The organism is Solibacillus sp. FSL W7-1324 (assembly GCF_038008025.1).
Taxonomy (GTDB): Bacteria; Bacillota; Bacilli; order Bacillales_A; family Planococcaceae; genus Solibacillus.
The window spans coordinates 876,374-934,044 of record NZ_JBBOYH010000001.1 but is presented as its reverse complement, the minus strand read 5'-3'; the positions used below and the strand labels follow the sequence as shown (position 1 = coordinate 934,044).

60 protein-coding genes (2 of these 60 running past the window's edge) are annotated in these 57,671 nt (G+C 39.3%); 18 read left to right on the top strand and 42 right to left on the bottom strand.

Going from position 1 to position 57,671, the window contains the following annotated elements; translation table 11 throughout:
- On the bottom strand, positions 1 to 431 hold the 5' portion of the coding sequence (gene rsmD, locus MKY71_RS04380) for a 16S rRNA (guanine(966)-N(2))-methyltransferase RsmD (RefSeq protein ID WP_339175434.1). It extends 142 nt beyond the left edge of the window; 431 of the gene's 573 nt are visible here — the first part of the coding sequence; it begins with the start codon at positions 429 to 431; the stop codon falls past the left edge of the window.
- A gap of 32 nt (positions 432 to 463) precedes the next feature.
- On the bottom strand, positions 464 to 1,873 hold the full coding sequence (locus MKY71_RS04375; protein ID WP_340731711.1) for an RNA polymerase II: 1,410 nt from the start codon (positions 1,871 to 1,873) through the stop codon (positions 464 to 466).
- Between the two features lie 52 nt (positions 1,874 to 1,925).
- On the opposite strand from MKY71_RS04375, the gene MKY71_RS04370 reads away from it, so the two are divergent.
- On the top strand, positions 1,926 to 2,315 hold the full coding sequence (locus tag MKY71_RS04370) for a DUF7147 family protein (RefSeq protein ID WP_339175430.1): 390 nt from the start codon (positions 1,926 to 1,928) through the stop codon (positions 2,313 to 2,315).
- A 7-nt stretch (positions 2,316 to 2,322) separates the two neighbouring features.
- Here the strand turns inward: MKY71_RS04370 and MKY71_RS04365 are convergent, their stop codons facing one another.
- Positions 2,323 to 2,595 carry a YlbG family protein gene (locus MKY71_RS04365; RefSeq protein ID WP_008403430.1) on the bottom strand — a complete coding sequence of 91 codons (273 nt, stop codon included), beginning with the start codon at positions 2,593 to 2,595 and terminating at the stop codon, positions 2,323 to 2,325.
- Between the two features lie 276 nt (positions 2,596 to 2,871).
- On the opposite strand from MKY71_RS04365, the gene MKY71_RS04360 reads away from it, so the two are divergent.
- On the top strand, positions 2,872 to 3,780 hold the full coding sequence (locus MKY71_RS04360; protein WP_339175428.1) for a glycerophosphodiester phosphodiesterase family protein: 909 nt from the start codon (positions 2,872 to 2,874) through the stop codon (positions 3,778 to 3,780).
- 43 nt (positions 3,781 to 3,823) lie between these two features.
- Here MKY71_RS04360 and MKY71_RS04355 read toward each other — a convergent pair whose 3' ends face one another.
- From MKY71_RS04355 to MKY71_RS04345, 3 genes are read right to left on the bottom strand one after another with little or no spacing between them, the layout of a single operon-like run.
- On the bottom strand, positions 3,824 to 4,270 hold the full coding sequence (locus MKY71_RS04355) for a YlbF family regulator (RefSeq protein ID WP_008403432.1): 447 nt from the start codon (positions 4,268 to 4,270) through the stop codon (positions 3,824 to 3,826).
- Positions 4,271 to 4,318: 48 nt separating this feature from the next.
- Positions 4,319 to 5,818, bottom strand: coding sequence for a UDP-N-acetylmuramoyl-L-alanyl-D-glutamate--2,6-diaminopimelate ligase (locus MKY71_RS04350; RefSeq protein WP_340731710.1), 1,500 nt, complete (start codon positions 5,816 to 5,818; stop codon positions 4,319 to 4,321).
- Between the two features lie 55 nt (positions 5,819 to 5,873).
- Positions 5,874 to 6,923, bottom strand: coding sequence for a CAP domain-containing protein (locus tag MKY71_RS04345; protein ID WP_340731709.1), 1,050 nt, complete (start codon positions 6,921 to 6,923; stop codon positions 5,874 to 5,876).
- A gap of 148 nt (positions 6,924 to 7,071) precedes the next feature.
- On the opposite strand from MKY71_RS04345, the gene MKY71_RS04340 reads away from it, so the two are divergent.
- Positions 7,072 to 7,428, top strand: a complete 357-nt coding sequence (locus MKY71_RS04340; RefSeq protein WP_008403436.1) for a YugN family protein — start codon at positions 7,072 to 7,074, stop codon at positions 7,426 to 7,428.
- 301 nt (positions 7,429 to 7,729) lie between these two features.
- Here MKY71_RS04340 and MKY71_RS04335 read toward each other — a convergent pair whose 3' ends face one another.
- The 6 genes from MKY71_RS04335 to coxB all read right to left on the bottom strand — a co-directional run bounded on the left by MKY71_RS04335 (position 7,730) and on the right by coxB (position 13,665).
- Complete coding sequence (locus MKY71_RS04335; RefSeq protein ID WP_339175422.1) at positions 7,730 to 8,191, bottom strand: DUF420 domain-containing protein; 462 nt, start codon at positions 8,189 to 8,191, stop codon at positions 7,730 to 7,732.
- A gap of 85 nt (positions 8,192 to 8,276) precedes the next feature.
- The gene (ctaG, locus tag MKY71_RS04330; RefSeq protein WP_339175421.1) at positions 8,277 to 9,188 is read right to left on the bottom strand and encodes a cytochrome c oxidase assembly factor CtaG; all 912 of its coding nucleotides are present in this window, start codon (positions 9,186 to 9,188) and stop codon (positions 8,277 to 8,279) included.
- A gap of 452 nt (positions 9,189 to 9,640) precedes the next feature.
- Entirely contained in the window at positions 9,641 to 9,988 is a 348-nt protein-coding gene (locus MKY71_RS04325; protein ID WP_339175420.1) for a cytochrome C oxidase subunit IV family protein, read from the bottom strand.
- A gap of 1 nt (position 9,989) precedes the next feature.
- The gene (locus MKY71_RS04320; RefSeq protein ID WP_339175419.1) at positions 9,990 to 10,616 is read right to left on the bottom strand and encodes a cytochrome (ubi)quinol oxidase subunit III; all 627 of its coding nucleotides are present in this window, start codon (positions 10,614 to 10,616) and stop codon (positions 9,990 to 9,992) included.
- Positions 10,616 to 12,556, bottom strand: a complete 1,941-nt coding sequence (locus MKY71_RS04315; protein WP_339175418.1) for a cytochrome c oxidase subunit I — start codon at positions 12,554 to 12,556, stop codon at positions 10,616 to 10,618. Before MKY71_RS04315 ends, MKY71_RS04320 begins: the two co-directional genes overlap by 1 nt.
- 38 nt (positions 12,557 to 12,594) lie before the next feature.
- Positions 12,595 to 13,665 carry a cytochrome c oxidase subunit II gene (coxB, locus tag MKY71_RS04310; protein ID WP_339175417.1) on the bottom strand — a complete coding sequence of 357 codons (1,071 nt, stop codon included), beginning with the start codon at positions 13,663 to 13,665 and terminating at the stop codon, positions 12,595 to 12,597.
- 891 nt (positions 13,666 to 14,556) lie between these two features.
- Here coxB and MKY71_RS04305 point away from each other — a divergent pair.
- Entirely contained in the window at positions 14,557 to 15,468 is a 912-nt protein-coding gene (locus MKY71_RS04305; protein ID WP_339175416.1) for a COX15/CtaA family protein, read from the top strand.
- 244 nt (positions 15,469 to 15,712) lie between these two features.
- On the opposite strand, the gene pyc is transcribed toward MKY71_RS04305, so the two are convergent.
- Genes pyc through MKY71_RS04290 form a run of 3 tightly spaced genes read right to left on the bottom strand, consistent with a single transcriptional unit; the run spans position 15,713 to position 20,679 of the window.
- Positions 15,713 to 19,147: a pyruvate carboxylase gene (gene pyc / locus MKY71_RS04300; RefSeq protein WP_340731708.1), complete on the bottom strand. Its 3,435-nt coding sequence runs from the start codon at positions 19,145 to 19,147 to the stop codon at positions 15,713 to 15,715.
- Between the two features lie 17 nt (positions 19,148 to 19,164).
- The gene (locus tag MKY71_RS04295; RefSeq protein ID WP_340731707.1) at positions 19,165 to 20,337 is read right to left on the bottom strand and encodes an FtsW/RodA/SpoVE family cell cycle protein; all 1,173 of its coding nucleotides are present in this window, start codon (positions 20,335 to 20,337) and stop codon (positions 19,165 to 19,167) included.
- 60 nt (positions 20,338 to 20,397) lie between these two features.
- On the bottom strand, positions 20,398 to 20,679 hold the full coding sequence (locus tag MKY71_RS04290; protein ID WP_008403446.1) for a YlaN family protein: 282 nt from the start codon (positions 20,677 to 20,679) through the stop codon (positions 20,398 to 20,400).
- Between the two features lie 170 nt (positions 20,680 to 20,849).
- Between MKY71_RS04290 and MKY71_RS04285 the strand changes: the two genes are divergently transcribed.
- Positions 20,850 to 21,350 carry a peptidyl-prolyl cis-trans isomerase gene (locus tag MKY71_RS04285; protein ID WP_339175413.1) on the top strand — a complete coding sequence of 167 codons (501 nt, stop codon included), beginning with the start codon at positions 20,850 to 20,852 and terminating at the stop codon, positions 21,348 to 21,350.
- Positions 21,351 to 21,362: 12 nt separating this feature from the next.
- Positions 21,363 to 21,566, top strand: a complete 204-nt coding sequence (locus MKY71_RS04280) for a YlaI family protein (protein WP_339175412.1) — start codon at positions 21,363 to 21,365, stop codon at positions 21,564 to 21,566.
- Between the two features lie 103 nt (positions 21,567 to 21,669).
- Here the strand turns inward: MKY71_RS04280 and MKY71_RS04275 are convergent, their stop codons facing one another.
- The 3 genes from MKY71_RS04275 to typA form a co-directional block, all read right to left on the bottom strand.
- Positions 21,670 to 22,308 carry a fucose permease gene (locus MKY71_RS04275; protein WP_339175411.1) on the bottom strand — a complete coding sequence of 213 codons (639 nt, stop codon included), beginning with the start codon at positions 22,306 to 22,308 and terminating at the stop codon, positions 21,670 to 21,672.
- 127 nt (positions 22,309 to 22,435) lie between these two features.
- Positions 22,436 to 22,834 (bottom strand): YlaH-like family protein, encoded by a 399-nt coding sequence (locus MKY71_RS04270; protein ID WP_339175410.1) that lies wholly within the window; start codon positions 22,832 to 22,834, stop codon positions 22,436 to 22,438.
- Between the two features lie 24 nt (positions 22,835 to 22,858).
- Entirely contained in the window at positions 22,859 to 24,709 is a 1,851-nt protein-coding gene (gene typA, locus MKY71_RS04265; protein WP_339175409.1) for a translational GTPase TypA, read from the bottom strand.
- A gap of 128 nt (positions 24,710 to 24,837) precedes the next feature.
- Between typA and MKY71_RS04260 the strand changes: the two genes are divergently transcribed.
- The gene (locus tag MKY71_RS04260; RefSeq protein ID WP_008403452.1) at positions 24,838 to 25,053 is read left to right on the top strand and encodes a DUF5325 family protein; all 216 of its coding nucleotides are present in this window, start codon (positions 24,838 to 24,840) and stop codon (positions 25,051 to 25,053) included.
- Between the two features lie 257 nt (positions 25,054 to 25,310).
- Here the strand turns inward: MKY71_RS04260 and MKY71_RS04255 are convergent, their stop codons facing one another.
- Together MKY71_RS04255 and MKY71_RS04250 are read right to left on the bottom strand one after the other, a co-directional pair.
- On the bottom strand, positions 25,311 to 26,105 hold the full coding sequence (locus MKY71_RS04255) for an inositol monophosphatase family protein (RefSeq protein ID WP_340731706.1): 795 nt from the start codon (positions 26,103 to 26,105) through the stop codon (positions 25,311 to 25,313).
- A gap of 142 nt (positions 26,106 to 26,247) precedes the next feature.
- Positions 26,248 to 26,445 carry a hypothetical protein gene (locus tag MKY71_RS04250; protein ID WP_008403454.1) on the bottom strand — a complete coding sequence of 66 codons (198 nt, stop codon included), beginning with the start codon at positions 26,443 to 26,445 and terminating at the stop codon, positions 26,248 to 26,250.
- Positions 26,446 to 26,622: 177 nt separating this feature from the next.
- Between MKY71_RS04250 and MKY71_RS04245 the strand changes: the two genes are divergently transcribed.
- Positions 26,623 to 27,246 (top strand): YktB family protein, encoded by a 624-nt coding sequence (locus MKY71_RS04245; protein WP_340731705.1) that lies wholly within the window; start codon positions 26,623 to 26,625, stop codon positions 27,244 to 27,246.
- 206 nt (positions 27,247 to 27,452) lie between these two features.
- On the opposite strand, the gene MKY71_RS04240 is transcribed toward MKY71_RS04245, so the two are convergent.
- Together MKY71_RS04240 and MKY71_RS04235 are read right to left on the bottom strand one after the other, a co-directional pair.
- The gene (locus tag MKY71_RS04240) at positions 27,453 to 27,722 is read right to left on the bottom strand and encodes a UPF0223 family protein (RefSeq protein ID WP_079524933.1); all 270 of its coding nucleotides are present in this window, start codon (positions 27,720 to 27,722) and stop codon (positions 27,453 to 27,455) included.
- Positions 27,723 to 27,744: 22 nt separating this feature from the next.
- Positions 27,745 to 28,704, bottom strand: a complete 960-nt coding sequence (locus tag MKY71_RS04235; protein WP_339175406.1) for an NAD(P)H-dependent flavin oxidoreductase — start codon at positions 28,702 to 28,704, stop codon at positions 27,745 to 27,747.
- A 126-nt stretch (positions 28,705 to 28,830) separates the two neighbouring features.
- Here MKY71_RS04235 and MKY71_RS04230 point away from each other — a divergent pair, with 126 nt between their 5' ends.
- Positions 28,831 to 30,300, top strand: coding sequence for an aminotransferase class I/II-fold pyridoxal phosphate-dependent enzyme (locus MKY71_RS04230; protein ID WP_079524929.1), 1,470 nt, complete (start codon positions 28,831 to 28,833; stop codon positions 30,298 to 30,300).
- 35 nt (positions 30,301 to 30,335) lie between these two features.
- Here the strand turns inward: MKY71_RS04230 and MKY71_RS04225 are convergent, their stop codons facing one another.
- From MKY71_RS04225 to pdhA, 9 genes are all read right to left on the bottom strand, one after another.
- A complete protein-coding gene (locus MKY71_RS04225) occupies positions 30,336 to 31,025 on the bottom strand; it encodes an LrgB family protein (RefSeq protein WP_339175405.1) in 690 nt (229 codons plus the stop codon).
- Entirely contained in the window at positions 30,988 to 31,401 is a 414-nt protein-coding gene (locus tag MKY71_RS04220; protein ID WP_339175404.1) for a CidA/LrgA family protein, read from the bottom strand. The genes MKY71_RS04225 and MKY71_RS04220 overlap by 38 nt, the downstream gene beginning before the upstream one ends.
- A gap of 254 nt (positions 31,402 to 31,655) precedes the next feature.
- Positions 31,656 to 32,234 carry a hypothetical protein gene (locus MKY71_RS04215; RefSeq protein ID WP_340731704.1) on the bottom strand — a complete coding sequence of 193 codons (579 nt, stop codon included), beginning with the start codon at positions 32,232 to 32,234 and terminating at the stop codon, positions 31,656 to 31,658.
- Between the two features lie 301 nt (positions 32,235 to 32,535).
- Positions 32,536 to 33,021, bottom strand: a complete 486-nt coding sequence (locus MKY71_RS04210) for a group II intron maturase-specific domain-containing protein (RefSeq protein WP_340731703.1) — start codon at positions 33,019 to 33,021, stop codon at positions 32,536 to 32,538.
- On the bottom strand, positions 32,925 to 33,821 hold the full coding sequence (gene ltrA / locus MKY71_RS04205) for a group II intron reverse transcriptase/maturase (RefSeq protein ID WP_340731702.1): 897 nt from the start codon (positions 33,819 to 33,821) through the stop codon (positions 32,925 to 32,927). The genes MKY71_RS04210 and ltrA overlap by 97 nt, the downstream gene beginning before the upstream one ends.
- A 574-nt stretch (positions 33,822 to 34,395) precedes the next feature.
- Complete coding sequence (lpdA, locus tag MKY71_RS04200; RefSeq protein ID WP_339175402.1) at positions 34,396 to 35,808, bottom strand: dihydrolipoyl dehydrogenase; 1,413 nt, start codon at positions 35,806 to 35,808, stop codon at positions 34,396 to 34,398.
- A 4-nt stretch (positions 35,809 to 35,812) separates the two neighbouring features.
- Positions 35,813 to 37,201: a dihydrolipoamide acetyltransferase family protein gene (locus MKY71_RS04195; protein WP_339175401.1), complete on the bottom strand. Its 1,389-nt coding sequence runs from the start codon at positions 37,199 to 37,201 to the stop codon at positions 35,813 to 35,815.
- An 18-nt stretch (positions 37,202 to 37,219) separates the two neighbouring features.
- Positions 37,220 to 38,197, bottom strand: a complete 978-nt coding sequence (locus MKY71_RS04190; RefSeq protein WP_339175400.1) for an alpha-ketoacid dehydrogenase subunit beta — start codon at positions 38,195 to 38,197, stop codon at positions 37,220 to 37,222.
- A 3-nt stretch (positions 38,198 to 38,200) separates the two neighbouring features.
- The gene (gene pdhA, locus MKY71_RS04185) at positions 38,201 to 39,316 is read right to left on the bottom strand and encodes a pyruvate dehydrogenase (acetyl-transferring) E1 component subunit alpha (protein WP_339175399.1); all 1,116 of its coding nucleotides are present in this window, start codon (positions 39,314 to 39,316) and stop codon (positions 38,201 to 38,203) included.
- 383 nt (positions 39,317 to 39,699) lie between these two features.
- Between pdhA and def the strand changes: the two genes are divergently transcribed.
- Positions 39,700 to 40,257 (top strand): peptide deformylase, encoded by a 558-nt coding sequence (def, locus tag MKY71_RS04180; protein WP_339175397.1) that lies wholly within the window; start codon positions 39,700 to 39,702, stop codon positions 40,255 to 40,257.
- 331 nt (positions 40,258 to 40,588) lie between these two features.
- Here def and MKY71_RS04175 read toward each other — a convergent pair whose 3' ends face one another.
- The gene (locus MKY71_RS04175; protein WP_340731701.1) at positions 40,589 to 41,359 is read right to left on the bottom strand and encodes a Cof-type HAD-IIB family hydrolase; all 771 of its coding nucleotides are present in this window, start codon (positions 41,357 to 41,359) and stop codon (positions 40,589 to 40,591) included.
- Positions 41,360 to 41,700: 341 nt separating this feature from the next.
- On the opposite strand from MKY71_RS04175, the gene MKY71_RS04170 reads away from it, so the two are divergent.
- On the top strand, positions 41,701 to 41,910 hold the full coding sequence (locus MKY71_RS04170) for a DNA-dependent RNA polymerase subunit epsilon (protein ID WP_008403475.1): 210 nt from the start codon (positions 41,701 to 41,703) through the stop codon (positions 41,908 to 41,910).
- A gap of 5 nt (positions 41,911 to 41,915) precedes the next feature.
- The gene (gene rnjA, locus MKY71_RS04165) at positions 41,916 to 43,583 is read left to right on the top strand and encodes a ribonuclease J1 (protein ID WP_008403476.1); all 1,668 of its coding nucleotides are present in this window, start codon (positions 41,916 to 41,918) and stop codon (positions 43,581 to 43,583) included.
- A 96-nt stretch (positions 43,584 to 43,679) separates the two neighbouring features.
- Here rnjA and MKY71_RS04160 read toward each other — a convergent pair whose 3' ends face one another.
- Positions 43,680 to 44,342, bottom strand: coding sequence for a potassium channel family protein (locus MKY71_RS04160; RefSeq protein ID WP_339175395.1), 663 nt, complete (start codon positions 44,340 to 44,342; stop codon positions 43,680 to 43,682).
- A gap of 60 nt (positions 44,343 to 44,402) precedes the next feature.
- Positions 44,403 to 44,831: a TlpA family protein disulfide reductase gene (locus MKY71_RS04155; protein ID WP_339197952.1), complete on the bottom strand. Its 429-nt coding sequence runs from the start codon at positions 44,829 to 44,831 to the stop codon at positions 44,403 to 44,405.
- Between the two features lie 226 nt (positions 44,832 to 45,057).
- Between MKY71_RS04155 and MKY71_RS04150 the strand changes: the two genes are divergently transcribed.
- The 5 genes from MKY71_RS04150 to MKY71_RS04130 are packed head-to-tail and all read left to right on the top strand — an operon-like array spanning position 45,058 to position 49,386.
- Entirely contained in the window at positions 45,058 to 45,600 is a 543-nt protein-coding gene (locus MKY71_RS04150) for a helix-turn-helix domain-containing protein (RefSeq protein ID WP_339175392.1), read from the top strand.
- Between the two features lie 13 nt (positions 45,601 to 45,613).
- Positions 45,614 to 46,717 carry an ABC transporter ATP-binding protein gene (locus MKY71_RS04145; protein ID WP_339176572.1) on the top strand — a complete coding sequence of 368 codons (1,104 nt, stop codon included), beginning with the start codon at positions 45,614 to 45,616 and terminating at the stop codon, positions 46,715 to 46,717.
- Positions 46,710 to 47,513 (top strand): ABC transporter permease, encoded by an 804-nt coding sequence (locus tag MKY71_RS04140; protein WP_339175391.1) that lies wholly within the window; start codon positions 46,710 to 46,712, stop codon positions 47,511 to 47,513. Before MKY71_RS04145 ends, MKY71_RS04140 begins: the two co-directional genes overlap by 8 nt.
- Positions 47,513 to 48,313 carry an ABC transporter permease gene (locus MKY71_RS04135; RefSeq protein WP_339197949.1) on the top strand — a complete coding sequence of 267 codons (801 nt, stop codon included), beginning with the start codon at positions 47,513 to 47,515 and terminating at the stop codon, positions 48,311 to 48,313. Before MKY71_RS04140 ends, MKY71_RS04135 begins: the two co-directional genes overlap by 1 nt.
- Positions 48,310 to 49,386, top strand: coding sequence for an ABC transporter substrate-binding protein (locus MKY71_RS04130; RefSeq protein ID WP_339197946.1), 1,077 nt, complete (start codon positions 48,310 to 48,312; stop codon positions 49,384 to 49,386). Before MKY71_RS04135 ends, MKY71_RS04130 begins: the two co-directional genes overlap by 4 nt.
- A gap of 222 nt (positions 49,387 to 49,608) precedes the next feature.
- Here MKY71_RS04130 and MKY71_RS04125 read toward each other — a convergent pair whose 3' ends face one another.
- Positions 49,609 to 50,070, bottom strand: coding sequence for an 8-oxo-dGTP diphosphatase (locus MKY71_RS04125; RefSeq protein WP_340731700.1), 462 nt, complete (start codon positions 50,068 to 50,070; stop codon positions 49,609 to 49,611).
- A gap of 215 nt (positions 50,071 to 50,285) precedes the next feature.
- On the opposite strand from MKY71_RS04125, the gene MKY71_RS04120 reads away from it, so the two are divergent.
- Positions 50,286 to 51,473 (top strand): MFS transporter, encoded by a 1,188-nt coding sequence (locus MKY71_RS04120; protein WP_339175387.1) that lies wholly within the window; start codon positions 50,286 to 50,288, stop codon positions 51,471 to 51,473.
- Between the two features lie 47 nt (positions 51,474 to 51,520).
- Here the strand turns inward: MKY71_RS04120 and MKY71_RS04115 are convergent, their stop codons facing one another.
- The 7 genes from MKY71_RS04115 to MKY71_RS04085 all read right to left on the bottom strand — a co-directional run.
- Complete coding sequence (locus MKY71_RS04115; RefSeq protein WP_340731699.1) at positions 51,521 to 52,642, bottom strand: N-acetyldiaminopimelate deacetylase; 1,122 nt, start codon at positions 52,640 to 52,642, stop codon at positions 51,521 to 51,523.
- Positions 52,643 to 52,657: 15 nt separating this feature from the next.
- Positions 52,658 to 53,371: a 2,3,4,5-tetrahydropyridine-2,6-dicarboxylate N-acetyltransferase gene (gene dapD, locus MKY71_RS04110; protein WP_339175384.1), complete on the bottom strand. Its 714-nt coding sequence runs from the start codon at positions 53,369 to 53,371 to the stop codon at positions 52,658 to 52,660.
- Positions 53,372 to 53,447: 76 nt separating this feature from the next.
- The gene (locus tag MKY71_RS04105; RefSeq protein ID WP_339197938.1) at positions 53,448 to 54,347 is read right to left on the bottom strand and encodes a LysR family transcriptional regulator; all 900 of its coding nucleotides are present in this window, start codon (positions 54,345 to 54,347) and stop codon (positions 53,448 to 53,450) included.
- 73 nt (positions 54,348 to 54,420) lie between these two features.
- The gene (gene cbpB / locus MKY71_RS04100) at positions 54,421 to 54,864 is read right to left on the bottom strand and encodes a cyclic-di-AMP-binding protein CbpB (RefSeq protein ID WP_079524871.1); all 444 of its coding nucleotides are present in this window, start codon (positions 54,862 to 54,864) and stop codon (positions 54,421 to 54,423) included.
- 215 nt (positions 54,865 to 55,079) lie between these two features.
- Entirely contained in the window at positions 55,080 to 55,358 is a 279-nt protein-coding gene (locus MKY71_RS04095) for a short-chain dehydrogenase (protein WP_340731698.1), read from the bottom strand.
- A 37-nt stretch (positions 55,359 to 55,395) separates the two neighbouring features.
- Positions 55,396 to 56,163, bottom strand: coding sequence for a 2,4-dienoyl-CoA reductase (gene fadH, locus MKY71_RS04090; RefSeq protein ID WP_340731697.1), 768 nt, complete (start codon positions 56,161 to 56,163; stop codon positions 55,396 to 55,398).
- A 401-nt stretch (positions 56,164 to 56,564) separates the two neighbouring features.
- Positions 56,565 to 57,671, bottom strand: partial view of an RNA degradosome polyphosphate kinase gene (locus MKY71_RS04085; RefSeq protein WP_340731696.1) — the 3' portion only. The gene runs 1,068 nt beyond the window's last position; the window shows 1,107 of its 2,175 coding nt (coding positions 1,069-2,175); its start codon lies off the right edge, out of view; the stop codon is at positions 56,565 to 56,567.

The window sequence follows — 57,671 nt, the reverse complement described above, 5'->3', positions numbered from 1 at the left end:
TCATGCGCCAATTTCCCGCCCTCAACAAGTGTTTCGACTAAATCATAATATTCCTTTTTGTGATATGGCGGATCCAAAAATAAGTAGTCAATGACAATATCTCTTTTTAATAAAGCCTTCACCGCACGCGTCGCATCTGTCCGGAAAAGTTCAGATACATTCTCATAACGGCATTTTTTTATATTTTCCTGGAGTACTTGGAAAGCACGTGCATCTTTCTCAATAAACAGCGCATGGTCTGCCCCCCGACTAAGTGTCTCGATACCAAGTCCGCCACTTCCGGCAAATAGGTCTACTGCCAAACCACCATTAAAGAATGGTCCAATCATATTAAAAATGGATTCCTTTACTTTATCTGTTGTCGGTCGTGTTGTATTTCCTGTAATCGCCTTTAAAGGCATTCCTTTTCTGTCTCCTGCAACAACGCGCATGTTTTCCACCAAACTTTCTTACTAAATCGTTTTTAAGGAGCCGTAATATCAATCCGGTCTTCCGTTTTTTTAATGTCAACTAAAAACAGGCGCTGCAACCACGATTCCTCAATGAAATATTGACCCGCAACCTGTTTTACAGGTAACGATGCCGTATTATAGCGTCGCTGATTAAATACATAAAAACCCGGTTCGTGCGGGAATCGGAATTCACGTGTTTCACTTACGGCATAATAACCGTGTTCACCTATACTTACATCATACCCGATTGATTCAAGCAGTAAATCCGCTCCGTACAATACTTCGCCATCTTTTAGTACGACTTGTACGGCAGCTTGCTTTTCCGAATTGACATATAGATGCCGTGGGTCATTATATAAAAACGGATAGGACTTTTCTGATTGGGCGTTCATCGAAATATATTTCGTAGAAGCTCCCAATATTTCAGACAGCTCCTTGTCGAGTAGTTCTCCACTGACTTTTTTACCTTCCAATGCGCGTAAACGTTCCCGCCAATCTGTCAATTGCCCGTCCGTTAATTGGCCGGTAATTGTTGCAGCGACTTCTTTTGTTTTTTCAGTACCAAATACTGTACCCGTTAAAAAGGAGGCCATTAATTCTTTCAGCCAATACGGACTGTCACCAAACTCATACGTTGCTTCAAGTTGGGTAATCAGTATATTTCGCTGCACCTTCGCAACGGTTGCATCTGGCACAAAAAGCATACGGAATCCGTCTATACCATCAACATTCGTGCCATTAATGACTGTAAGATGCTCGTCGTTTATAAAATTGACTTTTTCCAGCTTTTCATAAAATGCAGCTTTTAATGGGGTTCTTGAATAAATGGAAACAGCACCCACTTCATTTTGCAGCGCAAAGTCCCCATCTTGCCAAAACAGATCTTTTACAGGACCTTCCCCGCTAAACATCGAATAGTTGACTAGTGACAAGTTTTGTTCACCGATTAGCGGCAAACCTGTTACCCATTGTCCTTTCACTTCTTTTCCAGTGGAAATATGGACAGTAGTGAATTGGACGTCACCGTTTTTTAATGTAGCAAAAACATTTTTCATCAGCTTACGGGACTGTAAGCCGTTTGTTAATGGAATAACATAGGAAATCGATTGTGCCCGTGTTTCTCCTGCATTAAACTTTGTGGAGTCTTCACTTAAACGTGCACAGCTATGTTCATTTTCTATAAAACAATCCGGATTAATGGAAGTTTTCGGCCATTCAATCATAAGTTCTTCATTCGGCAAATTTTTAAAGTGCTGACGAATATCCAGGCTTTCGCCACGGTACACTATTTCAATTTCCTGAGAATAACGATAGCCTTTCTCTGTCGAATCCAAATTATCCGAATAAACTTGGAACTGCATAAAAAGTATAGTTCCGATTAGTATCGTTAAAAATGAAAAAATACTAACGGCAATTTTCAAGTGCCTGACCTCCTGCGTCATGTTACTATTATAAAGAAAGGATGTGCTAAAAATGATTCAACAATTTATCGAACTCGGTCAAGGCTATGGCGATATATACGAGCTTTGCGAACTGGTCAAAACAAATGAGCATCGATTCCATAACGCATTTATTTTCACCGCAACTCATGATGGCAATTCAGTCGCTTCGTTAGCCGTGGCTTTTAAACCATCAGGTGAAAGCAAATTCATGCCAATATATATTTGCCGCGAAGGGATTCCATATAGCGAGGAAAAACTGTCAAAGCGAATTGAGATATTTAAACAAACGATTCAAGATGCTAAGCAGCAAGAAAACATTCTTGAAATTAAACACTCATCTGTTTTTTCGGAAAAAAATCAGTTTTATCAATACTTAATTGGTATTTTAAGATTAAATCGTTACATACCACCGATGCAGTAAGTAAAAATTATAAGCCAATTTTATAATCGTACTCTTTTGCCTTATCCGGCTTTGCATTTTCAAATTCATTTTTAACAAATGGACGGTATGATTCAACAACGTCTTTCACAAATGGAAGGCGTTGTATTTTATTTTTCAATGTTTCGATTTCGTCTCGATTACAATAAATCACAACATATTTTAATCTTCTGGAGATGAAATTTACGTGACCATACTTCCTTAACGACTTCGCATGTTTTAATTGATGAACGTATATAATTAAACCTTGTCTTTCATTCATGGAAAACTCCTCGTTTCTTCATAAAAAAATTTATATTCAGCTTAATCACGCAACAAATTCCTGTAAATTTCTTCAGTTTCAAGCCGTCTTTTTCACTAAAAGCATACCAAATGTGCAAATTGTTAGCAACAGAGTTTAGACAGTTCCACTTCTTTTCCGTTATAATGGAAAATAGTAGAGTGAGATATACACTTCATACTATTTTAAGCTTTAAAAACACATTTATTGCACATAGCTTTCAACGAAACAATGTACGGTTAGAGGAGGACGAATTTAATGGGTAAGAAAACTAAAGTTGCTTTAGCAATCGCGGCGGCTAGTGCGGCGGCATGGGCAGGAACAAAAGCGATTTCAAAGCCGCAAAAACGTGAATCAAAAGAAGCATTACAATTTGAACGTCCAATTATTATCGCACAACATGGAGGCGCTGGTCTGGCACCTGAACATTCGTTACTTGCTTTTGAACGAGCAGCGGAAATCGGTGTGGATGGCTTTACAGTAAGTGTACGCCTTTCAAAAGATGAAGAAATTGTCGCTTTTCATGATGCAACGGTAGACCGCACAACAAATGGCTCTGGCTTTATTAAAGATTTTACACTTGAACAATTAAAAGAACTCAATATCGGCTACAACTTTGAAGATTTAGAAGGTGCTTTCCCATACAGAGAACAGCATGTACTTGCCGTGACATTACGCCAATTAATCGAAACTTATCCAGATAAACTATTTATCGTAAACATTCAAGATAGTCCAGACACATATGAAGGTAGTTTAATGCCTTCTAAACTATGGCGCTTAATTGAAGAATTGAATATTCAATACCAGGTAATCGTGACAAGTCCGTATAGCGAACAAATCGACCGCTTCAACTTATATGCGCAAAACCGTATCGCTCTTGGTGCCGGTGAAGGCGATATTAAGAAGGCAATGACGTCATTTACAAGCCAATTCGGTCATCTGTATCACCCAAAAGTGGACTTGTTCATCGTTCCACTGAAACAGGGTGTTTTCAATTATGACTCACCGCGCTTTATTAAGTTTTTATCGGAACTTAATGTACCGACAATTTACAGTGATATCGATGATCTTGTAACAATGAACCGTGTCATCCGACAAGGGGCAATGGGGATTGTGACAAACCGTCCGGATATCGCAGAAGTACTCATCCAAAAAGTATCGCAATAACAAATAAAAGCTCCCGAAAATTTTCGGGAGCTTTTTTATTACATTAAGCTGAACACGAACAACCGCCGCCTGTGCCGCATCCGCTGCCGCAGGAAGAACTGCTCGCAAAAAACGGATTGCTTACCGGAACTTTGACAGCTTCCGAAACGGAATGGCCGATAAGAAGGCTGATTTCATCAAGTAAATCCTGAAAATCATTTTCCGCCACTTTGAGTGCCGCAATTTGTTCATTCATATCGATCAGACGCTTTTCTGTTCGAATTTTTTTCATAATTATATTGTAATCAGGATGGTATTTGCCAAAGCGTTGTACATCCTCATATTGGTCTTTTAATCGTTGAAAGGCCATAATTTGTGCGCTTAATTCCGCATCCTCGTAAACTGCCTTTTTCGCAAGACGAAGGTTTTCGGCTTGCTCAGAGGAAAGGATCATCGCATTTAATTCATCGACCTCATCTAAAATAAAAACCCAATCAGAAGTCATGAGCATTGTTTATTCCTCCAATCTCACTTTATCATAACAGAATTGAAGGGAAAATCAATGATTGTTCAACCGACGCTTTTCCAATTGTCTTACCATTTCCCGAACAAATACTAAATCTGAAAAGTATTTTTGTTTTTCACCGATTTGCTGTGTTTTTTCATGACCTTTTCCTAACAGTACGATTGTATCGCCTTCTTCCGCATAATTAAGTGCGTGCTCAATCGCTTCTTTCCGGTTAAGGCATTCAATATACTCCTGGGTAGAAGAAAAACCTTCACGGATTTGCTTATTGATCTGCTGCGGACTTTCATTGCGTGCATTATCTGTCGTTAAAATAATATAATCCGCATAAATGGAAGCAATCATTCCCATTTTCGGACGTTTTGCCTTATCTCGGTTACCACCACAGCTAAACATGACAATTAACCGGCGCTTTGTATGTTTTTTCAAAGTTTGCAGAATCATTTTCATCGCATCCGGTGTATGGGCATAATCGACGACGATCGATAAGCCTAACTGGTTTTTCACATGCTCAAACCGTCCTTCAGGCAATATTAGATTTCCGATAGTATTGCATATATCACTTAACGGAAAACCGAGCTGTGCAACACAGCTTACTGCCGCAAGTACATTACTGCACTGATAGTCACCCACTAACGGGATGTTCACTATATGCTTCTCTTTCTTATGCTGAATACAACAAGTCGTTGATGCTGGTCCGTCAACTAGCGTTTGGAAAAAGTAGTCGACATGGCTTCCCTTGCCGAAAAAAATACGTTTGCCTTTTGTCGCTAAACCAATGGAACGACAAACACTGTCATCACTGTTGATAATATTTTTTTTCGCCAAGGTCGATAAAATCTGCTTGGATAGTTTGTAGCGTTCAAAACTTCCATGGTCCTCAATGTGATCTTCTGTCACATTCAAGAAAATACCGATATCAATATCACAATGATCCAGACGATGTTTTTCCAGACCAACGGATGAAGCTTCCAGAACAACGTAAGGTACTTCGAGACGAATCGCCTCTTTAAACAAAAACTGAATATTTTTCGCCTGCAATGTTGTCAGTGCTTCCATTTCCGGATAACATTTTTCCTGGTCGATAAAAACACCATTCGTACCGATTACCATAGTCCGCTTATCCAACTGATTTAAAATTTGTCCGATAAAATGTGTAACAGTTGTTTTACCGTTTGTGCCTGTTACCCCAATCACGGTTAGTGCTTCTGCGGGGAAATTATAAATTTTTGCACTTGCATAGGCAATAAAACTCAAACAATTCGGTACCCAAATAATCGGTACAGGTAAATCGGCTTCATTAAAGTAATTTTCATCATCTACTACAATTGCTGCAGCACCCTTCTCCAAAGCGCTGTCAATATACGAAATACCACTCGACTTATTTCCCTTCCTTGCAATAAAAGCATCTCCGGGCGCAATAAGATTCGCATCGTCTTCCACTCGTTTTATTTCCACTCTAATGGAGCCCTTCATAGTGCACGGCCAATCTTTAATCAATTCTCCAATTTGCACGGTTTCACTCCTTACCATACTTTATGAAGACAAAAAAAAAACGCTACATATCGCAGCGTTTAATTTTTAATTTTTATTTTTGTTTCACATACAGCTGTGTATAGTAATTCATAAAAGCCCCGGAACCGATATGCGTAAACTCCTCATCCGTAAGCAATGTCCGGTGTTCCTTCGAGTTCATCCAGCCATGTATCACCTCAATGGCATCTTTATAATTTGTTGCCACATTAACACCATGGCGTTCATAATTCTGGTGTACTTCATTCAACTGGTCTTCAATCTTATATTCATCATTTGTTACTTGGGAATCCATCATTCCTAAAAGCATATCTTCACTATGATAATCCGCCACTGAAGCGAGCGTGTCTGAAGGGAGTAAAGCTGGCAATTCGTATTGCAACCGCAAGGAATTTGCCAAGTCCGTCAATTGTCTTCTGTTGGCCAAATTAATATCGATTTGCATATAGCTTGACGGTGTGCTTGCTTCAAAAAGCTCTCCTATAAACTGCATCTCATACGGCTTATGCAATACGAGTGTTTCCCCATCCAGAAAACGGACACTGTATAATTGATTCGTTTCTTGATCTATGTATAATTGAGCGTAAAGATCCTCATATTTTACTAAAATACGATTATGTAAATCTTGTTCATTCATTGCAAACATATAAATATTATCATCGAGCTCAACGGTTATTTCCTGTCCCAATACTGTCGTACGATAAATATCCTCCAATAGCTCTCCGACTTGGAACGGTGCAATATCGAATTGACTATTATTTGTATAAATCTGATTTACACGGTCTTCCTTTATACTGACCATTAACAGTCCATTGTCCGTATCATAAATCCACCATTCATACCCATATTCCGACGGATCGATTCGCTTCGGAATACTATAGGCTTCCAATACATCCTTCGAAGTTTTACCTATTAATGTAGAAATACCTGTAACCGCCCGCGGAAGAAACTGTTCAGTCGGTATGGAAGGTTCCAGTTCGACTACCGGTTTCGTAATGCTCGGCGGGCCTTCCAATAATTCGGTTTGTGAGGACTCTCCATTTGTATAATAAACGATAATCCCGATACAAGTTGCAATAATTAATATGCGAAATAAAACTTTCATTAAAATCCTCCACCATTATTTTAGGTAGTATAATTATACCAATTTTGGACACTATGACACAATGTTGTCATTGCATCAATTACCATTTTGTTCTATTATTAGAATTGACCGTAAACTTATGTACGATAGGCAAAGGGAGGATATAGAAATGTATTTTGAAAACACACAACTCGAACATGTTAAAGTTGACCAAGAAGTTTTAACGACAGTAATGGGCAAATTCGGCTTAGAATGCCACGGTGCATGGGACTATGACCGAATGACATTTGACCGCTGCTATGATGTACGTGAAGGTCGTTTTTATTTACGTGTTTTTTGTAATGCAGTATCAGGTGATGTAGGCGCACATAATGCAACTTTAAATATCAACAAACCTGCAATTGGAAAATACTATTATCCACACGGTGTTGAATACACAGATGAAGTATTCCCGGGACATCTTGTAAAAGAATGTGAAAAAGTACTGGCAGATGTTCGCAGAGAGCTATCAGCATACGGTATTTAATCCCTTTAAAAGCTGGCAATCCAACCCAGCTTTTTTAATTTGCCAAAAAGAGGTTGGGACATAACCCAAAAATGCTATTTTTCTCTGAAAGAAAAATAGCATTTTTTTGCTGAGCGTTAAAATTGATTTCCATTCCGGGACGCTTTCCGCGGGCGTGGCCTGAGCCTGTAGTCTCAGGCGTCACGCTATTCCCGCAGGAGTCGCCCTCCATTCCAATCAATTTTGCAATATATCCGTTTCTTAATAAAGGCTTTCTTCTTATTTAACAATAATTCTACTTATGTCTCTGCCTTCTTTCAATTTAAAATCCTAAAATTGCTTTAAAGACTGACGTCGTTTCGCCGCCTTCATAAATTACATAAAGCAGTGAATATACAATAACTCCGGTAATCGCTACGAAAAACCAAATAATACTTGTAATCGCACCAATTTTGCGGTGTAATTTCAGATTGGATTTAAGGCCTGAAATTATGCTTGTCAGACCGAATACTGCCCCAACTGTCGCTAATGTAATATGAAAAACTAAAAAGATTGTGTAATATATTTTCAGTTCATCCGGTCCACCGAAGGCCGTATTCCCAATAAATAGCGTACGAGATACATAAATGATAAAGAATGCCAAAGCTGAAACACCAGCTGCCAACATTACTTTTCTATGTGCTTCCACATTCCGCTTTGCGATCAATACCCATCCAATCGCTACAAGCACTGCACTAATAACAATAAATGACGTGCTTATTGTGGGTAATATAGGTAAATTCATTTGCAAATCTCCATTCTTACTTAATAATCAATATGAACAACATTATTATGTTGATTGCTCCAATTGTAACCAGTCTATCATTTCATTAGTACTGTGTTCTATTTTGAAACTCTTTTAAAGCATTATCTGTAATTTCCTGCTGATTCGAGCGCTCGGTATTCCACCACTTACGGAAAATTTTAAACAAAATAACCCCAAATATGATTTCCTGAATAATTTTCATCAATACGCCGCCGACTTGCTGATCACTTAATAAATCCATACTCGAGAACAGCTCAGGACCTGATAATGTAAGTCCTGATAATGTAGAGGAAGGAACACATAATTCCATTGCCTTCAGCCACATGTCACTATCACTGTATGTACCGTACATCGGACTCGAAGCAAATATAATAAGCGCACAGGCTGGTGTGATTAATACTGCATTCGAAGCAATATACGCCAATTTATTCATATTCTTCATTTCATGCTGTCCATCAACATTGTTCAATAATGGCCAGTACATAAAAATAGCTGAAATAAACAGAATCGCTGTGTAAGCAAGATGGTATACTTCATTTAATTTAATCGTGTCAAATACAGATGGTAAATGATAGACCGAAAATAAGCCAATAAAAACGATGATAGATACGAGCGGTTTAGTGAAAATTTTAAAAATCGTTCGCATTACCGGCGCTTCCACAACCACTTTCCAAACCCACCAAGGAATTCCTTTTATAAAGAAGATCGGCACCAATAATAGTAAAAAGGCCATTTGCGTCATATGCATTGTAAACATAATATGACCAAGCAAATCAATTGGAGATCCTTTAATTATATAAAAAGAAATGATTCCTGCTATAAAATAAGCTGCTTCACTTTTCTTTAATGGTTCACTTACTTTAAATTTTTCTCGCCATGTAACAGTCAGTAAAAAATAGAAAGCCGTTACAATTAGTAAACACCCGAATAAATATGGGCTCCATAATGCTTGAAAACCGAATATACTTATTGGCATATGACCATGCTCCTTTAAATATCAGTAATTTTATCCCGCATTAACGGGTAGTAAAAGCCAGATTGGTTCGGGTCAACACGATGTTGGTCGCACAAGCTTTGTCACAGGACAGGACGTTTTCAGCTTATGTCCCTACTAAATAGTGGAAAATAAAGAAAACCCCACTAATAATACTTTCACTTTATTATAGATGGCAATTTCATCAACATCAATGAAAGAACTATGACAATTACTTGAATCAAACATTTATTTTCTATATAGGTTAGACATTACTATAAATAAAAGCAGTTTTACGTTATTTCCCTCATATTGTCCGTCGGGTTCCGCTTTGGGAGTTCGCTTTCCAAAGAAGTCTGGCATCCCTGTTATAAACAGCTCCTGTTTGGCTACCAACATATCTGCTAAACAAAAAACGCCCCTAGCATTTGCTAAGGACGTCAATTGTTATGCGATTAGTTCCCCCACCAAATAATAGTCGTAAACGCCACGAAGAACGTAAACGCGATGAAGGCAGCACTCCAGATGAAGAATTCAATGACACCAACCATATGGGTAGTGCGGTCTTCCAAGTGCATAAAAGCATAAAGTTGCAGTACTACTTGTACTCCAGCCAATAATAAAATAATCGGAATGATAAATGTTGGAGCAAAATCAGCCAGTACAGCGGCAAATGCGATAAAAGTCAGGAAAATCATGATCGCAAAGTTTACTACTTGTTTACGCATATGCGCTTTGGCATGTTCTCTGTCATATTCGAATTGTGCCTGAGTACGTACTTCTACATGAGTTTCGTGTCCCATTTTATCCAACCACTCCCATCAGATAGACTACTGTGAAAATGAATACCCATACAACGTCAATGAAGTGCCAGTAAAGTGAAGCTGCAAAGAACTTCGGTGCGTTGTATAAGTTCAATCCACGGCTACTATTGCGGATGATTAATCCCGTAATCCAAACTAAACCGATAATAACGTGCAAACCGTGCATCCCTACGAGCGTAAAGAACGCAGAAGAGAACGCCGATTGTGTATAACCAAACCCGATGTGTATATAGTGCTGGAATTCATAGATTTCCAGTGCAAGGAAGCCTAAGCCTAATAATACTGTAATCCCCATCCAAGTACGGACACCGGAATAGTTAAAGTTTCTCATATGGTACATCGCATATACAGATGTTAATGAAGATGTTAATAATAACATTGTCATCACAAACGCCAACGGTAACTCATAAAGTTCTTTTGCCGAGAATTCCATCCCTGCCGGACCGCTATCTTTAAGCGCGATATATGTAGCAAATACACTCGCGAATAGTACTGTATCCGATGCCAGGAAAATCCAAAGTCCAACTAACTTGTTTTTCCCTTCCATAGTAGCTTGTTCAGGGTGTTTCGGCCAAGTTTGTGGAGTAAATTTTTGATTAATATCCATTACTTGATACCCCCTTTATTACCTGTTGCACGGTAGTGAGCTAAATCCGCTTCCACTTGTTCAATTTCAGCAACTGTTACATGGAATCCTAAATCGTCTTTGAACGAACGAATAATCATACATGCGATTGTTAATCCAAGACCACCAATCATCAATGCTAAAGAAACGGCAGGTGTTGTACCTGTAGCTGTACCAGCCTGTACTTGATCTCCCCATGGGCTGTAAAGAGCACCAAATGCGGCAATCATCATTCCGATGGACATAATAAATGGCAGAATTGAATTGTTTGGCATATGAATTTCACCTAATGGCTCAGCATAAACCATACCTTCTTTGTTACCTTCTTCTTTTTCAATCCAATAAGGATCATAACCACGAATAAGTGGTGTTTGTTTAAAGTTATAGAATGGCAGCGGTGTTTCAAGCGCCCACTCAAGTGAACGACCATCGCCCCAGTAATCACGACGGTTAACCGGTTCAGATTTGATCGATAATATTGCGTCGATCACTAATAATATTACCCCGATTCCCATCATAATAGCACCGATTGACGAGATAAAGTTGAATAAATCCCAACCTTGCCCTTCCATGTAAGTGAATACACGACGCGGCATACCCATTAATCCTAAGAAATGCTGGATGAAGAACGTTAAGTGGAACCCGATGAAGAACATCCAGAAAGTAATCATTCCCAGTTTAGGATTTAATGCACGGTTAAACATAATTGGCCAGTAGAAATGTGCTGAACCGAATAAACCTGTTACGATACCACCTACGATTACGTAGTGGAAATGCGCAACGATAAAGTAAGAGTCATGCAGCTGATAGTCAAGTGGTGCAGTTGCCTGCATTACCCCTGTAACCCCACCAGCAACGAATGATGGAATAAATCCAAGTGCATAAAGCATTGGCACTGTTACTTTAATCGAACCGCCCCAAATTGTAAGGATCCAGTTGAATACTTTCATCCCTGTCGGAACAGCGATCGCCATTGTAGCAACAGCGAAAATTGCGTTCGCAGTAGCACCTAAACCAACTGTGAACATGTGGTGAGCCCATACCATGAACCCTAAGAAACCGATTAGAATTGTAGCGAATACCATTGATGAGTATCCGAATAAACGTTTACGAGCGAAAACCGGAATAATTTCCGAGAATAAACCGAATGCCGGCAATACTAAGATGTATACTTCAGGGTGACCGAAAATCCAGAATAAGTGCTCCCAAATAATTGTATTACCACCCATTGTATGATCGAAGAAGTTTGCCCCAAACATACGGTCAACTAACATTAAGAACAATCCACCAGTAAGTGGAGGGAATGCGAATAAAATTAAAGAACTTGCTACTAAAGTCGTCCAAGTAAATAAAGGCATACGCATGAACGTCATACCTGGTGCACGCATCGTAATGATTGTTACGATGAAGTTAATACCTGAAATTAACGTACCTGCACCCGAGATTTGCAGACCAAGAATATAGAAGTCGATACCATGGCCCGGTGAATATAAAGATAATGATGCATAAGAAGTCCAACCTGCATCAGGTGCTCCACCTAAAAAGAATGATAGGTGAAGGAATACTGCACCAATAAAGAACAGCCAAAATCCTAATGAGTTCAGGAATGGGAATGCAACGTCACGTGCACCAATTTGAAGTGGCACGACCGCATTCATAAAGGCAAATATTATTGGTGTTGCTGCTAAGAATAGCATCGTTGTGCCGTGCATTGTTAATAGTTCGTTAAACAGGCCTGCAGAAATGAACGTACTTTCAGGGAACATTAATTGAATACGCATCAGTAACGCTTCAAATCCTGCAATTGCGAAGAACAATGTACCGGCTGCTAAATACATGATTGCGATCTTTTTATGATCGACCGTTGTTAAATAGTCCCATACATGTGCTCCAAAGCCCTTTTTCTGTGTAACAGAGCTCACACCTTTAACCTCCTTCAATGTTTCTCTCTAATGTAGAATTACTTTTCAACTGATAATGTCATTAAATATTCAGCAATCGCTTGCGCTTCTTCCCTAGTAACATCGTATTTACCAGTCATTGTGTTACCTGGTTTAAACGGTTCAGGATCAACAATCCATTCAGTCGTATTTTCAACTGTATGCTCCAAGTAACCAGCCACACGGTTACGGTCACCGAAAGTCGTTAAGTTAGGACCTAATCCATTGCCTGCAACACCGGATACTGCGTGACATCCTAAGCAAGAGTTAGCAAATGTCGCTTCACCTAAATCAGAAGACTCTTTATCTGCTGTAGCTCCTTCAGTTGCCTGCATTGCTGCAACCCATGCGTCAAACGCTTCGGGTTCAAGTGCTTTTACTTTGAAGTCCATTAAAGCGTGTGAAGGACCACATAACTCCGCACATTTACCGTAGAATACGCCTTCACCATCGTTTAATCCGGCTGATTCTTTATCAAACTTTAAATAGAATTTGTTAATACCATCAACGTTCGTATCCATCTTTCCGCCAATTGCCGGAATCCAGAATGAGTGCTTTACATCAGATGCGATTAAGTTGAAGTATACTTTTTCATCAGTAGGAACAACCAGTTCCTGTGCTGTAATAATTCCTTGGTTTGGATATTCAAACTCCCACCAGTATAACTTTGCCGTAACATTTACAGTAAGTGCAGTATTGTTACCGCTTTCGTCTACTTCGTCCATTGCCGCAACGTTCGAGAATTTATACGTATAGTGCAGCGTTGGAACAGCTAAGACTAATAATAAAATAATTGGAATAACTGTCCATATTACCTCTAAAGTATGGCTGCCTTCCACTTGCTTCGGCATATGGTCTTCGCCAACTTTTGAACGGCGGAATTTAAAGAAAGCAACTAAATAAATTGTCGATACAACAATAACGACTAACGCCATAATAGCTATGGATAGATATAAGATGTTTAATTGCTCTTTACCGACTTCACCAGATGGACGAAGCGTCGAGATATACTCTTCACCACATGCTGAAAGGAATACTGTCATTACTGTTAATAACGAGAATAAACGCCATTTTTTAAGCCCTTTCATCATAGCTTAATAAACCCCTCTTTCTTTGTTGTATTTTCATGTGTAACCATGACTGCGGTTATGTCTATGTGAATTCTTGTACAGTGTAATACTGTACTGGAAAGAATCCCGATTTTTTAGCCGCCCATTACTTGCTGCTTCCCTTTATTGTCAAATATTGATTAGTCTCCTATTCTTCTAATCGACTTGATTCAAAAGTAGACGATTAGCAAAATTCTAATATATTTGAGTAAAGTTTCACTGAAATGATTTGGCTCAGAAAATGATAAGCCCTCACATGCTGACAGCAGTCACTGCTATCGGTTACAAAAATCCGCTTACGCATAAGTAGGATTTTGAAATTACTGAGACATTTTTACTTACATCCCATTTCACTGCCAACTTCTAGTTTATACTATTTTGCTAGAAAAATAAGCAAAAAATCTAGAAAACTTCAATTCTTCTTTAAGTCTTCATTAAAGTGATGACCGATTTCTATCTTATAAGTGCAAGAAAACTTAAAGAATAATTGTGATAAAATAATCTATAGTTCGACGGGATTTTGGTAAAAGGGTCCAATAACTTACTTCTCCTTTCAAATTTGTAAGCATATTCCGTTACCATAACTATATCTAAATTTGGATAGGATTTCTAGACGTTTCATGAAATTTCAAACTACTTCGCGACAAACTTGACGAAACATGAAGAAATCTATATCAACATCTATATAGTAATGTATTTTTTGCCAATATTTGTGAATGCAAGGAGACGAATTTATGAACAATTTGTGAAAAAATGGTTGCGTTTACAATCCAATCCTTAATACGGTTGTATTTTTCAAATATTTTCGCTATTATCTACAATTAGAGACGCTCTTTGTAGCGAAGCGAAAATTAAAGTAGGTGAGCTCATTTTATGCATCAAAAATATTACAAATTTCTAAAATGGTTTGCTGTTTTGTCTACCCTCGGCATGTTGCTCATCCTTCAAGGTGGAGCACTAGTTACAAAGACTGATAGCGGTTTGGGCTGTGGAAGAAACTGGCCGGACTGCAACGGTTCATTAATACCGAAAGAAATTACGACTGAAGTATTAATTGAATTTTCTCACCGTCTTGTAACGGGTTCAGTATCCATTTTTATTCTTATTCTCGTTATTTGGACATGGCGTGCACTGGGCCATATACGGGAAGTTAAACTTTTAGGGTTTTTGGCGCTATTCTTCCTTGCTCTTCAGGCACTCATTGGGGCTGCGCAAGTATTATGGGGACAAGGTGACTTTATTTTAGCGTTACATTTCGGGATTTCGTTAATCTCATTTGCGGCTGTATTGCTGCTTACCTTGATTGTATTTGAAGTCGACAAAAAGTTTGATGCCGATCGATTGTACATGAGCAGGAAATTAAAAATACATACTATTTGCGTTACTTTATATTCATATATAGTTGTTTATACAGGGGCTCTTGTACGTCATACCGATGCTAGTCTTGTTTGTCCGGACTGGCCGTTCTGCCGTAATGATCAGCCGATGACGATACCGTACAATATGTATGAGTGGGTTCAGATGGGGCACCGTTTTGCAGTGTTAATTTTCGTAATTTGGATTGCTTATATTGCCATCCATGTTATCAGAAATTACAAGAGTCAGCGGATCATTTTCTGGGGATGGACGATCGCTCTATCACTTGTCATCTTCCAAGTGATTGCGGGCATGCTCGTAGTCTTGTTGAAACTTCACTTATTCGTTTCATTAATGCACTCGTTACTAATTACACTTCTATTCGGTTTATTATGTTATTTGATTATGCTCGTTTCAAGGTCTAAATAAATTGAATAGATTTGATAGTTACTAGAAAAGGGAGATTGCTAAGTGCAGTCTTCCTTTTTCTTTTGTTTATTTTAGCGAAATAATCAAATTGGAAGGGCGCCAATTATATTCAAACCTTCGTGCCCCCTTGGAAGCGTCCGCCACAGCGGAGAACAATGGTTTTCAACAATAAACAAAATAAAGCGCCGCAAATTTTTAATTCCAAATTTGCGGCGCTTTTCATATTAACCCAGCCTGATGTGTTCTATTCTAATTCAATCAGCAGATCGCCTGTAGAAATGGCGTCTCCTGCTTTTGCATAGATTTCTTTTACAATGCCGTCTTTTGGCGCTTGAACGGTTGTTTCCATTTTCATCGCTTCAGTAATTAATAAGTGCTCACCGCGTTTAACTGTGCTTCCTTTATTAACTACAACTTTTAGAACTGTACCTGGCATTGTTGCACCAATCTGGTTCGGATTTGAAGGATCGGCTTTCAATGCGATGCTGCCATCTACTTCAACTGTTAAGTCTTGAATTACCAGTTCACGTGATTGGCCATTCAGTTCAAAGTAAATAATACGTGTGCCGTCATGCTGCGGTTCACCGATCGATACAAGTTTCACTATCAGTGTCTTTCCTTTTTCGATTTCCACTTCAATTTCTTCGCCAAGTTTCAAACCATAGAAGAATGTTGGTGTATCGAGTACAGAAACATCACCGAATGCATTTACTGCATCAATATATTGCTCAAATACTTTCGGGTAAAGCGCATAGGCCAATACGTCTTGTTTAGACGGAGCCCGTCCACATTTTTCGGTTAATTCTGCTGTCAGCTGATCAAAATCAACCGGCGGCAATAATTCTCCCGGACGAACAGTAATCGGTGTACGATCCTTCAATACAACTTTCTGGATTTCTACCGGGAATCCGCCATGCGGCTGTCCTAAATAGCCTTGGAAGAATTCAATAACGGATTCAGGGAAATCAATCGTTTGTCCTCGCTCAACAATATTGTCTTCCGTTAAATCATTTTGCACCATGAATAATGCCATATCCCCTACTACCTTTGATGACGGTGTTACTTTTACAATATCACCGAACATTAAATTTACACGGGAATACATTTTCTTCACTTCATCCCAACGGTCGCCTAAACCGACTGCTTTTGCTTGTTGCTGCAGGTTACTGTATTGTCCGCCCGGCATTTCGTGAACATAAATTTCAGAATGTGGTGCGTTCATGCCGCTTTCAAAATCTACATAGTATTTGCGGACATCTTCCCAGTAGTAAGACAATTTTTCCAGACTCTCGATATCTGCACGTACATTACGCTCAGAACCTTTCATTGCATAATACAATGAGTTGGCGCTTGGCTGTGATGTTAAACCAGCCATTGAACCTAGTGCTGTATCAATAATATCAACACCCGCTTCAATTGCTTTCGCGTATAAGTAAATGCCGTTTCCGCTCGTATCATGTGTATGCAGGTGGATAGGCAGACTAGTCGCGTCTTTCAGCTCGGAAATAAGTCGATATGCAGCTTGCGGTTTCAGCAGTCCCGCCATATCTTTAATCGCTAAAATATGTGCACCTGTCGCTTCCAGTTCACGTGCCATATCTTTGTAGTATTGAACCGTATATTTTGCACGGCTGTCATCAAAAATATCGCCTGTGTAACAGATTGCCGCTTCTGCTACTTTTCCGCTATTACGTACTTCATCGATTGCTACTTCCATGCCTTTAATCCAGTTAAGCGAGTCGAAAATCCGGAAAACATCCACACCTGAAGAAGCGGATTCCTGAATGAACTCACGGATCAGATTATCCGGATAGTTCGTATAACCTACCGCATTTGCTCCGCGTAACAGCATTTGAAACAGAACATTCGGAATTTTCTTTCTAAGTTTTTCCAATCGGTCCCATGGATTTTCACTTAGGAATCGGTATGCAACATCAAACGTTGCCCCACCCCACATTTCAAGTGAGAAATAATCATGCATCAGACGAGATGTTTCGTCTGCAATTTCAAGCATATCCTGTGTACGCACACGCGTTGCAAGCAATGATTGATGGGCATCACGGAATGTCGTGTCTGTCAGTAAAACATCTTCTTGCTCTTTAATCCATTTCACAAGACCGTCTGCGCCTTGGGCATCAAGAATTTGCTTTGTGCCTTCCGGAGAAGGAATCAGAATGTCTACTTTCGGTTTGTCCGGCTGTACAAAAATCGGCTTTGTACGTTTTTCAACACCTGGGAATCCATTTAATGTGACATTTCCGATATAGTTTAATAGTTTTGTTCCACGGTCTTTACGTTCCGGGAATTCAAACAATTCCGGTGTCGTATCGATGAAGCTCGTATCAAACTCGCCTTTTATAAATTTCTCATGTAAAACAACATTACCTAAAAACGGGATATTCGTTTTCACGCCTCGAATACGGAACTCACGTAAGTTACGGTCCATTTTTGCCGCGGCTTCTTCAAACGTCATTCCCCAGGTCGAAATTTTTACAAGTAATGAATCATAATATGGTGTGACAACAGCGCCCTGGAAGCCATTACCCGCATCCAGACGAACCCCAAAACCGCCGCTTGAACGGTATACCATTAGTTTCCCAGTATCCGGCATAAAGTCATTTGCAGGGTCTTCCGTTGTTACTCGTGACTGAATCGCGTAACCGAACAGCGGAATTTTGTCCTGTGCAGGAATACCAACTTCTTTCGAGTGCAGGTCACGCCCTTCCGCAACCTTAATTTGTGCATGCACAATATCAAGACCGGTAATCATTTCAGTAATCGTATGTTCAACTTGAATACGCGGGTTTACTTCAATGAAATAAAATTGATTGTCTGCAACTAAAAATTCTACAGTCCCTGCATTAATATAGCCTACATTTTTCATCAACTTAACAGCTGCATCACAAATATCATTGCGGAGCTGTTCGGAAATAGAATTTGACGGGGCAATTTCCACTACCTTCTGGTGACGTCGTTGAATTGAACAGTCACGTTCATATAAATGTACAATATTGCCGTATGTATCCCCGATAATTTGTACTTCAATATGTTTCGGCTTAATAATCGCTTTTTCCACATATACTTCGTCTGAGCCAAATGCCGCTTTTGCTTCTGATTTAGCACGCTCATAAGCTGATTGCAGTTCTTCTTTGGAATTCACTAAACGCATTCCACGTCCGCCGCCGCCAAGAGCCGCTTTAATCATGATCGGGAAGCCATATGTTTCACTGAACTGTTCTACTTCCTGTAAATTTGCTACAGGACCGTCCGTACCCGGTATAACCGGAATTTGTGCAGAAACTGCCTGTTCACGCGCTTTAACTTTATCGCCGAACATATCAAGATGCTTTGAAGTCGGTCCGATAAATTGAATGCCTTCTTCTTCACATCGGCGTGCGAAATCAACATTTTCCGATAAAAAACCGTAACCAGGATGGATCGCATCCACATTAGCCTCTTTGGCAATCTTAATGATGCCTTCAATATCCAAATAAGCATCAATCGGTTTTTTACCTACGCCGACGATATATGCCTCGTCTGCTTTATAGCGGTGATAAGAACCGCTGTCTTCACGAGAATAAATTGCCACTGTTTTAATATGTAACTCATTACAGGCGCGTAAAATACGGATGGCGATTTCGCCTCGGTTTGCAACTAAAATCTTTTGAATCGACTTCATTTCTCCCTAACCCCCAATTACTTTCTTTTTTCCAATTTGTGATGTGTGGATACATTAATAAGTATCCCCATTGCCACTGAGAGCAATAATATAGAAGTACCGCCATAGCTTATAAAAGGTAACGTTACTCCGGTTAACGGGATAAGTCCCGATAATCCACCTAAATTAATAAAAGTCTGTAATCCTATCCATGTAGAAATGCCCGCCGCCAACATTCGTGCAAGCGGATCTTTTGTTGACATCGCAATATAATAACCGCGCATCACAATAAAGCCTAAACCAAGAATAACAATTGAAACACCAAAAATCCCTAACTCTTCGGCAATAATCGCCATAATGAAATCGGTTTGCGGTTCAGGCACGTACCCCAGTTTTTGTATCGACTGCCCAAGCCCGCGTCCTTCCAATCCCCCTGCTCCAATGGCATAATAACCGTTGACAACATGATATCCGGAATTAAGCGGGTCGCTGAAAGGATCTAAAAAGGAAGTAATACGGCCTCTTCGGCTTGCGTTAAAAACCGTATCCCATTTAAAGATTAAAATCCCGATCATTCCGACAACACCGAGTGCCGAGAGAAGTCCAAAAATCCTGCCGAGCGTTTTACCCCTAAGTCCGCTCGTAATTACAACAACAAGTGCAATGGCTACAATTATAACAAGTGCACCGAGGTCGGTTTCAAAGCCGACAACAAGTACGATAAATAACCACATGCCCAGCGGATACGATACATCATCAAATGTTAACAGCTGCATCGAACCCCGGTTCACACTTTTACGGTAAAAAGTTCCCGCAAAGAAAATAATAATAAAGAGTTTAGCAAATTCGGATGGCTGGAAATTCATAAGCCCGAACAGGCTGATCCAACTTCTGGAACCATTCACATTTTTACCGGCTATTAAAAGCCATAACTCTAGTATAAACATAGCTGCCAGCAAAAGACCTAATATAGATTTATTGGATAATCTTTTATAGGGTATGATAACAGCGACCGTAAACAAAATCAGCGCCAAAATGATATTGACGAGCTGGCGATTGTAATAGAAATTAGGATTTGCATCATATTGCATAATAGAAACCCAAATACTCGAGCTGTAAATCATGACAAGTCCAAATAACATCAATAAAATATAAACGAATAACAAACCATAATCAAAATTGCGGAAATAATTTTTAAAATACTGTTTCATGTAGTAAACCTCATCTTTGAAAAAAAAACTCAAACCGCAATGTAGCGTTTGAGTTTTCTTTTATTTGTCTGTATACGCATCATGTAATAAAGAAAGCTCTTTCTCCAACGAATCGAGAATTTGCTTACCTTGTTCACGTTCGATCAGCCCTAGTTTCGCGGCAAATTCAATTTCACGCGATAAACCAAACATTTGTGTATCTAAAACTTCTTCATATAACGGACAAGATGGCATTGTCAGATTATCCATTTGTACGCGAATTAATCGAGCAATTTTATCTGCATCCGCAGTTAACAGCTCTAATGCTTTTTCCTGAAAGGAAGCTTGTGCTTTCGTATCCATGAGGACGCCCCCATCTATGATATTTCTTCGATTCTATCTTAGTAAAGTGTATCTTTTTACATTCAAAAATGCAAGTGTCTTTGTATGTTTTGCGTTCAATTCAATTATATTTCTTTCTATGAAGAATCGCGTTATAATTATGAAGGAACTTAGTGAAGGGGGACTTACAAATGACCGAAACAATCATTCCAATTAAAGGTGCGGTTAAATTTGAACTAACATTAGATCCTACTGTATGGATTTTTGATGATCGTAAACTGGATCTGAATACATATTTTGTATCAGAAAAAGTTGAAGAAAATAACGAAAAATATTTACGTGATATGGGCGCGCACTGGTCGCGTGAAATTATGGAAGGTGCAGTATTTCCGCCTACATTAAAAACTGAACGTAAATTTGACCGTAAAGGCATGATGACAGGCACATTCGGTATGGAAATCAAACCATTCCTGAAAAATGCAGAACTTGCTGATGGTGCAAATGAAGTTGTTTTTGAATGTACGACAGGCGAGGAATTTGCATTTCCGTTAGCGCAGGCTGAAAGTTTCATTTTCAAGTTCAGCCAAGATGGCAAACCGCTATTAGAAGATGGACCAGTACATGTATTATTTGCTGATGGTTCAAATGTTGAAAATCCAATAAAAAATGTGCGTGCGATTCGTATTCAATAGGAGGATTTCGTCATGCGTGTAAAATGTGTCATTTGCGATACACTACATGAACTACCAAACGATTTACCTTTAGCGAAAAAATTACGCAATCGTCCCATCCATACGTTTATGTGTCCAGAATGTTCGGATCGTATTTCCGAAAACACACATAAACGAATTGCCACAGGAAAATTCCGCTTTTTCCGAACATCATCAAAATTTGATGAAGAGTTTTAAACTACGATTTGGAAAACTAAAAACCCATTTTTCTCATTGAGAAAAATGGGTTTTTGCATATAAAATTTCCGAATCTTTATAAGGATTTTATTAAACGAACTTATTAAAATTTAAAAGACTGTTCGTGGAATTTGAAATCGACGAAGCTTTCTCCGTTAATTTTGCTAAGCTGGAAAAAGTTCAAAACTTCTGTTTTTACCCCTTCTAAAACACGTTCTTCATCAACAACATACGCTTCTATCGTAACGGGAATTTCGCCGAACTGTGATTTTAAAGCATCTGCAATTTGCTGAGCTGTCGCTTCCGAAACCTCGTCATCCACTAATAAATGGACAGTCGCTTTTTCCGCTTTCACATTTTCAAGTGCTGTCTCTTCTTCCAAACCTTTCTGGAATACATTCGACATCACTAAAATTTCTTCTCCCACAATTGGTTGAATCAGTTCATTCACTTGCATGTTTACATTTTCACCATAATATTCGCCAAAATATTGACCGTCTTTTACTTCAAAATCATACACTATTTTTGATGTTTCCGATTGGACAGTTATTTCAAAATCATCACCGAATGCAGGTGCCGTAGATTTTGTGACAACAAATTGTTCGTTATAAATTTCACTTAATTCCGCAGCTGCATTATCTTCATTTTTCGCAGATAATACTGCAGGTATAAAAATAACGCAAGATATAATAATTATCGCTAAACCAACAATGATAAAGACTTGTTTTTTTGTAAGATTCATTTTACTCTACTCCATTTTTGTTATTATCCCCAGTTATGAATTATAACGCTCCGAATAAAGCGTTTTCAAACAAACCGCCTTAAAAAAAGAAGGGAATGTGTCCAAATTAACACATCCCCCCTCTTTATTAACTTAGTTGTTTCGCTTCTTCACGTTTCTCACGCCACAAACGTGATTTATAAATGATCAGAATTAGCGCAGCTACAATTAAACCTTCAATCATCGGTAAAAATAACGCTAAAAATGTTAACACGATACATCCTATAAACAGGAACGCATAGATGATGACATTTCTGCCGAATGAAAGTTTTTTTGCAAAACCAAGTTTGTATACAATTGCCGACATAAGGAATACAAGAACGAATGTTGCATAGCCAGCTATTTCGTAGCTCGGTAAATTTTCGTATAAATATCTTGTAATTCCGGACATACGATTAAACACGTATTCACTTTCATTTGTAGATACAGTTGCCAGTAATACTAAATTAAAATAGCTACCAAACACAGCCATAATATTCAACATCATTCAACCTTTCCTTAATGACGCCAATTAAGCTTCTAACTCAGCGTTCTTTTTCTTTTTAGCAACACGCTCACGTTCACCTTTATCAAGGATCTGTTTACGTAATCGGATTGATTCTGGAGTTACTTCCAGGTACTCATCATCGCCTAAATATTCCAATGCTTCTTCAAGCGTTAAAATACGAGGCTTTTTAATAACATTCGTTTGGTCTTTATTCGCTGAACGGATGTTTGTTTTTTGTTTTTGTTTCGTAATGTTTACAGTAATATCGCCATCACGGTTGTTTTCACCAACAACCATTCCTTCGTATACTTCCGTACCCGGCTCAATGAATAATGTACCACGGTCTTCAATACCCATCATACCATAAGTTGTTGATTTACCATTTTCCATAGAAACAAGTACGCCTTGGTGACGTCCGCCTACTTTACCAGGTACTACTGGTGCATAGTGATCAAATGTATGGTTGATGATACCGAAACCTTTAGTAATCGACATGAATTCAGTTGTATAACCGATTAAACCACGTGCTGGTACGTTAAAGATTAAACGTACTTGTCCAGAACCGTTGTTTACCATATCAAGCATTTCACCTTTACGAGTACCGATTGATTCAATGATAGATCCTACTGAATCTTCAGGAACGTCGATTTGAACGCGCTCAATCGGCTCAGATTTTACGCCGTCGATATCACGGATGATAACTTGTGGTTTAGAAACTTGTAGCTCATAACCTTCACGACGCATGTTTTCAATTAAGATCGATAAGTGAAGCTCACCACGACCAGAAACTGTCCAAGCATCTGGAGAATCTGTATCTTCTACACGTAGAGATACGTCAGTTTGTAATTGTGCACGTAAACGCTCTTCGATTTTACGAGAAGTTACCCATTTCCCTTCGCGACCTGCGAATGGTGAGTTGTTTACTAAGAATGTCATTTGTAATGTTGGCTCATCAATGCGTAATGGTGTTAATGCTTCTTGATGCTCGGTTGGACAAACTGTCTCACCAACGTTAATATCTTCCATTCCTGATACTGCGATTAAATCACCAGCAATTGCTGTTTCAATTTCTTCACGTTTTAAACCGAAGAAACCGAAGATTTTTGTTACACGGAAGTTCTTCACTGTGCCATCTAATTTCATAAGAGAAACTTGTTGACCTACAGAAATTTTACCGCGGAATACACGACCGATACCGATACGACCAACGAAGTCATTATAATCAAGTAATGCTACTTGGAATTGTAATGGCTCGTCCGAGTTATCTACTGGAGCTGGGATAGCTTCAATGATTTTCTCGAATAGGCATTTCATGTCTTCTTCTTGGTTAGCTGGGTCTGGATCTAATGATGCAGTCCCGTTTACACCTGAAGCATAAACAACCGGGAAGTCTAATTGATCATCATCTGCACCTAGTTCGATTAATAATTCTAATACTTCATCTACTACTTCTAGTGGACGAGCTGAATCTTTATCTACTTTGTTAACTACAACGATTGGTGTTAAACGTTGCTCCAACGCTTTCTTTAGAACGAAGCGCGTTTGCGGCATACAACCCTCATACGCATCGACAACTAAACAAACGCCATCTACCATTTTTAAGATACGTTCTACTTCTCCACCGAAGTCTGCGTGTCCAGGCGTATCAAGGATGTTGATACGAGTTCCATTGTAATTTACTGCAGTATTTTTAGCTAAAATCGTAATTCCACGTTCACGCTCTATATCACCAGAGTCCATTGCACGTTCTTCAACACGTTCGTTTGAACGGAAAGTCCCTGATTGTTTTAATAATTGGTCTACTAACGTTGTTTTACCATGGTCAACGTGAGCAATAATTGCGATATTACGAATATCTTGACGTAAATTTGTCATTATTCCACTCCATATTCTTTTTTCAATTGTTTAACTGTGATATTATAGCACATGAAAGATTAAATGTCTTTTCACAATAATTAATTACATTTATTGTCACATATAAAAAGTATATGGAGGTATAAACGATGAATAAAGCAAAATTTGTGATGTTTATCTACGCATTAGCTGCGATTCTTTCAATGATTAGCATTGGATTTGCATTTTCTCTTGTTTTCATGACAGGACCAAAATATGAAACAACTGGCTGGATCGGTGTTATTTTAGGTGTTATCGTAATGTGCGGAATTTTCGGTATGGCATTTAAGACAAAACGTAAATTCAGAGATCAAGGTTTACTATAGAAATAAAAACTTCGGTGTTGTAATCCAAAACCCCTATTTTTCTCTACGAGAAAAATAGGGGTTTTTTGTTTGAAAATTGTTTTCCATTCCGGGTCGGACGCTTTCCGCGGGCGTGGCCTGAGCCTGTAGTCTCAGGCGTCACGCTATTCCCGCAGGAGTCGCCTCCCCTCCATTCCAATCAATTTTATAAAATATCCGTTTCATATAGTGAGTTTTTATATTCTCTAATTAATTTCTACATCTGCCATACTTTATTTTTATTTTTTCACTTCAATATATTTCTCCAAAATTAACTGATGAATTGAAGGGTTGGCGATTAGGAATGTATCTTTCGATAAATAATCGAAATCTTCGCCTTTTAGGTTAGTCGCAATTGCCCCTACTTCTTTCGCTATGATGACGCCACCGCCAATATCCCACGGTGCTAGGCGCATGGACATATAGGCATCCAGCTTGCCGCTTACAACAAAGGCGATTTCCATTGCAGCAGATCCGTAAGAACGGGTTCCGCGTACCGTACGGACTAGTTCAATAATTTTTTCATGATTGATGCGATTATTCGGTGTAACCCAGTTCGCATTGATACCGATTACCGCCTCTTCGATTTTCACCGGCTGCAGCTTGCGCAACGGTGAATCATTATACCATGCACCTGCACCTGCAATTGCATTAAATAGATCTTCTCTCATTACATCAAATATGTAGCCCAATACTCCGACGCCATCTACATATATACCGATAGTAATCATGAAATGACGGTGCTGCTTAACAAAATTCATCGTGCCGTCAATCGGATCGATAATCCATACAACCCCTTCAAGGCTATCGACCTTTTCACCCATTCCTTCTTCACCTAAAATACGATGGTCCGGATTAAATACTTTTATTTTTTCAATAAAAAATAATTCCGTTTCCCGATCTATATTCGTTACTAAATCATTGGGATTCGACTTTGTTTCGATTTCAATATTATAGGAAAATGCTGCTCGAATATTTTTTCCCGCTTCAAAAATAATTTCTTTTGCAAATTCATCCAGTTTTTTTATATCCATCGTTCATCCACCTTCCGACAACAATCGCTAGTTTATATATATGTAAAAATAATGAGCGTTTTTGAAGTATTCTCATTATAACAAAAAATCACTTGCTTTCTTACGTCGGCAAGTGATTTTTTATTTTGGAAAGGTTTTTTTGTTACGCATATGCATGTAGACCTTTTAATTCCTCTTGAATTTCTGTTAATCGTTTTTTAGATTTATCAATTTCAGATTGATTTTTATCATTCATCGCCGCATAGAGTGTAGCTAGTTCATAATCCATTTCCAACATTAAAATCTCTTCATATTGCTTTTCAATATCAACTTTGCGTATAATCTTAATCATCTGTTTCATAATAAATCACTTCCTTATCATAATTTTTCAGACTTTATCCACACTGGATAATATAAGTAATTCCTTAAGACATATAGCCTCACCTTTGATATTTTCCGTTGGTATAAAGTTTCTATTACAAGATTTTTTCCCAAAAAATTAATAAAATAAACATAAAACGAAAGGAATTATAAAAATATGAGTATTGTCAAATGGACTAAAGAAGACTTCCAAGTATTTGATATCGACGGTCTGGATGAGCGTATGGAAGCTTTAACTACAATTATCCGCCCGAAGTTCAATGAACTATCCGATACGTTTACAGGGTATTTCAGTGCACAAACAGGAGAAGAGTTTTTCGGTCATGTGGCCAAACATGCCCGTCGTACTGTAAACCCGCCAAAAGATTCCTGGGTTGCTTTTGCTCCTTATAAACGTGGTTATAAAGCTTTGCCGCATTTCCAGATTGGGTTATGGGGTACGCACCTTTTCATCGTTGTTGCAGTGATTTATGAAGCGCCGCAAAAAGAGGAAATGGCACAGCGCCTACTGAAAAATATGCAAGTCATCAAAAATTTATCCGATGATTACGTACTTTCAGGCGATCATATGCAGCCAGATACGATTTCTTTAAAAGAAGCGCGCACCGAAAAGCTTGAACAGCTCCTTATACGCCTGCGTGATGTAAAAAAAGGAGAATTTCTTGTTGGGCGTCGTATATCTGCAGATGAGGCAATTAATATGTCTGCAGAACAGTTTTTGCAATTGGCTGAACAAACTTTCGATGAGCTTCTCCCTGTTTATGAAGTCATCAAAGGTTAATTGCAACCATTTATTATTAATATGTACAAAAGACTGCTAAACATTCCAACAATTTAAAAATAATTTAAAAAATTCTTAATATTAAAATTAAAAGCAGCATTTTCCCCGGATGAGAAAATGCTGCTTTTTGCTGTAATGAAAATCCGTAGCTTTCATCCGTTTCTCGCCTTACTTAACCGATGAACTTCATTCCAACAGCTTTTTCATTACATTCTTACAATTTGCCCGTCCGCTAATTCTTTTGCAAGCTTTACAACACGGTACGGTACATAAGAGCTCGCCTGTTCAAATTCACGGCAAATTGTTTTTTCTTCCGCCTGGGAAGGGACAATCTCTTTAAAACGTTTATAGCGTGCCATGACTAGTTCACGCTTTGCACCTTTTTCGTAAGCCATTTCCACAACTTCAAAAAAGCGTACGACATCCACCATTTCATCTGTCGTCCAGTCCGTTGATAATGGGTATGAATATTCCATAGTTATAACCTGCCTTTAATCATTACTGTCCCCATTTTAAACGGATTTTTTCCGCTTGTACAACCATACGCTGAATTAATTCTTCCACTGATGGTACATCTTGAATTAATCCTGTTACTTGGCCAGCCCAGCCATATCCCTTTGTCGCATCGCCGCCATAAATGAAATTTTTGTTAGCTTCACCGCTTATATATGATTTCAGCGCTTCATATGTAGGCGTTTTATCTTCTACTTCTAAAATTTCATCCGTAAATGCATTGCGGATCACTCGGGCAGGTGCACCGATCGAGCGTTTAATGATCGTCGTATCTGTTTCTTCACTTTCAATCAGGGCGTTTTTATATGCCATAGAAGCATGGACGCATTCTTTCGTCGCAATGAAGCGTGTACCCATTTCAATTCCCTCTGCCCCTAATGCGTGCGCTGCCATCCAACCACGTCCGTCTCCGATTCCACCTGAAGCGATAACCGGAATCGAAACACTGTCGACAACTTGCGGCACAAGCACCATTGTTCCGACATCGTCTCGCCCTAAATGACCGCCGCCTTCTTGCCCGACAACCATTACTGCATCCGCGCCAAGCTGTTCTGCTTTTTGAGCCTGTCGTTTCGCAGCGACGAGTACAAGTTTTTTACATGATGCATCTTTTAATATGTCGAATATCGGTGCAGGATTTCCTCCAGTAATCGTCACTACAGGTACATCCATTTCACCGGCTACTTCGATCATCTTTTCGTAACCTTTTCCATGCATTCCTATTGCAAAGTTTACTCCAAACGGTTGATCTGTCATTTCTCTCACTTTTTTTATTTCTTCTTTTAACGCTTCCGGTGATGGTAAGCTCATAGCGGTAATCTGTCCTAATGCTCCTGCATTGGAAACTGCTGCAGCAAGCTCTGAATAGGCCAAGTATGCCAATCCGCCTTGAATAATAGGATATTGAATTTGCAATAAATCAGTAACTTTTGTTTGCCATTTCATTGTTATTCCTCCTAAAATAATAGCTGTTAATTCATTTGATTGAAATATTTATATAGTCAGCAACTTTAATAGGTGCTATAATTCACTTGTTTTTAAAAAATACTAAATAGTGAGGTGGTACCTGCGTTGTCACAGTTAGAGACTCCTTTGTTTGATGCATTACTTAAGCATCGCAACAGACACCCTATCCAGTTCCATATCCCAGGCCATAAAAAAGGGCAAGGCATGGATCCAGCTTACAGAGAATTTGTAGGCGACAACGTTTTATCAATTGATTTAATTAATATTGCTCCACTAGATGATTTACACGCTCCTAAAGGTGTGATTATGCAAGCACAAAATCTTGCTGCTGAAGCCTTTGGTGCTGACCATACATTTTTTTCCGTGCAAGGTACTAGTGGCGCCATTATGACGATGATTATGACTGTCGTCGGTCCAGGCGATAAAATTATAGTACCGCGGAATGTACATAAATCGATTATGTCAGCGATTGTTTTTGCAGGTGCTATCCCTATTTTTATTCATCCGGAAGTTGACAGTGAGCTCGGCATTTCTCATGGTATTTCACCTGAGTCTGTGGAGCGTGCATTGACGACGTATCCAGATGCGAAAGCCGTACTTGTCATCAACCCGACATATTTCGGTTTTGTTGCAGATTTAAAACGCATTGTCGAAATAGTACATGCACGTAATATTCCAGTAATTGTGGATGAGGCTCATGGCGTTCATATTAAATTCCATGATGAGCTGCCGTTATCAGCAATGCAAGCAGGTGCGGATATGGCTGCTACAAGCACACATAAGCTTGGTGGCTCCATGACCGGCAGTTCTGTCTTAAATGTGAGAGAAGGCCTTGTAACAGCTAAAAGAGTACAGGCAGTATTCTCTATGCTGACAACGACATCGACTTCCTATCCATTACTGGCGTCTTTAGACACGGCACGTCGCCAGCTTGCTGTCCATGGACATGACTTGTTGGATGAAGCAATCCGTTTGGCTAAAGATGCCCGGAAACGCATTAACGCAATTCCGCATCTACATTGTGTAGGGCGTGAAAAACTCGGGACTTCCGCTACTTTTGATATGGATCCGTTAAAGCTGTTAATTTGCGTTAAAGATTTAGGCATTACCGGACATGTTGCAGAAGAATGGTTGCGTCAGAACGCAAACTTGGAAGTAGAGTTGTCCGATTTATATAATATACTATGCTTAGTAACTATCGGAGATTCGAAAAAAGAGATTAATTTACTTGTGAATGCTTTGACACGTATGTCGAAAAACTTCGAATCGGAAGCATCGATTACTGAAACAAATGTTCAAATCCCTGAAATTCCTGCTCTTGCCATGACACCGCGCGATGCATTTTATGCTCAAACAGAAAGTATCCCCCTTGCACAGGCAGAAGGGTATATTTGCGCGGAGTTTATAATGGTGTACCCACCGGGCATTCCAATATTTATTCCCGGGGAAATAATTACGCAGAGCAATATTGATTTTATTAAAATGAATATTGAAGCTGGTCTCCCTGTACAGGGACCTGAGGACAGCACATTACAAAACATCCGTGTAATTAAAGAGCGAAAAGCGATTTATTAATATTTCGACAGACAGCTAAATGCTGTCTGTCTTTTTTAAAATAAATAAATCGAAATAAGCGGAATAATGAAAGCCCCTACAACCGCACTAAGCCCCATTGACAGCGACCCGATCGATAGATCTTCTTCACTATACTCCTTTAATTTTGTCAATCCGACACCATGTGAAGCACTTCCCATAGCTACCCCCCGACTGATAGCCGTATCAATTTTAAATAATTTAAATATAACCGGGCCCAAAATGGCACCAGTAAACCCTGCAACCATAACCATTACAGCAGTCAGCGGCGGTATCCCGCCAACAATATCACTTACTTGCATTGCTACAGGTGTTGTTAACGATTTTGGTAATGAAGTAAGGATAAATTCCTTGCTTGATCCGAAAAGTAAAAGCAATGCTACAACACTGATGAGACCCGCAATCATTGCGACAATGATGCTCGTAATAATGGAATATTTATATTTAAATATAAGCTCACGCTGGTTGTACAAAGGAAATGCCAATGCTACAACTGCCGGACCGAGCATTTTCGATATCCACTGTCCCCCTTCCATGTATGTTTCGTAAGGAATATTAAAAACTAGTAAAATAACAACCGTAATACAAGTCGCCGTTAAAATAGGCAATAAAAGTGGATGACCCACTTTCAAGTACAGTCTGTTCAGCAATACAAAAAGAAAAACAGTGCTACTTATGATGAACAGAATTAGCAGTAGATGCAGCAATCTTCTCCTCCTCCTTCATTTTACGTTCCTTTCTTTCTATTAATTTACTGACCTTACCGGTAATAACCAGCGCAAAAATTGTACTGATAATAACTGCTAAAACAAAAAGCCCTCCCGAGATCGTTAGCAATTCAGGATAATTGATGACGCCCACTGTTGAAGGAATAAAAAATAATGTTAAAAATGCCAGCATAAAGCTTGCACCGTTTTGTATGTATTTCACATTTAATATTTTAAAGTAGAGAGCTAGCCACAATATAAGCAACCCGATAATACTCCCAGGTATAATAATACCGGTAATTGAAACGATAAATTCACCTGCCAGGTAAAATAAAATGATAATGCCAATTTGAGCAATAGTACGAATAATCTCCACCTGTTAATCCCCTTTCCATAAAATTTCCTCATTATTCATTGGGAGCCCCTACTTATAGAAGTTTCACTTTATTGTACGTCTATTAAAAATATCTGTCTATTTTATTTTCCTGCTATAATTTGAACCATTCCTTGATATTTAAAGTAACAGGAAAAGCTACCTTGTTTAACTAATACAAGGTAGCCTCCGTAAATATTTACTAGTTAAAGTTATTTAATTTTCACCTGTTTTGAATCATTGAAAGGCCGTTATCATTAATTTTTCATTTCACTTGTTGTCTTTAGCTGGACATTTATCAGTGATCCTAAAACACGTCTTAAAACCAAAGTCAGTTCAGGTACCGTTGTTTTTTCAGAAATTACTTCTTTAGCAAATTGGATTGTCTTACTTATTTGATCGACAGAGTGCTCTGTCAGTTCATTGTACGGAATTTGATTGATATTGAATAGAATCGCCTTCATTGTATTGCGTAAAACGAATTCTGCGTTTTGGGTCGAAATTTTTCCATTGCTATATTTATAATGTGATTCCATTATTAAAGGGCATGTTTGAAGGTTCCCTGCGGCCGTAATTAGCCCGTCATAAGCTTGCGCTATATCAGTATACTTTTTGTTAATAGCGTTGACTATGGCGTGCTGTAACAGCTCATAAGAATCTATTGTAAAATCCTCTTTTTGCACTTCAAGCAGCTTTCTTACTAATACATCAAGTGCAATTGTGGCAAATCGATCTGTTTCACCGACGAACTTTTCTTCTTTTGGCTCCATTAATAGTACAACTGCCGATGATGCCCATTCACTTTGCAGTTTCTTTTTTTCACCAGAATTATTCATACCTCGACAACTCCCTTAATCAATGAAATCCTGCAAGCAGTGTGACTCCTGTAATTAGCGCTTCTTTCCCATTTTATTCGATTGCCATTAGATTGTTAGTTCTACCTTTTCGACTTTTAAAATGTATGTTTCAGTTATATATAACCATATTTCACAATTTAAAAACCTTTTTATTATATAGGAAAATTATTTTTTCGTTGTGTGCTTATTTCCGATTCATAGCCAATCGAGTAGGAGGCTAGCCATTAATTGGCTAGCCGACCTCTCACACCACCGTACGTACGGTTCCGTATACGGCGGTTCAATCTTTTGAGTATCTTCGCTCGTAAAGTTGGGACAGGTCTTTCAGTCCCCACTTTACGAGCCTTTTATTTGGAATGGCTTGGTGTAGAACCTCACTTCGTGATATTCGCCAGTATCCTTTTCTTGAATGTGCCGTTTTCATGGCTTCATCATGTTGGATTCCGTATTGGCGTAATTTCGCATATTTTGTTCGTGGTAGTTTCCACCGTTTCCATATTAATTGACGTAAGCGATGATTTAGCCATGCTTGTATTTCTCTGATAAAAGTTTTCATGTTAGCGATACCATAGTAATTTATCCAACCCACCGTTGTTTGATTGATTCTTTTCACAATCTCACGAAATGTCCCGGTTCGTTTACGACTCGTCAATGTTTTTAACTTATCTTTTAGTCGTTTCTTGGCGGACTTGATTGGTCGGTATCCAACTTTCCCGACAGATTTTGAAGATGAAAACCTAGGAATGTAGCTGCTGTTGCTCCACATACTTTACTTTTCTGCTCATTGATTGTTAGACCCAGTTCATCTTCGATAAATTTCTTGACACTTGTCATGACCCGTTCACCTGCTCTTGGCGACTTCACATAAATCACGAAATCATCCGCATAGCGAATGAATCGATGTCCTCGTTTTTCTAATTCTCTATCTAGCTTGTTTAAGTACACATTTGCTAGAATAGGAGAGAGTGGACCACCTTGAGGTGTACCTTCTGTCGTTTCAATGAGGATATCCTTGTCCAATATGCCAGAGCGTAGGAATTTCCATATTAACTTAAGTACGATTTTATCTGTTATGAATTCTTCTAGATAAGCTCGTAGCCGTTGATGATGGATTGTGTCAAAGTAGCTTTTCAAGTCACAATCGACCACTGTTCGAAAACCTTCCTCGTAATATCTCTTCGCAAGGGCAATCGCTTGGTGTTGATTTCGACCTTTTCGGAAACCAAAGCTTTTATTCGAGAAGTGTGGATCAATAATTGGATGGATTACTTGTAAAATGGCTTGTTGCACAACTCGGTCTAATACACATGGTATACCTAGATATCGTTTGGAGCCATCCGCTTTTGGGATAGCTACCCGCTTCACTGGTTGTGGCTGATAGGAACCATCTTTTAATTTCCTTTTCAATGGTTCTTCATATTTCATTAAATGCGCTTTCAGTCCATCAACTGTGATACCATCGATTCCAGGTGCTCCACCATTCCCTTTTACTTTCTTGTATGCGTTCCATAGGTTTCTATGAGACGTTACTCTGTCAATTAAATTGATACTTTCTTGTTTCTTCATTTCCATGTTTACATCCCTACACGCTCTTATATACTCTTTCGCTTCCAGCTTATCCCTCTATAAGTAGCCATCTATTCGGTCTATACCTTGATGTTTTCTGTGTTTTGGCGGGATGTCTCCACCTCCTTGTTTCTTTCAAGATTTAAAAGATTGTTCGGCCCTTCATCTTCGGTCGAAGACTACTATGGCTTCTGCTGACTTCTCTTGATTCATCCATTTATCACTAAACAAATTGTTAATTGAATAACCCTCAAGAGACCTCCCCGGGTAAGCACAACCGCCTTCCTCTCATGTAACTGCCAGATTTACTGTATGGGATTTGGGCAGTATTGGACTTCGCTTTGTTTAGCAAGCTCATCCGTCCCAAGTCAGCCTTTTATCTGATTTCTGTTCGTCAGTTCGAGAGTTTGCGTCCGACTTCCTTCAGATTCCACGTCACCATGGACACCCTTGTCTTTCGCTAACAGTTCCTACTGCCAAGCCTGTAGTGGACTTTCACCACCAGGCTGTTGTGCATGCCGGGCACACTAAAAAAACACTGCCCATTTAAAATGGACAGTGTAAATTTCATAAATTATTTAGTTACAATGTGGATTGGGTTGCCTAGTAAAACTTCAGCAGCTTCCATTGTAATTTCACCTAAAGTTGGGTGTGCATGGATTGTTAATGCGATATCTTCTGCAGTCATACCGCCTTCAATAGCAGTTGCCATTTCAGCGATCATATCAGAAGCACCAACACCAACGATTTGAGCACCAACTAATAAGCCGTCTTCTTTACGTGCTACTAGTTTCACGAAGCCTTCTGTTTCGTTTAATGCTAATGCACGGCCGTTTGCAGCGAATGGGAATTTAGCAGCTTTCACTTCTAAACCTTCCGCTTTTGCTTGCTCTTCAGAGTAGCCTACAGTTGCCATTTCTGGATCTGTGAAGCATACTGCTGGAATTGCTAAGTAGTCAACTTCTGATGGTTCACCAGCGATTGCTTCTGCAGCAACTTTACCTTCATAAGAAGCTTTATGAGCAAGTTGTGGACCTGCAACGATATCACCGATTGCATAGATGTTCGATACTGAAGTACGACCTTGTTTGTCTACTTCCAATAATCCGCGTTCTGCGAACTTAATACCTACTTCTTCTAAGCCCATTTCATCCGTATTCGGACGACGACCAACAGTTACTAATACGTAATCTGCTTCAACAGTTTTTTCTTCGCCGCCTACTTCATAAGTAACGACTACGCCGTTTTCGCTTTCTTCTACGCCTTTAGCAGATGCGTTTACTACAACTTCAACGCCTTTTTTCTTAAGACCTTTTTTAACGATTTGCGTCATTTGTTTTTCGAAGCCAGCTAAAATATCTTTACCGCCTTCGATAATTGTTACTTGAGAACCTAAGTTAGCATATGCTGAACCTAACTCTGTACCGATGTAACCGCCACCGATAACTACTAATTTACCTGGTACTTCAGGGAATGATAACGCACCAGTTGAGCTTACTACACGCTTTGTAAATTTAAATGTCGGGATTTCGATAGGACGAGATCCTGTTGCTAAAATAGCGTTTTTGAAAGTATAAGTTTGAGCATTATCACCGTCGATAACACGTACAGTGTTTGCATCCACGAAGTAAGCTTCACCTTTTACGATATCTACTTTATTACCTTTTAATAAGCCTTCAACGCCGCCAACTAATTTTTTAACAACGCTGTCTTTAAATGCTTGTGCTTTAGACCAGTCTAATTTCACTTCAGATGCTGTAACACCCATATCATCTGAATGTTGAGCATTTTCAAAGCGGTGACCTACTGAAATTAAAGCTTTTGAAGGGATACAACCTACGTTTAAACATACCCCACCTAATGCTCCACGTTCAACGATTGTTACCTTTTGACCTGTTTGTGCTGCACGGATTGCTGCTACATAGCCACCAGGGCCAGAACCTACTACAAGAGTATCTAGTTCGATTGGAAAATCTCCTACTACCATTTTTTTACGCCTCCATTAATAATAGTTGCGGCTCACTTAATAAACGTTTTAAATGATTTAAAGCGTTTTGTGCAGTCGCACCATCGATCATTCGATGATCAAAGCTCAATGATAATGCTAACACATGTGCTGCTACAATTTCACCATTTTTTATTACTGGTTTCTCTGAAATACGACCAATTCCTAAGATCGCCACTTCAGGGTGGTTAATTACCGGTGTGAACCATTGCCCACCAGCTGAACCGATGTTTGTAATTGACATTGACGCGCCTTTCATTTCGTGCGTCGCTAGCTTACCATCACGTGCTTTTACAGCCAATTCATTAATCTCTTGAGATAAGCTGAACACTGACTTACGATCAGCATGCTTAATTACAGGAACTAATAAACCTTTTTCTGTATCAGCCGCAATACCAATATTATAGTAATGTTTTTGAATAATTTCTTGTGTCGCATCATCAAGCGAACGGTTGAAATCAGGATATTTACGTAAAGTCGAGATTAAAGCTTTCACAACGTACGGTAAATACGTTAATTTAATACCTTGCTCTGCTGCAATATCCTTGAATTGCTTACGGTGTGCAACAAGTTCTGTTACATCCACTTCATCCATTAACGTTACGTGCGGAGCCGTATGTTTTGAATGTACCATTGCTTTGGCAATCGCTTTGCGGATACCGCTCATTTTTTCGCGTGTTTCCGGGAACTCGCCTTCTAGCGCAACAGGAGCAGCTTGTTTTGTATCTGTTTGTTTCTCTTCTGCTTGCGACTGTTGTGTCTCATTTACTTCTTCTGTTTCAGAAGCTGACTGTTGACCTCCGTTTAAGAAGCTCTCAATATCTTCTTTTAACACACGGCCATTTTTGCCTGTACCTGAAACTTGCTGAATGTCGACACCTTTTTCACGTGCATACTTACGAACAGAAGGCATTGCGATAATGCGTTTACCTGAAGATTCTGTTTCAGATGCTGATGCAGCTTTTTCTGTTTCAGCAGGAGCTTCCGGCTGAGCAGTATCTGCACTCTTATCCGCTTTCGTTTCTTCTTTTTTCACATCTTGGCCAGCCTCAGCAGTAGACTGTACTTGTGCTTCTGTTTTGTTTGATTCATTTGATTCGTGGTGGTCATCACCTTTTAGTTTTAAATCTTCATAGCCTGGTGCATCAAAGCGGATTAAGGCATCCCCGACAATCGCAACCGTTCCTTCTTCTACAAAGATTTCTTCTACTGTACCATCAACTGGTGACGGAATTTCAACGACTGCTTTATCATTTTGAACTTCTGCTAAAATATCGTCTTCTTTTACTTGATCGCCAGGTTTAACGAACCATTTGACGATTTCACCTTCATGAATACCTTCTCCGATATCTGGTAAACGAAACGTAAATGCCATTTATCTCACCCTCAATTCTTAGAATGTTAAGACTTTCTTTGCAGTTTCCATTACATCTTTATACGTAGGTAACCATACACCTTCCGCTTGTGGGAATGAATAGATTGTATCTGGTGCTGCTACACGTAATACTGGTGCTTCTAATGATAGAATCGCACGCTCTGTAATTTCTGCGACTACGTTTGCCGCAATACCTGCTTGCTTTTGCGCTTCCTGAACAACAATTGCGCGACCTGTTTTTTCAACAGATGCAATAATCGTTTCGATATCTAACGGCTGAATTGTACGCAAATCGATTACTTCTACTGAGTAGCCTTCTTTTTCCAATTCTTCTGCCGCTTTTAGACTTTCGTGAACCATTAAGCCGTAAGCAATGATCGAAAGGTCCTTCCCTTCACGTTTCACATCTGCTTTACCCAATTCTATTGTATATGACTCTTCCGGAACTTCTTCACGGAATGAACGGTATAGTTTTAAATGCTCTAAGAAAATAACCGGATTATCATCACGGATCGAAGCAATTAGTAAACCTTTTGCATCATATGGTGTTGATGGAATAACTACTTTCAATCCTGGTGATTGAGCCATCAATCCTTCTAATGAATCCGAGTGCATTTCAGGCGTATGAACACCACCGCCGAATGGAGAACGGATTGTTACAGGTGCATTATACGTACCGCCTGAACGGTATCTCATACGAGCCAATTGTCCGCTGATCGAATCCATTACCTCGAATACGAAGCCGAAAAATTGAATTTCAGGTACTGGACGGTATCCAGTTAACCCTAAACCAACTGCTAAACCACCGATTCCTGATTCTGCAAGAGGCGTATCAAATACACGGTCAACGCCGAATTCTTTTTGAAGACCTTCTGTTGCACGGAATACCCCGCCGTTTACACCAACGTCTTCACCGAATACTAAAACGTTCTCGTCATTTTTTAATTCGCAGCGTAATGCATCTGTAATTGCTTGAATCATTGTCATTTGTGCCATGGCTTATTTCGACTCCTTCTCTTTATAAATCGCATACTGTTCTTTTAAGTTCGCCGGCATTTCTCCAGCGTACATATTTTCGATTAATTCCGTAACTTTTTGTTTTGGTGCTTGGTCTGCTTGTTTAATAGCATCTTTAATCTCTTCTTTAGCACGTTCAATTACTGCTTCCTCTTTTTGCTCATCCCATAAACCTTTAGCTTCAAGGAATGTACGGAAGCGTACTAATGGATCTTTTGCAGCCCATTCATTGTCGATATCCGTTGTACGGTAACGTGTCGGGTCATCCCCTGCCATCGTATGTGGTCCGTAACGGTAACACATTGTTTCGATTAATGTTGGTCCTTCACCACGAACAGCACGGTCACGCGCATCCTTTGTCGCTGCATATACTGCTAATGGATCCATTCCGTCTACTAAAATACATGGAATACCTGCGGCTACACCTTTTTGTGCAATCGTTTTAGCAGATGTCTGTAATTCACGTGGCGTCGAAATTGCATATTGGTTGTTTTGCACGATGAAGATCGCCGGTGATTTGAATGCACCCGCAAAGTTAATTCCTTCGTAGAAATCACCTTGTGATGAACCGCCGTCACCTGTATAAGTAATCGCAACTGTTTTTGAACCACGTTTTTGTAAACCAAGTGCTACACCCGCAGTTTGGATATATTGTGCACCGATAATAATTTGTGGTGCCAATACATTTACGCCTTCAGGTACTTGGTTACCAACGAAGTGACCGCGGCTGAATAAAAATGCTTTCCATAATGGTAAACCGTGCATAACGATTTGCGGAACATCACGGTAACCTGGCAAAATCCAGTCTTCTTTTTCCAAAGCATAATGTGATGCAAGTTGCGAAGCTTCCTGACCCGCAGTCGGTGCATAGAAACCAAGACGTCCTTGACGGTTTAACGAAATCGAACGTTGATCTAAAATACGTACGTAAACCATACGTTCCATCAATTCAACTAATTGCTCGTCCGTTAAGTCCGGCATAGCCGCTTCATTTACTATTTCACCCTGCTCGTTTAAAATCTGGAACATTTCAAACTTACTTTCAATTTCCTGTAACGTTCCAGCTGGGTCCAATTGATTCTTCATTTTTTCTGCCATTGTTTACATCCCCTTTGAACTGTATTAAAAAAATTTCGTTTTTTACTAGTACAACGTTTCTATAACCCGAGTATAAAGAATAAAATTCTATCGGTCAATCATTGTTTATCATCTTAATTAAAGATTTTTCCTCGCATTTACCGAAACTGATACAGTTACATTACCTGTATCATACATTAATCACCTCTGTACTATAATAGAAAAAACACCCAATAAATTTTATTATTTAATTAATAACACCACACCATTTATTCATTCCCTTATATTGAATTGTTAAATCTGAAATTATGATATTTTTCTTTTGGAGAAGGTTTTTTCTTACTTCGATTCCGGAGAGTCGTGTATACTTACACATATAAGTTTGAACTGAAAGGAAGTTTCACATGATTTTAATGGAACATATTATCCGTGAAGGACACCCTACATTACGCACCCGCGCGGAGGAAGTTACTTTTCCGTTATCTGCAGAAGATCGACAACTCGCAGATGATATGCTGCAATATTTAATTAATAGCCAAGATCCTGAAATTGCTGAAAAATATAATTTACGTGGCGGTATCGGCTTAGCTGCAAACCAGGTAAACAGTTTAAAACGTATGTTTGCACTGCATTTGGAAGACGAAAACGGCGAACTGCTCAGCTTTGTCGCAGTTAACCCTAAAATTGTCAGCCATTCTGTCGAACAGACTTATATAACAAGTGGTGAAGGCTGCCTGTCAGTAGACCGTGCCGTTCCCGGTTATGTCTATCGTTATGCACGCATCACTGTGAAGTTTATGACAGTGGACGGCGAAGAAAAGAAGATGCGTTTATCAGGACTTCCTGCAATCGCGTTCCAACATGAACTTGATCATTTAAACGGCGTTATGTTCTATGATCGCATCGATGAAAAAGACCCGTTCATCCAGTTAGAAAACAGCATTCCATTCGGAAGAGACTAAATCTATAGAACCCATTTTCGTTAGAAGCGAGAATGGGTTCTTTTTTGATAAGTTACTATAGAAGAAAGTCGTTTTAATTTTGAAACTTCTAATAAAATTGAAAATGTTCCAATATCCGTGTAAATGTTCTAATAAAAATGAGATCTTCTAATATAATTGTCAATTGTTCAAAAATGTCAGCCCGATGTTCTAAAATCCTTTCCATTCTTTCTAATATCGTTATCCGATTATCAAATAACCGCTTACATTGTTCTAATAAAACCTTGCGCCCTACTCCCACAACAAAAAAACGCTGTGAAAAATTTCCCACAACGTTTCTTCTACTGTTCTACTATATTAATTTCAATTTCTTCATTGCGTCAGCCAAGCCGCCATTGTCCACATGTCCTGTAATCATTGAAGCTGCTTCCTTTGCCCTCTCATGACCATTTTCCATCGCGACACTATACCCAAACTCTGACAGCATTTCAATGTCATTTAATCCATCGCCAAATGTAATAACATCTTCAACCGGGAAATTAATTTTTTCCAGCAGTTTTCGGATGCCGTTTGCTTTTGAACCACCGGCTGGCAGTACATCACATGAGAAAGGATGCCAACGGATAAATTGAACTTGCGGGAACTGCTGTTCATAAATTGGCTGTTCCTCTTCTTCTATAAATACAAGTGTTTGATACACCGGTGTGTGCAAATAGTATTGCGGATCGATTTGCGGATATGGATATTGAAGTGTTGCTAAACTGCTTTCCACACTTTCATAGTCGCTTTCAGTCGCGATCATTTCCTTTTCATTCAGGAATACTAACGGATGATTGCGCTGTGCACCAAATTCCAGGATTTCCGTTAAAGTTTCATTGTCAATCTGATCGGTATATACGACTTCCCCTTGATAGACAACATATTGCCCGTTAAATGTCACATATGTATCGATTTCAAGCTCTTCCAGTATATCTTTTATCATAAATGGTGCACGTCCTGTTGCAATCGCAATTTCATGACCGTTTTCACGTGCCTTGAATATCGCTTCCTTTGCAGAAGCAGGCAATTTTTTATCTGAATTGTATAAAGTGCCGTCTACATCAAAAAATAATATTTTCTTCAATTTATAACGCTCCTTTAATTTTAATAGACCCTTTACAAAAGTCTGAATATTTAGTATAATGAGTGTGAGGAGTGATGACCTATGTTAAAACGTCTCAAAAAGAAATGGCGAAAACGATTAAATGGCATCCTCGGAAAAAAATTAATTGCCTAACACTTCATTTAGAGTGGCACGCCCGATTACAGGACGTGCCATTTTTTTCATTCGTGACCACTTTGATGTTCACGAAATTTGAAGGGCTTTTCTTTATTTTAAAGGAGTCCCGTGATAATATAAAGGAAATGCATTTTTCTACAAATTAGAAGTGCAGTAATAATGTTCGTACTTAAAGGAGAGTAACTATGATTTACAAAGTCTATTATCAAGAAAACATTTCTGAAATTCCAGTTCGCGAAAACACAAAAACACTTTATTTAGAGGCGTCATCTGAACGTGAAGTACGTCACTATTTAAAAGACCGTAACTACAATATCGAACTTGTTCAACTTCTAGAAGGCAACTATTTAGAATATGAACAAAACAGCCCGAATTTCCGTCTGGAGAACGCTTAATTGTTATGAAATTCGTTAAGAATGATCAAGCGGCTGTATTCGCACTCGGCGGACTGGGCGAAATCGGCAAAAACACATATGCAGTACAATTCCAAGATGAAATCATCCTAATAGATGCAGGTATTAAGTTCCCTGAAGACGATTTGCTTGGCATTGACTATGTAATTCCAGACTATACGTATTTAGTTCGAAATGTAGACAAAATCAAAGGCTTATTTATAACACATGGTCACGAAGATCATATCGGTGGTATTCCTTATTTATTACGTCAAGTTAATATTCCAGTCTACGGCGGGAAACTTGCACTAGGTCTACTTCGCAACAAATTAGAAGAGCATGGCTTATTACGTACAACAAAACTGATTGAATTTAAAGAGAATGATGTCATTAAATTCCGTAAAACAGCTGTCAGCTTCTTCCGTACAACACATAGTATTCCAGATGCATATGGTATTGTCATCAAGACACCACCGGGTAATATTGTGCACACTGGTGACTTTAAGTTTGACTTTACTCCAGTAGGCGAGCCTGCTAACTTGACGAAAATGGCGGAAATCGGCCGTGATGGCGTTCTTTGTTTACTATCAGATAGTACAAACGCTGAAAAGCCTGATTTTACAATGTCTGAGCGTACAGTCGGAAAAAGCATTGACGAAATTTTCCGTAAAGTTGACGGACGTATTATTTTCGCAACATTCGCTTCAAATATCCACCGTTTACAACAGGCAACAGATGCAGCCGTGAAATATGGCCGTAAAGTGGCTGTGTTCGGTCGATCAATGGATAATGCGATTACAATCGGCCGTGAATTAGGCTATATTACAGCACCTAAAGAAACATTTGTCGATATACAAAGTTTAAACCGTTTACCTGCAAATGAAGTGATGATTTTATGTACCGGTTCTCAAGGTGAACCGATGGCTGCATTATCACGAATTGCAAACGGTACTCACCGTCAAATTCAAATCCAGCCTGGTGATACAGTTGTATTCTCATCTTCTCCGGTTCCTGGTAACACGATGAGTGTAAACAAAATTATCAACTTATTATTCCGTGCCGGTGCAGAAGTTATCCATGGCGCATTAAATAATATCCATACTTCAGGTCACGGTTCTCAGCAAGAACAAAAACTGATGCTGCGTTTAATGAAACCGAAATTCTTTATGCCGATTCATGGTGAATACCGCATGTTGAAAATTCATACTGAATTAGCTGAAGCTTGTGAAGTTCCATTGGAAAACTCGTTCGTTATGGAAAATGGTGATGTACTTGCATTAAGTGCAAATGAAGCACATGTTGCAGGACGTATTCCTTCAGGCGATGTATATATCGATGGGAATGGAATCGGGGATATCGGCAATATCGTATTACGCGACCGCCGAATTCTTTCAGAAGAAGGTTTGGTCATCGTTGTCGTAAGTGTCGATATGGCTAAAAACAAAATTGTTTCCGGTCCGGATATTATTTCCCGCGGATTTGTGTATATGCGTGAATCTGGCATGATGATAAATGAAGCACAAAAAATGCTGAACCATCATTTGAACAGCACGATTCAGGAAAAAGATACACAATGGAATGATTTGAAAAATGAAATTACCGATGTATTAGGTCCATATTTATATGAAAAGACAAAACGTCGCCCAATGATTTTACCGATCATTATGGAAGTATAAAAGGGACTAGTTCCCAATATAAAAAATCCATCATTTTGCTTTCGCGAAATGATGGATTTTTATTTATGTCCGAAGTTTAGTCAAAACAGCGCTAACCTACCGCTGAATAACCTTCTTTACAAATCGGTTAATATCGACATCCGCACCGATAATGAGTAACACGTCCCCCACTTGAATACGCTCTGTTGCATTCGGGGAAATCATGATCTCATCACCGCGAGTAATGCCGACGATGTTCAATCCGTATTTAGCACGTACATCCAGCTCGATTAATGACTGACCGGCAATACTTTCGTTCGCTTTAACTTCCATAATGGAATGCTCATTGGAAATTTCCAAATAATCAAGAACACTGTTTGACATCATATTATTGGCAATCCGGATCCCCATATCACGTTCAGGATGCACAACAAAATCCGCACCGATTTTCAGCAATACTTTTTCGTGGTAGTCATTCTGCGCTTTCACTGTAATTTGCGGAACACCAAGCTCTTTCAAAATAAGCGTCGTTAAAATACTCGACTGGATATCTTCACCAATCGCTACAATGACATGTTCGAAATTCCACAATCCGAGTGATTTGATTGTTTCCTCTTCTGTCGTATCCGCTACTACAGCCTGTGTTGCAATACGGGCAAATTCATCGACACGTTCACTGTCTGTATCGATTGCCATTACATTGGCCCCTTGTTTAACGAGTTCACGTACGATACTTCCTCCAAAACGTCCCAGCCCTATTACTACGAATTCTTTTTTCATTCTTTTCTCCTCCGAACATCCAGTTGCCACTAGTTTACCGTATCAAAACAGCTATTGTCATTAAATTATGCGTTCTATTTTCTGCTGCAGTAATTTCAATGCAAAATAGCCCGCTTTAAAAAAGCGCAATTGCTGCTGTTGATCAAATATATAGTAAGCAGGTACGAACTTGTTTCCAAACCTGTCGCTTATTTTTAGTTCGTTATCAAGGTAAACAGGGTATATTAAACCGAGTTGCTTTATTTTCTCTTTCACAAGTTCTTCTGAATAATCCGATTCTTCTCTTGGCATATGAATCGCATGAACCGTTAACCGATCCCCAAATATACGTTCCAGTTCCTTCAGATTTTTGATGGAATGGGCACATTCCGAACAGCTCATTGACCAGAAATAAACCAATGTTGCTTTCGCATTTTCTTCGTAAGTATTCTCCCGATTCAATATTTTCGTCGCGCCACTCAACGATGGCATCATTGTTCGAATCCTCATTTATATTCACCTCGTTGTAACATATGTAATGACGGTTTTTTCGGTACCATTCAAATGCCCCAAGACATATATCAATATATATTTGGACAAGACCCTTGAAAATACATATGAATTATGTATAATTATTAGTGCTTTCGTAAACTTAAAGTAATGTAAAAGTAAACTTCCTTACTCAAGGTTTATAAACAGTAAACTATTGAGCGAAAAATATAAGGGGTGTGACTATATGCAAATTGGTTCAAAAATTAAAGCCCTTCGCATAAAAAAAGGGCTTACCCAGGAAGAGCTCGGGGAACGTACCGATTTAACGAAAGGCTATATTTCCCAATTAGAACGCGACTTAAATTCCCCTTCCATAGAAACATTGTTTAACTTGCTGGAAGTTCTCGGGTGTACGCCACGAGATTTTTTTGATGACACGCAACAGAACGAAAAAATTGTCTTCACGAAAAATGAACAAACATGTTTTATTGATCAGGATAAAAAATATGAAATCGAATGGCTTATTCCTACCTCAAATGAAAAGGAAATGGAGCCGGTTTTCATTACATTGCAAAAAGATGCAGAATTTAAAGCATTTGAGCCATCCCTGGCAGAAACGTTCATCTATGTTCAAAACGGACGAATCCGTGTCGTTCTTGGCAATGAAGAATATATCGCCAGTGAAGGTGATGCCGTATATTACGAAGCATCTTCCAACCATCAAATTTTCAATGCGCACAGTGGCATAACAAAATTGCTCCTTGTCGCGACACAATCATATTTATAAATTAGGAGGATGCATAATGGATAACACGATTATTCGCTTTGAGAATGTCACAAAATCATATGATGACGGAACAGTAGTTTTAAAAAATATTAACTTTGAATTGGAACGAGGGAAATTCTACACATTACTCGGACCATCCGGATGCGGGAAAACAACGATTTTACGTATAATCGCCGGGTTTACCGACGCCTCTACAGGAGATGTTTTCTTCAACGGAAAACGAATTAACGATGTTCCTGCAAATGAACGTCAAGTAAATACAGTATTCCAGGATTATGCACTCTTCCCTCACTTGAATGTTTTTGAAAACGTGGCATTCGGCTTACGAATCAAAAAAGTAAAAGAAGCAGAAGTAAAAGAACGTGTACAGGAAGCATTGAAGTTCGTTAACTTGGCAGGCTACGGCAGCCGGGAAATTTCGGAAATGTCTGGTGGTCAGCGTCAGCGTGTTGCGATTGCCCGTGCCATCGTCAATGATCCGGACGTGATTTTACTTGATGAGCCTTTATCTGCGCTTGATTTAAAATTACGTACAGAAATGCAGTACGAACTTCGGGAACTGCAGCAGCGTCTTGGTAAAACATTTATATTTGTTACTCATGACCAGGAAGAAGCACTTGCAATGAGTGATGAAATCTTTGTCCTTTCCCAAGGTGAAATTAAGCAATCGGGTACACCTGTTGATATTTACGATGAGCCGATTAACCGTTTTGTTGCAGACTTTATCGGTGAATCGAATATTGTGGACGGTATTATGATTGAAGACTACCGTGTAAAATTTGCAGGAAAAGAGTTTGAATGTGTCGATGCCGGAATGAAGCGAAACGAAAAAATTGATATTGTCATTCGTCCGGAAGACCTGGAAATTACAACACCTGAAAAAGGCAAACTGATCGTAACAGTCGATACACAGCTGTTCCGCGGTGTGCACTACGAACTATCGACATATGATAAAGACGGCAATGAATGGCTTGTCCACTCATTGAAGAAAGCGGAAGTTGGCGCTGAAATCGGATTGGACTTTGATCCGGAAGCAATTCACGTAATGCGTTTAAACGAAACGGAAGAAGATTTCGATAAACGTTTAGAAGCGTATGGGGATGAAGAGCATGAATAAAACAGCTAAAGGACCGTTAATCCCCTACGTTTTTTGGATAATCTTATTCGTTATCGCACCAATTGCGTTAATCGTCTATTATTCAGTTCTTGATCTAAACGGGAACTTTACATTGGCCAACTATGCGAAGTTCTTTACACCGGTTTATTTGAAAATGACGTTGAGCAGTTTCTGGTATGCATTTTTAATTACATTATTTACTTTAATATTTGCCTACCCTACTGCTTACTTACTGACTAAAACGAAGCATAAACAGTTATGGCTTATGCTGATCATTATTCCTTCTTGGATTAACCTGCTGCTAAAAACATATGCATTCATTGGTATTTTCGGTTTGTACGGCCCGATCAATGCAATGATTGAAGTATTCGGTTTTGATCCAAAACAAATTTTGTTTACGGACTTTAGTTTCGTATTTGTATCGGTTTATATTTTCATTCCGTTTATGATTATTCCGATTTTCAACTCATTGGACAAAATGAATCCTTCACTTATTTACGCATCTCGCGATTTAGGGGCAAATGCATGGACAACTTTCCGACGTGTCATTTTCCCGCTGACAATCGACGGCGTAAAAGCAGGTATTCAAGTAACGTTCATTCCGGCATTATCGCTGTTTATGATCACACGTTTAATTGCCGGAAACCAGGTTATTACTTTAGGTACGGCGATCGAGCAGCAATTCCTTGTTTCGCAAAACTGGGGTATGGGTTCGACAATTGCCGTGTTCTTAATTTTATTCATGGTGCTCACAATGCTGTTCACGAGACAAAAATCTAAAGGAGGACGTGTCTGATGAAAAAGTTGTCCGCTATGTCGAAAGTATATTTACTTTTCGTATTTGCGATCCTTTACGCACCAATATTTTATTTAATTTTCTACTCCTTTAACAGTGGCGGCAGCATGAATAATTTCGAGTCATTCACACTTGAGCACTATGCGGCTGTATTTGAAGATTCAAGATTAATTATCATTTTGCTGAATACCGTACTCGTTGCCCTATTATCAGGTTTAATCGCAACGATTATCGGAACGCTTGGGGCTATCGGTATTGTTTCATTGAAAGATAAAAAGATGCGCAATACATTGCTTTCGTTAAATAATGTTTTGATTGTTTCTCCAGATGTTGTAATCGGGGCAAGCTTTTTGATTTTATTCACAATGATCGGTGTAAAGCTGGGATTTGCTTCAGTACTTGTATCGCATGTTGCGTTCAGTGTACCGATTGTTGTGCTTATGGTTTTACCGAAATTGCTTGAAATGAACACTTCGCTGATTGATGCTGCACGAGACTTAGGTGCAACGAAACGCGATGTTTTGACACGTGTTATTTTACCGTACATTTCACCAGGAATTTTCGCCGGTTTCTTTATGGCATTGACGTATTCACTCGATGACTTTGCAGTTACATTTTTCGTAACCGGAAATGGCTTCAGTACATTATCCGTAGAAATTTACTCAATGGCCCGTGCCGGTATTTCATTAACAATCAATGCTATTTCAGGATTAGTATTTGCTGTAACGGTATTAATCGTTATCGGATACTACTTTATTAACAAACGTTCAAAATCAGTAGCAACGGGGGGACAACGATGAGAGAATTAGTTCAAGCAACGGCTGCTATTGTCATTGTATGTGCCCTGTTGTTTTTTACAGTTGACCGTATGCAATCAGCCGGTTCTGCAGGTAGTAAAGATACATTAACGGTTTATAACTGGGGTGAATATATCGACCCGGAATTAATCGATAAGTTTGAAGAAGAAACAGGAATTAAAGTAACGTATGAAACATTCGATTCAAACGAAGCGATGTTGACGAAAGTACAGCAAGGTGGCTCTGCCTATGATATTGCGGTCCCTTCCGAATACACGATTGAATCAATGAAAGATGATAACCTGCTTATTCCGATCGATCATAACTTAGTGCCAAATCTGCAAAATATTAATGAAGACTTTTTGGATTTACCGTTCGATCCTGACAATGAATACTCAATCCCTTATTTCTGGGGAACAGTTGGCATTGTCTATAATCCGAATTTAATCGATGACCATCTAACGTTTGAATCTTGGGATGACTTATGGGATCCTTCATTGAAACGAAAAGTATTTCTAGTCGATGGCTCCCGTGAAGTAGTCGGAATGGGGCTGAACTCTATCGGCGAGTCACTTAATGTGAAAAATGAGGACTTATTGCGTAAAGCGACAGATCACTTAATTGAACTTTCACCAAATATTAAAGCGATTATCGGTGATGAAATTACACCGCTTATGATTAATAATGAAGCATCAGTAGCATTAACGTTCTCCGGTCAGGCCGCAGATATGATGTGGGAAAATGAGGAACTGGAATTTGCCGTACCGCAAGAAGGCTCTAACTTATGGTTCGATAATATGGTTATTCCGAAAACTTCTCAAAATATCGAAGGTGCCCATAAATTTATCAACTTTATGCTTGATCCTGAAAATGCTGCGCAAAATGCAGACTATGTCGGCTATTCAACACCAAATGAAGCCGCTTGGGAACTGATGGACGAGGAAGTTATTAACGATGAGCGTTTCTACCCGCCACATGACCAGCGTGAAAAATTGGAAGTTTACGAAAACCTTGGCCTTGAATGGCTGGGCAAATACAACGAATACTTCCTAGAATTTAAAATGAGCTTGAAATAAGAACAAAAATGCTAAAGCGCCCGTTCAGCCCCGACAGGCATTGGAGACACGACTAGAAAGTAAACGTTTCACCACTTTCGACGGCGCGATTGAAATGACCGAGGGGCTGGCGCTTTAGCCTGGACGCAAATAACATTTTATTTAAAAGCTATCCATAATGCCAGAATCTATAATTTCCTTAACTTTACGAAAGCGTGGCCAACAAATTTGGTCACGCTTTTTTTATAGTTTATGTATGATACGCTTGTCGATTTTATTATTTTGTTCATCCCACATAGTATGGATTTCAAATGTCCCCGGCTCGAAGAATAAATCAAATCGTACTTGAATGTCCTCCTGCATCGGGTAATATTTGGCCTCGCTTATTTTCACCCATTCCAGTTCCCCTTCTGTACAGGAGTCTAAAACCTCCCCCGTAAAATCATCCGTCCAATAATTATAAATAATAAAGTGATCGAGCCGTTCCGGGTTCGTGTAATGGGAAATTCCTTTAAACACTAAAGACTGTACTTCCAGCCCTGTCTCTTCTTTTACTTCCCTTTTTGCACCTTCAGCAAAGCCTTCGGGAAAATCCACTTTGCCACCCGGCGGAATATATCCTTTGAAATGATCATGCTGCCGGTTGAGTAACAATACTTTATCCTCTTTTTGTATCATGACGACAGTCCAAAACTTATAATTCATCCTTATCTCCCCTTTCACCAAAAGCTACAGTTTACTGGATTCTCTATCTAAGTATATTTAACAATTCAATTATCGCATAGAAATGCTCCGGACTAATAAATTCTTTACTAAGATTTGACATGAATAAATGCAATTTTAAAATTTTTAGAGTATGATATTTAATATAAATATATATTTCTAGTGTCGAAATATCTAAACAGGAAGGCTGGCATTGTATGACAGAAAAATCCAATAAGTTAGCGCTTTATTTATTAATGTTTAACATGTTCATTACAATGGGCGGTATCGGGATTATTGTTCCTGTTATGCCTGCCTATTTGCAAGTATTTGGTGTCGGTGGACAAGTCCTCGGTTTTTTAATTGCCGGCTTCGCACTCGCACAGTTTCTGTTCTCTCCGGTTGCCGGTGATTTGTCGGACCGCCATGGCCGGAAAATGTTCATTATCGGCGGGCTGATCGTGTATGGATCTTCCCAAATTTTATTCGGTCTCGCTACGGAAGTATGGGTATTATTTTTAGCACGTTTTTTAAGCGGAACGGGCGCTGCATTTATTATGGCACCAATTATGGCTTTTGTAGCCGATATTACAACGTATGAAGAGCGCGGTAAAGGAATGGGCATGATCGGTGCAGCAATGTCATTAGGCTTTATGATTGGACCGGGTGTTGGCGGATTCTTATCTGAAGTAAATTTGACATTCCCTTTCTTTTTAGCTGGAACTGTAGCATATATGGCCGCAATTCTGTCCGCTATTTATTTACCTAATATTAAAAACATTCGGGAAACAATTGCACCGCGTGAAAAACTGTTCAGGCAAATGGTCAAATCTGTGAAGACCTCCTATTTTATCTTTTTAATTATCGTCTTCACATTCAGTTTTGGTATTGCCAATTTCCAGGCAACGTTAACGCTTTATTTGGACCATAAATTTGGCTATACCCCATCAGAAATTGCCATTATTTTAACAGTCGGCGGGTTTGCGGGGGTAGTGCTGCAAATGTTTGTTGTGAATAAATTGTTTAAGCGTTTCGGGGAAATGAAGGTTATTTTAGTAAACTTATTATTGGCGGCTGCCATGATGCTGCTCGTTATTTACATTAGTGGCTTCTTCATCATTTTAGTTGTCGCTACACTGTTCTCGATTGCCACAACATTTATTCGTCCAGCGGTAAATACACTTATTTCAAAGCTTGCTGGCAATGAACAAGGGTTCGCAGCCGGTATGAACAATGCTTATATGAGTCTTGGCAATATGTTCGGACCTGCACTTGCAGGTGTCCTATTCGACTGGAATCCGAACTCTCCTTATATTTTAGGTACATGTGTCCTCGTCAGCTGTTTCACGCTTGCGTATTTATGGACAGTCAAAAGAGCACCTCATTTAATGAAAGCCACTTCATAAATCAAAAAAAGCTATCCAAAATTAAAATTGGATAGCTTTTTGTATGTTTAAACAAGCTGTCGGATAAATTGTTCGACGAAGCGGCAATTTAGAGGAATGAGCGACTCGTCCGGTGCCATTTTAGCATGGTGAAGTCCGTAATCTGAATTGGCTCCCGTCCAGAACATCGCCCCTGGCAAATCCTTGATGAAATAACCGAAGTCTTCACCTGTCATTGCAGCAGGACATTCATAAGCAGTTGTCCCTTCGAACCGTTCGGCATACTCCAGAAGCGCATTCGCACAATCCGCATCATTATTAACCTCATAATACATTGAACCGTAATCAATAGCGATGGCGCATTCGAATGAGGCTTCAATTCCTTTGCAGATTGCTTCGATACGACGTTTCACTTCGGCCATCGCCTCTGCATTCAACGTACGAATCGTTCCTTCAAGTCGCGCATTTTCCGCGATGACATTTTGAACTGTACCAGAAGTCATTTTCCCGATAGTAATAACAGCACTATCCATTGGATCGACATTACGGCTAATAATAGTTTGCAGTTGCATCACTAGATTGGCCGCAGCAACTGTCATATCCCTTGTTTTGTGCGGATAGGCTGCATGACCGCCAATTCCTTTCAAGTCAATAAACAGCTCGGAAGTATTGGCAAACAGAAGCCCTGGTCTTGTTGCAATCGTACCAACCGGATATTCCGGCGCGATGTGTAATGCATAGAGTTCATCTGCAACAAGATGTGGCTGCTCTGCTTTTAACCATTCGAGCATTGGCTCTGCCCCGCCTGGACCTTCCTCAGCAGGCTGGAAATAAACAACGACATTTTGAACTGGCGGCTGGATGGAAAATGCCTCCACAAGCCCAAGTGCAATCGACATATGGCAATCATGACCGCAAGCATGCATAAAACCGGCATACTCCGATTCGAACGGCAATCCCGTCTCTTCTTGTACAGGAAGTGCATCTATATCAGCACGCCAGCCAATCAGCTTGGACGGGTTCGTACCTTTTATAAATACAACAATTCCTGTATTCCAAGTTGTTATTTGCAAATGCTGCTGATCGAGATTTGAAATAAATTGGAGTAAATAGCTCTGTGTTTTAAATTCATTAAAGCCTACTTCAGGAATCTTATGTAGGTCTCGTCTTACTTCAATAAGATGCCTCATGTCGTTCCCGCCTTTTTATAAATTACGCAGTGAATCGATAATTTCTGTTTTCGATTTTGTTTTTTCATCCAATACTTTGATTTGACGAGCTGGTACACCTGCAACGACTGTGTATGGCTCAACGTCTTTAATAACGATTGCTCCGGCTGCTACTACTGCACCTTTACCGATACGAACACCTTCCAGTACAACGGCATTTGCACCAATAACTACATCATCTTCTACTACAACCGGTAATGCACTCGGTGGTTCTACTACCCCTGCAAGAACAGTTCCTGCACCAATATGGCAGTTATCCCCTACTGTTGCACGACCACCTAATACCGCGCCCATATCAATCATTGTTTTTGCGCCGATTTCTGCACCAATATTAATAATGGCACCCATCATAATGACTGCATTGTCACCGATTGTAACTTGATCACGGATAATTGCGCCCGGCTCAATTCGTGCATTGATTTTTTTCATATCTAAAAGCGGTACGCCCGAATTACGACGATCACTTTCTACTACATAGTCTTCAATAAGATCTTCGTATTTTTTTAATGATGCTTCAATTTCAGTCCATTCTCCAAAAACTACCGCATGATTACCTTCACCAAACACTTTGCTTTCGGCACCAAATGATAAATCCGCAACACCAATTCCTTTTACATAAACTTTTACTGGTGTTACCTTTTTTGCTTCTGAAATAAAATCAATGATTTGTTGTGCATTTAATTTTTCCATATGACACCTCGCTGCGTGTTAGATTTTTTAACAGGAATAATTGTACTAAATTTTCAGTAATATTAAAACTATTTTTTTAGTTGGTTTCACTTGAATAATCATACAGGCAGCGTGCATGATCTTGCACTAAATCGACAAAAGCCTCCACTTGGCGTAATTCGAATGTCGATTCATAGCCGATCAGCCAAGTATCCCGTGTTAACCCGTCATCATTTTCATTGTTGGCCAAAGGAATTTTATGAACATTTTCTTCGCCGTTCAACGTAATTGAAGGTAAAATTGCATAGCCGATCCCATTTACAGCCATTTGCTTGCATGTTTCAATCTGATCTACGATGATCTGATGTTTCGGATTGTAGTTGAAATGACGTTGCCACCATTGCTGAATCTCCTGATAATAATTCGAATCGCTTTTAAATTGGATAAACGGGCGGTCGGATGTCAAGATATCTTCCATATCCTGGATTTCTTTATCTACTAAATACATCGTGTCTCGGAACAAATGAATTTTTTTCCCTTTCCATTCTGCCTGTCCACGAACAATACCGATGTGTGCCTCCCCATCATAAAGCGCTTTTATGATTTCTGAGCTCCATCCAGTAATTAACGAAATTTTCGTATCCGGATATTTCGTTACATAGTCTTTTAACACTTTCGGCAGCCAATTTTGGCCGACAATCGATGCACAGGCAATTTTTAAAGTACCGTGCACTTTTGTATTCAACGAGTGGATCGTTTCAAAAATTTCTTCCCGCTTAACGATCAGATCATTCGAGTATTGAATAACCAGCTCCCCTGCGGGCGTTGGTGTTAACCCTTTTTGGGAACGAATAAATAATTGTACGCCCCATTCTTTTTCAATTGATTGAAGTCGCTGTGACAGTGCTGGCTGTGTTAAAAAAAGGCGCTCTGCCGCTTTTCGCATATTTCTCTCTTCTGCCAACACTTTAATAATCTCTGCTTCTGTTGCTGTCACTGACAACCCTTCCTTTCCGAACAAACGGTTAAAAAAACGACAAAATCCCATTAGGACTTTGTCGACTTTTATTTTAAGCGTTTTGCTGGTAAATATATTTTTTTAATTGTTTTAAAATAATTCTGCGCGTCATAATACCGACAAATGTACCTTCTTCATCGACTACACATAAAAAGGCGTGGTTAATTACTAAATCGAGTGCACGTTGGAATGTATCCGTTATTTTTAAATACACTACTTCCTGATTCATGACCTCATCCACACGAATGTCTGCTAATCTATCATATTCAATTCGCTCTAAACCTAAAATAGACTCCGTTATCATTTTGGTACTTAACAAACCTTTTAGCCGATACTTTACATCCAGAACCGGAATAGAAGAATACCCCGTTTTTGTTAAAACTAATAATGCATGTTCAGCGTTATTGCCACTTTGTACATGGGCAACCTTCTCAGATGAAATAATAAAATCCTTTATCGGCATATCTAGTAAAGCTCTGTTGTTCGTTGAAATCATGACATTCTACTCCTTTATCCCGCTAATAACGGGCAGCACCATACTAAAATAAACTTAATATTTACTGCCGTTATTCTTTGCCCTGTCTTTCGACAAAACAGTTTCTCTAATCTCTATCATACCATATCGTTCATTTTTATGACTATGAAAGCGCCTATGATTGCAAAAGAAAAAGCATAATAAGACGAGAATATTCGTCCCATTATGCATTAATTTCAGTAACCCCTTGCCCAGTAATAGAAAATAATGATACCTGTAAATGTGCCAAAAACCACATACGATAAAATAATCGGGTTAAGCAGAAAAGGATGCTCCTGAATTTCTTCAGGCACTTCCGAATCACGTTCCTGACCGCTGCCTTCAATATTATGTCCGACACGTACCGTCAAATAATAGCCTATAAAACATAATAGGATGACAACGAAAATTGTTGGATATAGCCATATTCCGATTGTAATCGCCTCCTTTTTACAGTTAGCGATAGTATGCAGCAATCATCTGGAATTTATTCCTTTTTTATATCATTATAAGTTAGAACGGGTGCTGATTTAACCACTGTCCGCCATCTAAAGTAATGCATTCTCCGTTTAAATAACTTGCTTTATCCGATAACATAAATACCGCTAGATCCGCTATTTCCTCAGGTGTGCCAAGACGTTTTAACGGTACAGAATCCAATGTACGCTTCACTTGCTCTTCAGATTCCCACAGTTTGTCTGCCCCGCCTGTGCGCTCAATCGGACCCGGTGCTATAGCATTTACACGGATTCCATATTGACCTCCCCATTCAACCGCAAGCGAACGTGTCAGCGAGAGCACCCCGGCTTTTGCGGCAGCTGAATGAATAACGCCAGCTCCTGCACCCCAGGCATATGTAGCAACCATGTTAATAATCGAACCTTTCATACCATTTTCAATCCAATAACGACCAATGGCAGAAGTACAGTAAAATGTTCCATTCAATACAATATCAATAACAGCTTTCCATCCGTTCGGCGAAAGCTTTTCTGCATGCACTAAAAAATTCCCTGCGGCATTGTTCACTAATCCGTCAACTTGACCAAACTTTTCTGCCGCAAATGCCACCATTGCATCTGCATGTTCCGGTTCCCGAACATCCATCTGAAATGTTTCAATTGATGAGCCGAACTCCTCTATTTCCTTCTTTGCACCAGCTAAACGTTCCAAATCACGTCCTGTGATTACAACATTTGCCCCTTCTTTCACGAACTGCTTAGCCATACCTAGACCCATCCCGCTAGAGCCACCTGTAATGATAATCGTTTTGCCTTGTAACATTTTATTCATCCCCTTTGTCTATAAAATGAACAGTCATTCATAAATAGAGTTTACTATAATAGAGATGAAATAAATACTAATTTATTATTTTTTCTGTTTTATACATTTATTTCTTCTATTAATAACGTATTTCCTTACTTACAGTGGAAGGGTCAGTTCTGGTTTTCTAATAAAACGGAAAATCATCTAATATAAATTTATTTGTTCTAATAAAATTGCGATGTTCTAATATATCTTTAACATGTGCTAAAATGTTGGTACTTTGTTCTAATATCAGCTTCATATTTTCTAAAAACCCTCTGCTTTGTTCTAATATCCTGCTGAATTTTTCTAATAAATTTCCGCCCCCGCCACACCACTAAAAAAAGCTACGAACATTTTGTCCATAGCTTTCTGAATCACTATTCTTCGATAATCGGACCGAGTGATTCGGCCAAAAAAATCTCCTGGCTGTTAATCCTTTCATCATGGTGGGAGCCTTCTTTATAGTGGTATTTCCCATTGGAGTCCTGGATACGTACTTTTTGATTATCTTTAATTTGGAGCAGCATAATGCGCTGGATCCGATATTTTATTTCCGGGGAATAAATCGGAAACAGTATTTCCACACGTTTAATCATATTTCGTGTCATCATATCTGCAGAAGATAAGTATAGATTATCCTCACCGTTATGATGGAACCAGAAAATCCGTGAGTGTTCCAGGAAACGGCCAACAATGCTCAAAACGGTTATATTTTCGGAGATTCCCGGGATGCCGGGACGCAGACAGCAAATCCCACGAATAATCAGCTCGATTTTTACGCCGGCAATCGACGCCTCATAAAGTTTCATCATCAAATCCTTGTCGGTTAAAGAATTCATTTTTGCCCGGATAAACCCGTTTCCATATTTTTTATGTAGCGCTATTTCCTTATCGATTAACTCGAGGAATTCATCCCGAATATCAAAAGGCGCGACGACAATATGATGGAATTCAGGTTTGTCAGTATAACCGCTTAAATAATTAAAGAAGTTTGTCGCATCTATACCAAACTCCTTATGCGATGTAATAATCCCCATATCCGTATAGATTTTTGCGGTAGCATCATTGTAGTTGCCGGTCCCTAAATGTACAAAGCGTTCAATTTTTCCATTCCGTCGACGGACAACAAGTGTAATCTTTGAGTGCGTTTTTAAATTATTCATGCCATAAATGACAAGGCACCCTGCTTGTTCAAGCTCTTTTGCCCAATGCACATTATTTTCCTCGTCAAAACGCGCTTTCAACTCCACTAAAACCGTCACCTGTTTACCGTTTTCCGCCGCCTGCTTCAACGCCTGAATAATCGGCGAATTTCCGCTTACCCGGTATAGCGTTTGCTTAATCGCCAATACACTTGGGTCTTCTGCTGCTTCTGCGATAAAATCGACAATCGGTCCGAATGACTCGTACGGATGATGGAAAAATATATCCTGGATTAATGCTTTTTCAAAAATATTTTCGTCCGATTGTAAATCTTGGGGCGG

Coding starts and splice junctions, on each gene's coding strand:
- MKY71_RS04115 (WP_340731699.1), bottom strand. CDS start 52,642: ATGAGGCATCTTATTGAAGTAAGACGAGACCTACATAAGATTCCTGAA.
- MKY71_RS04125 (WP_340731700.1), bottom strand. CDS start 50,070: ATGAATTATAAGTTTTGGACTGTCGTCATGATACAAAAAGAGGATAAA.
- MKY71_RS04195 (WP_339175401.1), bottom strand. CDS start 37,201: ATGGCATTTACGTTTCGTTTACCAGATATCGGAGAAGGTATTCATGAA.
- MKY71_RS04345 (WP_340731709.1), bottom strand. CDS start 6,923: ATGAAAGTTTTATTTCGCATATTAATTATTGCAACTTGTATCGGGATT.
- MKY71_RS04285 (WP_339175413.1), top strand. CDS start 20,850: ATGACCGAAACAATCATTCCAATTAAAGGTGCGGTTAAATTTGAACTA.
- MKY71_RS04295 (WP_340731707.1), bottom strand. CDS start 20,337: ATGAAACAGTATTTTAAAAATTATTTCCGCAATTTTGATTATGGTTTG.
- MKY71_RS04155 (WP_339197952.1), bottom strand. CDS start 44,831: ATGAGGATTCGAACAATGATGCCATCGTTGAGTGGCGCGACGAAAATA.
- pdhA (WP_339175399.1), bottom strand. CDS start 39,316: ATGGCAGAAAAAATGAAGAATCAATTGGACCCAGCTGGAACGTTACAG.
- lpdA (WP_339175402.1), bottom strand. CDS start 35,808: ATGGTAGTAGGAGATTTTCCAATCGAACTAGATACTCTTGTAGTAGGT.
- MKY71_RS04135 (WP_339197949.1), top strand. CDS start 47,513: ATGAAAAAGTTGTCCGCTATGTCGAAAGTATATTTACTTTTCGTATTT.
- MKY71_RS04160 (WP_339175395.1), bottom strand. CDS start 44,342: ATGAAAAAAGAATTCGTAGTAATAGGGCTGGGACGTTTTGGAGGAAGT.
- MKY71_RS04365 (WP_008403430.1), bottom strand. CDS start 2,595: ATGAATGAAAGACAAGGTTTAATTATATACGTTCATCAATTAAAACAT.
- MKY71_RS04250 (WP_008403454.1), bottom strand. CDS start 26,445: ATGAAACAGATGATTAAGATTATACGCAAAGTTGATATTGAAAAGCAA.
- MKY71_RS04130 (WP_339197946.1), top strand. CDS start 48,310: ATGAGAGAATTAGTTCAAGCAACGGCTGCTATTGTCATTGTATGTGCC.
- MKY71_RS04355 (WP_008403432.1), bottom strand. CDS start 4,270: ATGCTCATGACTTCTGATTGGGTTTTTATTTTAGATGAGGTCGATGAA.
- MKY71_RS04255 (WP_340731706.1), bottom strand. CDS start 26,105: ATGGATATAAAAAAACTGGATGAATTTGCAAAAGAAATTATTTTTGAA.
- def (WP_339175397.1), top strand. CDS start 39,700: ATGATTTTAATGGAACATATTATCCGTGAAGGACACCCTACATTACGC.
- dapD (WP_339175384.1), bottom strand. CDS start 53,371: ATGGAAAAATTAAATGCACAACAAATCATTGATTTTATTTCAGAAGCA.
- pyc (WP_340731708.1), bottom strand. CDS start 19,147: ATGAAGTCGATTCAAAAGATTTTAGTTGCAAACCGAGGCGAAATCGCC.
- MKY71_RS04150 (WP_339175392.1), top strand. CDS start 45,058: ATGCAAATTGGTTCAAAAATTAAAGCCCTTCGCATAAAAAAAGGGCTT.
- MKY71_RS04235 (WP_339175406.1), bottom strand. CDS start 28,704: ATGAAATGGCAAACAAAAGTTACTGATTTATTGCAAATTCAATATCCT.
- typA (WP_339175409.1), bottom strand. CDS start 24,709: ATGACAAATTTACGTCAAGATATTCGTAATATCGCAATTATTGCTCAC.
- MKY71_RS04350 (WP_340731710.1), bottom strand. CDS start 5,818: ATGGTAAGGAGTGAAACCGTGCAAATTGGAGAATTGATTAAAGATTGG.
- MKY71_RS04210 (WP_340731703.1), bottom strand. CDS start 33,021: ATGTGGAGCAACAGCAGCTACATTCCTAGGTTTTCATCTTCAAAATCT.
- MKY71_RS04170 (WP_008403475.1), top strand. CDS start 41,701: ATGATTTACAAAGTCTATTATCAAGAAAACATTTCTGAAATTCCAGTT.
- MKY71_RS04305 (WP_339175416.1), top strand. CDS start 14,557: ATGCATCAAAAATATTACAAATTTCTAAAATGGTTTGCTGTTTTGTCT.
- MKY71_RS04190 (WP_339175400.1), bottom strand. CDS start 38,197: ATGGCACAAATGACAATGATTCAAGCAATTACAGATGCATTACGCTGC.
- MKY71_RS04275 (WP_339175411.1), bottom strand. CDS start 22,308: ATGAATCTTACAAAAAAACAAGTCTTTATCATTGTTGGTTTAGCGATA.
- MKY71_RS04245 (WP_340731705.1), top strand. CDS start 26,623: ATGAGTATTGTCAAATGGACTAAAGAAGACTTCCAAGTATTTGATATC.
- MKY71_RS04370 (WP_339175430.1), top strand. CDS start 1,926: ATGATTCAACAATTTATCGAACTCGGTCAAGGCTATGGCGATATATAC.
- MKY71_RS04270 (WP_339175410.1), bottom strand. CDS start 22,834: ATGATGTTGAATATTATGGCTGTGTTTGGTAGCTATTTTAATTTAGTA.
- MKY71_RS04240 (WP_079524933.1), bottom strand. CDS start 27,722: ATGGAATATTCATACCCATTATCAACGGACTGGACGACAGATGAAATG.
- MKY71_RS04120 (WP_339175387.1), top strand. CDS start 50,286: ATGACAGAAAAATCCAATAAGTTAGCGCTTTATTTATTAATGTTTAAC.
- ltrA (WP_340731702.1), bottom strand. CDS start 33,821: ATGAAGAAACAAGAAAGTATCAATTTAATTGACAGAGTAACGTCTCAT.
- MKY71_RS04340 (WP_008403436.1), top strand. CDS start 7,072: ATGTATTTTGAAAACACACAACTCGAACATGTTAAAGTTGACCAAGAA.
- rnjA (WP_008403476.1), top strand. CDS start 41,916: ATGAAATTCGTTAAGAATGATCAAGCGGCTGTATTCGCACTCGGCGGA.
- MKY71_RS04360 (WP_339175428.1), top strand. CDS start 2,872: ATGGGTAAGAAAACTAAAGTTGCTTTAGCAATCGCGGCGGCTAGTGCG.
- ctaG (WP_339175421.1), bottom strand. CDS start 9,188: ATGCCAATAAGTATATTCGGTTTTCAAGCATTATGGAGCCCATATTTA.
- MKY71_RS04260 (WP_008403452.1), top strand. CDS start 24,838: ATGAATAAAGCAAAATTTGTGATGTTTATCTACGCATTAGCTGCGATT.
- coxB (WP_339175417.1), bottom strand. CDS start 13,665: ATGATGAAAGGGCTTAAAAAATGGCGTTTATTCTCGTTATTAACAGTA.
- cbpB (WP_079524871.1), bottom strand. CDS start 54,864: ATGATTTCAACGAACAACAGAGCTTTACTAGATATGCCGATAAAGGAT.
- MKY71_RS04325 (WP_339175420.1), bottom strand. CDS start 9,988: ATGGGACACGAAACTCATGTAGAAGTACGTACTCAGGCACAATTCGAA.
- fadH (WP_340731697.1), bottom strand. CDS start 56,163: ATGTTACAAGGCAAAACGATTATCATTACAGGTGGCTCTAGCGGGATG.
- MKY71_RS04280 (WP_339175412.1), top strand. CDS start 21,363: ATGCGTGTAAAATGTGTCATTTGCGATACACTACATGAACTACCAAAC.
- MKY71_RS04290 (WP_008403446.1), bottom strand. CDS start 20,679: ATGGATACGAAAGCACAAGCTTCCTTTCAGGAAAAAGCATTAGAGCTG.
- MKY71_RS04140 (WP_339175391.1), top strand. CDS start 46,710: ATGAATAAAACAGCTAAAGGACCGTTAATCCCCTACGTTTTTTGGATA.
- MKY71_RS04215 (WP_340731704.1), bottom strand. CDS start 32,234: ATGAATAATTCTGGTGAAAAAAAGAAACTGCAAAGTGAATGGGCATCA.
- MKY71_RS04320 (WP_339175419.1), bottom strand. CDS start 10,616: ATGGATATTAATCAAAAATTTACTCCACAAACTTGGCCGAAACACCCT.
- MKY71_RS04335 (WP_339175422.1), bottom strand. CDS start 8,191: ATGAATTTACCTATATTACCCACAATAAGCACGTCATTTATTGTTATT.